This window comes from Polaribacter sp. Hel_I_88 (assembly GCF_000687935.1).
Lineage (GTDB): Bacteria > Bacteroidota > Bacteroidia > Flavobacteriales > Flavobacteriaceae > Polaribacter.
In genome coordinates, this window is record NZ_JHZZ01000001.1 from 2,706,715 (window position 1) to 2,764,385 (window position 57,671).

44 protein-coding genes (2 of these 44 only partly in view) are annotated in these 57,671 nt (G+C 31.9%); 33 read left to right on the plus strand and 11 right to left on the minus strand.

What is annotated here, in order from left to right; translation table 11 throughout:
* From P161_RS0112175 to P161_RS0112210, 8 genes are all read left to right on the plus strand, one after another.
* Nucleotides 1-2,263 carry the 3' portion of a type I restriction endonuclease subunit R gene (locus P161_RS0112175; protein ID WP_026777252.1) on the plus strand. The gene continues 1,025 nt to the left of window position 1, outside the view, so only the last 2,263 of its 3,288 coding nucleotides appear in the window; its start codon lies beyond the left edge, outside the window; its stop codon occupies nt 2,261-2,263.
* Between the two features lie 362 nt (nt 2,264-2,625).
* Nucleotides 2,626-4,068, plus strand: coding sequence for a reverse transcriptase domain-containing protein (locus P161_RS18470; RefSeq protein WP_051605734.1), 1,443 nt, complete (start codon nt 2,626-2,628; stop codon nt 4,066-4,068).
* Nucleotides 4,061-5,458 (plus strand): hypothetical protein, encoded by a 1,398-nt coding sequence (locus P161_RS0112185; protein WP_026777253.1) that lies wholly within the window; start codon nt 4,061-4,063, stop codon nt 5,456-5,458. Before P161_RS18470 ends, P161_RS0112185 begins: the two co-directional genes overlap by 8 nt.
* Nucleotides 5,459-5,617: 159 nt before the next feature.
* On the plus strand, nt 5,618-7,684 hold the full coding sequence (locus tag P161_RS0112190) for a response regulator (RefSeq protein WP_197026347.1): 2,067 nt from the start codon (nt 5,618-5,620) through the stop codon (nt 7,682-7,684).
* 64 nt (nt 7,685-7,748) lie between these two features.
* The gene (locus tag P161_RS0112195; RefSeq protein ID WP_026777255.1) at nt 7,749-8,102 is read left to right on the plus strand and encodes a DUF3127 domain-containing protein; all 354 of its coding nucleotides are present in this window, start codon (nt 7,749-7,751) and stop codon (nt 8,100-8,102) included.
* Between the two features lie 21 nt (nt 8,103-8,123).
* Entirely contained in the window at nt 8,124-10,241 is a 2,118-nt protein-coding gene (locus P161_RS0112200; protein ID WP_026777256.1) for an ATP-dependent RecD-like DNA helicase, read from the plus strand.
* The gene (locus P161_RS0112205; RefSeq protein WP_026777257.1) at nt 10,231-11,787 is read left to right on the plus strand and encodes a hypothetical protein; all 1,557 of its coding nucleotides are present in this window, start codon (nt 10,231-10,233) and stop codon (nt 11,785-11,787) included. The genes P161_RS0112200 and P161_RS0112205 overlap by 11 nt, the downstream gene beginning before the upstream one ends.
* 58 nt (nt 11,788-11,845) lie before the next feature.
* Nucleotides 11,846-12,463 (plus strand): hypothetical protein, encoded by a 618-nt coding sequence (locus P161_RS0112210; protein ID WP_026777258.1) that lies wholly within the window; start codon nt 11,846-11,848, stop codon nt 12,461-12,463.
* Nucleotides 12,464-13,241: 778 nt separating this feature from the next.
* On the opposite strand, the gene P161_RS0112220 is transcribed toward P161_RS0112210, so the two are convergent.
* The 3 genes from P161_RS0112220 to P161_RS0112230 are packed head-to-tail and all read right to left on the minus strand — an operon-like array spanning nt 13,242 to nt 14,716.
* Nucleotides 13,242-14,186: a HipA domain-containing protein gene (locus tag P161_RS0112220; protein ID WP_026777259.1), complete on the minus strand. Its 945-nt coding sequence runs from the start codon at nt 14,184-14,186 to the stop codon at nt 13,242-13,244.
* Nucleotides 14,176-14,511 (minus strand): HipA N-terminal domain-containing protein, encoded by a 336-nt coding sequence (locus P161_RS0112225; RefSeq protein ID WP_026777260.1) that lies wholly within the window; start codon nt 14,509-14,511, stop codon nt 14,176-14,178. Before P161_RS0112225 ends, P161_RS0112220 begins: the two co-directional genes overlap by 11 nt.
* A complete protein-coding gene (locus tag P161_RS0112230; RefSeq protein ID WP_026777261.1) occupies nt 14,498-14,716 on the minus strand; it encodes a helix-turn-helix domain-containing protein in 219 nt (72 codons plus the stop codon). The genes P161_RS0112225 and P161_RS0112230 overlap by 14 nt, the downstream gene beginning before the upstream one ends.
* Nucleotides 14,717-14,799: 83 nt before the next feature.
* Here P161_RS0112230 and P161_RS19510 point away from each other — a divergent pair, with 83 nt between their 5' ends.
* The 3 genes from P161_RS19510 to P161_RS19755 all read left to right on the plus strand — a co-directional run bounded on the left by P161_RS19510 (nt 14,800) and on the right by P161_RS19755 (nt 15,979).
* Nucleotides 14,800-14,946: a hypothetical protein gene (locus P161_RS19510; RefSeq protein ID WP_155810459.1), complete on the plus strand. Its 147-nt coding sequence runs from the start codon at nt 14,800-14,802 to the stop codon at nt 14,944-14,946.
* Nucleotides 14,947-15,404: 458 nt separating this feature from the next.
* The gene (locus P161_RS19935) at nt 15,405-15,587 is read left to right on the plus strand and encodes a hypothetical protein (RefSeq protein ID WP_026777262.1); all 183 of its coding nucleotides are present in this window, start codon (nt 15,405-15,407) and stop codon (nt 15,585-15,587) included.
* 212 nt (nt 15,588-15,799) lie between these two features.
* Nucleotides 15,800-15,979 (plus strand): hypothetical protein, encoded by a 180-nt coding sequence (locus P161_RS19755; RefSeq protein ID WP_197026348.1) that lies wholly within the window; start codon nt 15,800-15,802, stop codon nt 15,977-15,979.
* Nucleotides 15,980-16,133: 154 nt separating this feature from the next.
* Here the strand turns inward: P161_RS19755 and P161_RS0112250 are convergent, their stop codons facing one another.
* From P161_RS0112250 to P161_RS0112265, 4 genes are read right to left on the minus strand one after another with little or no spacing between them, the layout of a single operon-like run.
* On the minus strand, nt 16,134-16,313 hold the full coding sequence (locus P161_RS0112250; protein WP_026777263.1) for a hypothetical protein: 180 nt from the start codon (nt 16,311-16,313) through the stop codon (nt 16,134-16,136).
* On the minus strand, nt 16,310-16,561 hold the full coding sequence (locus P161_RS0112255; RefSeq protein ID WP_026777264.1) for a hypothetical protein: 252 nt from the start codon (nt 16,559-16,561) through the stop codon (nt 16,310-16,312). Before P161_RS0112255 ends, P161_RS0112250 begins: the two co-directional genes overlap by 4 nt.
* 11 nt (nt 16,562-16,572) lie before the next feature.
* Nucleotides 16,573-17,001 carry a DUF5675 family protein gene (locus P161_RS0112260; RefSeq protein WP_026777265.1) on the minus strand — a complete coding sequence of 143 codons (429 nt, stop codon included), beginning with the start codon at nt 16,999-17,001 and terminating at the stop codon, nt 16,573-16,575.
* Nucleotides 17,001-17,759, minus strand: a complete 759-nt coding sequence (locus P161_RS0112265; protein WP_026777266.1) for a hypothetical protein — start codon at nt 17,757-17,759, stop codon at nt 17,001-17,003. Before P161_RS0112265 ends, P161_RS0112260 begins: the two co-directional genes overlap by 1 nt.
* 201 nt (nt 17,760-17,960) lie before the next feature.
* Here P161_RS0112265 and P161_RS19375 point away from each other — a divergent pair, with 201 nt between their 5' ends.
* On the plus strand, nt 17,961-18,152 hold the full coding sequence (locus P161_RS19375; RefSeq protein ID WP_223445438.1) for a hypothetical protein: 192 nt from the start codon (nt 17,961-17,963) through the stop codon (nt 18,150-18,152).
* Between the two features lie 410 nt (nt 18,153-18,562).
* Here the strand turns inward: P161_RS19375 and P161_RS20055 are convergent, their stop codons facing one another.
* The 3 genes from P161_RS20055 to P161_RS19765 all read right to left on the minus strand — a co-directional run bounded on the left by P161_RS20055 (nt 18,563) and on the right by P161_RS19765 (nt 19,888).
* Entirely contained in the window at nt 18,563-19,072 is a 510-nt protein-coding gene (locus tag P161_RS20055) for a transposase (RefSeq protein WP_368086210.1), read from the minus strand.
* Nucleotides 19,060-19,410 (minus strand): transposase, encoded by a 351-nt coding sequence (locus P161_RS20060; RefSeq protein WP_368086211.1) that lies wholly within the window; start codon nt 19,408-19,410, stop codon nt 19,060-19,062. The genes P161_RS20055 and P161_RS20060 overlap by 13 nt, the downstream gene beginning before the upstream one ends.
* Before the next feature lie 127 nt (nt 19,411-19,537).
* On the minus strand, nt 19,538-19,888 hold the full coding sequence (locus tag P161_RS19765) for a hypothetical protein (protein WP_026777267.1): 351 nt from the start codon (nt 19,886-19,888) through the stop codon (nt 19,538-19,540).
* 508 nt (nt 19,889-20,396) lie between these two features.
* Here P161_RS19765 and P161_RS18490 point away from each other — a divergent pair.
* Nucleotides 20,397-20,702: a hypothetical protein gene (locus tag P161_RS18490; protein ID WP_051605735.1), complete on the plus strand. Its 306-nt coding sequence runs from the start codon at nt 20,397-20,399 to the stop codon at nt 20,700-20,702.
* A 62-nt stretch (nt 20,703-20,764) separates the two neighbouring features.
* Here P161_RS18490 and P161_RS0112280 read toward each other — a convergent pair whose 3' ends face one another.
* Nucleotides 20,765-22,417: a sodium/sugar symporter gene (locus tag P161_RS0112280; protein WP_026777268.1), complete on the minus strand. Its 1,653-nt coding sequence runs from the start codon at nt 22,415-22,417 to the stop codon at nt 20,765-20,767.
* A 578-nt stretch (nt 22,418-22,995) separates the two neighbouring features.
* On the opposite strand from P161_RS0112280, the gene P161_RS0112285 reads away from it, so the two are divergent.
* From P161_RS0112285 to P161_RS0112390, 20 genes are all read left to right on the plus strand, one after another.
* Complete coding sequence (locus P161_RS0112285; RefSeq protein WP_026777269.1) at nt 22,996-24,690, plus strand: T9SS type A sorting domain-containing protein; 1,695 nt, start codon at nt 22,996-22,998, stop codon at nt 24,688-24,690.
* 27 nt (nt 24,691-24,717) lie between these two features.
* Nucleotides 24,718-24,900 (plus strand): hypothetical protein, encoded by a 183-nt coding sequence (locus P161_RS18495; protein ID WP_036841457.1) that lies wholly within the window; start codon nt 24,718-24,720, stop codon nt 24,898-24,900.
* A gap of 347 nt (nt 24,901-25,247) precedes the next feature.
* Nucleotides 25,248-28,655, plus strand: coding sequence for a T9SS type A sorting domain-containing protein (locus P161_RS19515; protein ID WP_155810460.1), 3,408 nt, complete (start codon nt 25,248-25,250; stop codon nt 28,653-28,655).
* A 1,272-nt stretch (nt 28,656-29,927) separates the two neighbouring features.
* A complete protein-coding gene (locus P161_RS18505; protein ID WP_051605736.1) occupies nt 29,928-32,549 on the plus strand; it encodes a T9SS type A sorting domain-containing protein in 2,622 nt (873 codons plus the stop codon).
* A gap of 267 nt (nt 32,550-32,816) precedes the next feature.
* Nucleotides 32,817-34,616, plus strand: a complete 1,800-nt coding sequence (locus P161_RS0112310) for a hypothetical protein (RefSeq protein ID WP_026777271.1) — start codon at nt 32,817-32,819, stop codon at nt 34,614-34,616.
* Nucleotides 34,617-34,656: 40 nt separating this feature from the next.
* Nucleotides 34,657-36,108: a sulfatase-like hydrolase/transferase gene (locus tag P161_RS0112315; RefSeq protein WP_026777272.1), complete on the plus strand. Its 1,452-nt coding sequence runs from the start codon at nt 34,657-34,659 to the stop codon at nt 36,106-36,108.
* A gap of 381 nt (nt 36,109-36,489) precedes the next feature.
* Entirely contained in the window at nt 36,490-37,155 is a 666-nt protein-coding gene (locus P161_RS0112325) for a GDSL-type esterase/lipase family protein (RefSeq protein WP_026777273.1), read from the plus strand.
* 121 nt (nt 37,156-37,276) lie between these two features.
* On the plus strand, nt 37,277-37,630 hold the full coding sequence (locus P161_RS0112330) for a hypothetical protein (RefSeq protein WP_026777274.1): 354 nt from the start codon (nt 37,277-37,279) through the stop codon (nt 37,628-37,630).
* A gap of 263 nt (nt 37,631-37,893) precedes the next feature.
* Nucleotides 37,894-39,081 carry a T9SS type A sorting domain-containing protein gene (locus P161_RS0112335; protein ID WP_026777275.1) on the plus strand — a complete coding sequence of 396 codons (1,188 nt, stop codon included), beginning with the start codon at nt 37,894-37,896 and terminating at the stop codon, nt 39,079-39,081.
* Nucleotides 39,082-39,416: 335 nt separating this feature from the next.
* On the plus strand, nt 39,417-40,778 hold the full coding sequence (locus P161_RS0112340; protein WP_026777276.1) for a T9SS type A sorting domain-containing protein: 1,362 nt from the start codon (nt 39,417-39,419) through the stop codon (nt 40,776-40,778).
* A 118-nt stretch (nt 40,779-40,896) separates the two neighbouring features.
* A complete protein-coding gene (locus tag P161_RS0112345; protein WP_026777277.1) occupies nt 40,897-43,029 on the plus strand; it encodes an alpha-galactosidase in 2,133 nt (710 codons plus the stop codon).
* A gap of 376 nt (nt 43,030-43,405) precedes the next feature.
* The gene (locus tag P161_RS18510; protein WP_036841912.1) at nt 43,406-45,160 is read left to right on the plus strand and encodes a hypothetical protein; all 1,755 of its coding nucleotides are present in this window, start codon (nt 43,406-43,408) and stop codon (nt 45,158-45,160) included.
* 68 nt (nt 45,161-45,228) lie between these two features.
* On the plus strand, nt 45,229-46,977 hold the full coding sequence (locus tag P161_RS18515; RefSeq protein ID WP_036841913.1) for a hypothetical protein: 1,749 nt from the start codon (nt 45,229-45,231) through the stop codon (nt 46,975-46,977).
* Nucleotides 46,978-46,979: 2 nt separating this feature from the next.
* A complete protein-coding gene (locus P161_RS0112360; RefSeq protein ID WP_036841458.1) occupies nt 46,980-48,128 on the plus strand; it encodes an aldose epimerase family protein in 1,149 nt (382 codons plus the stop codon).
* Between the two features lie 37 nt (nt 48,129-48,165).
* On the plus strand, nt 48,166-49,767 hold the full coding sequence (locus P161_RS18520; protein ID WP_081817028.1) for a sulfatase: 1,602 nt from the start codon (nt 48,166-48,168) through the stop codon (nt 49,765-49,767).
* Entirely contained in the window at nt 49,751-51,133 is a 1,383-nt protein-coding gene (locus P161_RS0112370) for an arylsulfatase (RefSeq protein WP_026777279.1), read from the plus strand. The genes P161_RS18520 and P161_RS0112370 overlap by 17 nt, the downstream gene beginning before the upstream one ends.
* A 161-nt stretch (nt 51,134-51,294) precedes the next feature.
* Entirely contained in the window at nt 51,295-52,809 is a 1,515-nt protein-coding gene (locus P161_RS18525; RefSeq protein WP_081817029.1) for a sulfatase, read from the plus strand.
* A gap of 210 nt (nt 52,810-53,019) precedes the next feature.
* The gene (locus P161_RS0112380; protein WP_155810461.1) at nt 53,020-54,786 is read left to right on the plus strand and encodes a beta-galactosidase; all 1,767 of its coding nucleotides are present in this window, start codon (nt 53,020-53,022) and stop codon (nt 54,784-54,786) included.
* A gap of 545 nt (nt 54,787-55,331) precedes the next feature.
* Nucleotides 55,332-56,111 (plus strand): dienelactone hydrolase family protein, encoded by a 780-nt coding sequence (locus P161_RS0112385; RefSeq protein WP_026777281.1) that lies wholly within the window; start codon nt 55,332-55,334, stop codon nt 56,109-56,111.
* Nucleotides 56,112-56,145: 34 nt separating this feature from the next.
* On the plus strand, nt 56,146-57,671 hold the 5' portion of the coding sequence (locus P161_RS0112390; protein ID WP_026777282.1) for an arylsulfatase. 16 nt of this gene lie beyond the right edge of the window; only the first 1,526 of its 1,542 coding nucleotides appear in the window; the start codon lies at nt 56,146-56,148; its stop codon lies off the right edge, out of view.

Genomic DNA, 57,671 nt, shown 5'->3' on the forward strand with positions numbered 1-57,671 from the left:
AGATTTAGACAGTCAGATCTATCGTAATTTCCAGGAAACAGAAGTTGTTTTAGAAACCAAAGAACAAAAAGAAAACTATTATAGACCAAATAGTAGAAATAAACTAAGAGATTATCTTCAATCGAATAGATCATACGTTTTTAGCTTAATACATAAATTCGGAATAGAAAAAGGAAAAACATATCCGCAATTAACAGTGCGTGATAACTGGATAGTGATTGTAGATGAAGCGCATAGAACACAATATAAAGGGTATGGAGAAAATATGCGTATTGCTTTACCTAATGCACAATACATTGCTTTTACAGGAACACCCTTATTAAGAAGTGAATTGACAAAAGATTGGTTTGGTCATTATGTATCTGAATACAACTTTGCACAAAGTATAGAGGATGGTGCAACAGTGCCTTTGTATTATAAGAAGAGTGTACCTAGAGTGGAGCAAATTAATGAAGATCTTGTAGGGAATGCAGCAGAGATTTTAGAAAATGAGAATCTAACAGAAGAGCAAAAGAAAAAACTCGACAAGGAGTACTCAACGTTATTGCAAGTTGTAAGAAGAGAAGATCGTTTGCAAGAAATAGCAAAACACATTGTACAACATTATCCGTATCGTTTAAATGTAAAGAACGATGATTTAGAGAGAAAGCCAATGAAAGCTATGGTGGTTTGTATTGATAAATTCACCGCAGTTAAAATGTTTCAGTTCGTTCAATTAGCTCAAAAAGAAGAAATAAAAGAATTAAGAAAGAAAATAGCCAGAGAAAAAGATCTAGAATTAAAGGAACGCTATAAAGAGGCAATTACTTTTATGGAAGAAACTAGGATGTCTGCTGTAGTAAGTCAAGAAGGATCTGATAAAGAAGAAAAAGAAGTTTTTGAGAAGGAAGGATTAAATATTACTCCTCACAGAAAATTAATGGACTATCCAGATGAAGATGGTCGTAATATTGAAGATTACTTTAAAGATCCTAATAGTACGTATAGAATTGTTTTTGTGACAGCGATGTGGTTAACAGGTTTTGATGCACCTGCTGTTTCAACCTTATACATAGATAAACCACTCCAGAATCATACATTAATGCAAACAATAGCGAGAGCAAATCGAGTTATTGCAGGTAAAAAGAATGGTTTAGTTGTAGATTACTTTGGGGTATTTCGAAATCTTAAAAAAGCATTAGCAGATTATGCAGAAGGAACTAAAGGGAAAGACACAATTGAAGATGATGAAGATTTTCCTGTAAAGGAGTTTGAAGAGCTTTTAGTGTTATTAGAGGAAGCTATTATCCATACGAAAATATATTGTAAAGAATTAGGAGCAGATATTGATACCATTTTAAATTTAGGCGAAAAAGGTTTTAAAGAAGTCGAATTATTTCAGAAGTATGCAAACATCATTTTAGAAAAAGATGAATATAAAAAACAACTAGGTTTATTTGTGAATACCATTGTTGGTTTATACGACTCTGCTAAGCCAGAAATTTATGGATTCCCTCAAATTAAAAAAGGAAAAGATGTCCTAGAATATCTTCGTAAGGTAGTAGACAGACATGTCGATAAAGATGAAGCAATTGAAAGAGTAAAAAAGAGACTAGACAGTTTGTTAGATTCTAGTGTTGTTGGAAAAGGAGATTTAAACGAGACCCCTTACGAATATAATATTGTTAACTCTAAGCAAATTGATTTAAGTAAGTTAGATTTTTCTAAATTAAGAGCAGAGTTTCCAGAAAAGAAACATAAGAATATTCAATTTGCAGATTTAAGAGAATTATTGGAAATAAAATTGAAGCAGATGCTAGGACAAAACAAAACTAGAGGTTCGTTTTTAGAACGTTTTGAAAAAATTATTGAAGATTACAATTCAGGAAGTTTATCTATTGAAGAGGCTTATGAAGATTTGATGAAGCAGGCTGAAAGTATGTCTGAAGAGCAAGAAAGAGCTGCGAAAAATGATATGACTGAAGAACAACAAGAACTTTTTGACTTGTTGAAAAAAGAGAAACTAACAAAAGAAGAGGAAAAGAATGTAAAACTTGCTGCAACAGATTTGTTAAAAGTATTGTTTGATGCTGAGAATAAAATATTAATTCAAGAATGGCATAAACAAAAAGCGACTCAAGAAATGGTAAGACAAGAAATAAAAAAAATCTTAAATAAAGAGTTACCTCAATCATACAATAGGAATATTTTTGCCGAAAAAACAGAAATTATATTTCAACATTTTTATGATTTAGCAGAACAAGGGAAGGGTTTTGCTGCTTAAACAAGTATTTATAGATTAATACATGTGCAAATACATTGCACAAAAGCAAATTATATTTGCATAGTTCTTTGAAAAACCTGCTGTAAAATATTGATTTTTGCCAACTGGTAATTAAACTTTTAAGTTTTGTTTCAACGATCGGTTGGTATCTCAGTAATTATCCGACAACCGGAATTTCGGATACTGAGATGAATGTTATTTAAGGTTATTGTGTTAGCCTTTTAGAGTAACTTTTATAAATTATTCTTTTAAGATATATTTTTATTATTATTTCTTTTAAGATATATTTTTAAATTATTTTTTAAGTAATTTATTCATAAACAAAGAGTATAGCAGCAGGTTTTAAAAGAATAAAAATAGTTATGAAAATAGAAAAAGAACATATCAAATATATTCAAGACGAGTTCGCAACAATGCAATCTCGTGAAGATTTTTTAGATTTGCTAAACTATGCAAAACCATTAATTTATGGTGATAACTATATTCCATTTGAGCTAAAGCAAATTACCTATTATGCCAATCCCAAACGTTCACGTAAAGCCTACAAAGAATTTCAAATAAAAAAGAAATCTGGAGGTGTACGTACTATTTACGCCCCGGAAAATGGTTTAAAAACAATTCAGAAAACAATAGCTTTAATCTTGCAATGTGTTTTTGAACCTCACGAGGCAGCTAAAGGTTTTGTAATGGGTAAATCGATTGTAGACAACGCCAAAGATCACGTTGGGAAAAACTATGTGTACAATATCGATTTAAAAGATTTCTTTCCAAGTATAGATCAAGCAAGAGTTTGGGCATGCTTAAAATTAGCCCCATTTAATCTAATTGATCAGAAGACTTCTAAAGAATTTGATTTTAAAAAGTTAGAAACAGGAATTAGAAGATTTACAACAGAATTTGATGAAGAGATTTTTTATCAATTAAAAGGAGGAACATTTTTACTTGTAAATGATAAAAAAGGGAATTACAAAGCATATCAAAAAAGATTAAAAAAACTTGATAAAGATGTATTTAAAGACGCAGCAAAATATATTACTACGGATGCCAATTTAAAAGAGTTAGAAAAGCTTACCGTTCACAGAGAAAAATTAGCAAACATGATTGCATCTTTATCTTGTACAAAAATGCAAGTAGAAAGAAAAGATGAAAATGGTAGCTGGGTAAAAGTAATACGAAACGTTTTACCACAAGGAGCGCCTACTTCACCGGTGTTTTCTAATATTATTTGTCAAAGATTGGATAAAAAACTTTCTGGAGTTGCCAAAAGATTTCATTTAAATTACACTCGTTATGCAGATGATATTACCTTTAGTTCTATGCATAATGTATATCAAGAAAATGGTAAGTTTTTAAAAGAACTAACAAAGGTTATTAAAGGTCAAAACTTTGACATTAAAGAGAGTAAAACACGTTTGCAAAAAACAGGGTATAGACAAGAGGTAACAGGTTTAATTGTAAACGATAAAGTTAATGTAAGAAAAAGGTATGTAAAGCAGGTTAGAATGTGGTTGTATTACTGGGAAAAATACGGCTACAACAAAGCGGAGTCTATTTTTTTGAAAGACTATTTTATTGATAAAGGTCACGTTAAAAATGCAAAGCCCAATTTTGGAAATGTACTGTCAGGAAAATTAGAATATTTAAAGATGGTAAAAGGATTTGAAAATACTACCTATTTATCTTTGAATAAACGTTTTGAGAAACTTCTTGGGGTAATCGATCCAATAGAAAGAATTTTAAACGAATGGGAAAATAACGGAATAGATAGCGCTATGAAAATTTATAAAACAGATATTCATGAGTAATAAATTTCAATTTATACAGACCTTTCTTGAAAACGAGAAATTGAACTCTTCTCAAAAAGAACGGTTTTTGAAGTTAGTTTCTAAAGAGTTGAAAAAGTCCTCTGAGTCAGATGCGCAAGTTTTGGAGGAAATTAGGTTGATTAAAAAGAAATTGGACATAGAAACTCCTTTATACGATAAAAAAGAACCTTCATTGGATTTAACATTAAAAGAGCTATTGAATGAAGATGATCTAAAGAAAATAAAAAATAAAAAAAATCTGAGTTTTAAGGATCAGGTAATTAAATCTAAATTAGAGGGAAATAAACAGGACTTTGAGGTTAACGAAAATGTTACCGATTTCGTCACTAAATACGATTGGGTTCCAAGTTATGTAAATCCAGCAGGTATTTATAAATATTTGCTAGATTATAATAATAACTTAATATTAAAATCAACTTGTCATAAAATTGACAGTAATGAATTAAAGATAATAAACGAACATTGTGGTGTTGAGATCTATGATTTTAATAAACACTTGTTGATAATAAATGAAGCTTTTGAAATTCATGATAAAAAGTATGCACCAGCATTTATTAAAAGTTTTATAAGGCTTTATTTAACAGGCAAAGATTTCTATGGGAATGAAATTGGGGCTATAGTAAAGGGTAAAAAATTAGGTTGGACAGAAGATACAATTGAATTTAGTTGGTCAAATGAAGAATTAAAAAAATGGGCCGAAAAGAATGTTACAATGCCGCCTTGTCCTAGTGAAGGACTTGCAAGGAAACATAAAAATTTAGGATTTGAATTTGAAGGTACAATCGAAAATTCTTATAAGAGAAACATCTCAACTTTTAGCAAACTAATTATACATTTTAAAAAAATGTTTCATATAAAATCTGATAATGCTTTAAGAAACTTAATAATTCAACAAAATGAAATTAAAGAATGGAATGATAAAATTGAATTTATTATAAATGAAGAGGATTTTCCTTTAAATATAGAATTATTCACTTATGTTGAAAGAGTTGTTCAAGCATATAACAAAATAATAGAATTAGCACTAGAAAAAGCAACGGGAAAACCTAAAATTAAGCTCACTTTTCAAGAAGACGAAAAGGTTGTTGAGTTTAAAATCCACCATTTAAATAATCGATTTTCAAAATCAAATATTGGTATAAAAGAAAGGCTTCATGGTCAGGTGTATAAGAACATAATTATTAATCAAATTAACGGCCTTTGTGATTTATTCGTTCATGCAGATTTAGACCAAAATAATTTTTTTAGATTTAATGTTTGGGATGAAAATTATAATAAAAAAGAACTTAGTAAAAACCCTTTAAGTATTGTAACATCTAATACGCCTATTCATGGTGTAATACATATTCTGAGATTTAAAAAAAAATAAAACACTATGGTTTATCTGATTGATGATAAAAAAGAAAGACAAGAAAATGACTATAATTGGACTTTTAGTAAACTTAGCAATTACAAGGAAATTTTACACCCAATTTATAGTTTAGAGGAACTTCAAGGTAATAGTAGTAAGATTTTTAAAGAAGCTAAAGTGATTTTGTACCATGAATCTTTTATCGATAAATCTATTTTAAGTGATGAAGCTGCTCAAAAAAGAAAAGAGTTGACAGATTATGCACAAAGAGAAAACAAATACTTAGTTTATTTTAGTGGGGGTAGTGATACTCGATTATTGGAAAGGAATATTGCACATGTACCAGATTTTATATTATATCAAAACCTTCATGTTTTTTTAAATGCTTATAAGAACAACGATTTAAATTTAAATTATTTATTATTTGGCTCTGATCCTAAATTAGAAGAAAAACTAAAAGTTAGGCAATTAGAATTAATTCAAGAAACGGAAAAAGAAGAAATAAAAGAAGTAAAAGGAAAACAAAATCTTTTTTTAAGACCTTTAGATGACTTTATTTCTAATCCAATTATAAATTCAGATAATGAAACACTTTGGGAAGCTTCGGATGATTATTTGAATGAATTTATAGAAGAAAATTTAAATGAGAAACCATATGATAATATTTTTATTCCATTATGTTTCGGAGATACATTATCAGATTTTAATGGGTTAAAATTAGCTATATATTTAAGATGTTGTAATACTATAAATCAATGTTCTAATATTTATATATATGGCTTTGTGGGATTTAGTTCTTTAGTGAATCACTCGTACTTTGATGTTTTAAAGACAAAGAATGTTGAATTGATAGACTTTTCCAAAAAATCGATACATCAATCAGCTATTTTATTTAAAAATAAAATTCAAGAAAATGAGCTTTCTAAGGAAATATCAAAAATAAAACTAAGTCCTCCTAAAAAATATTTTGACTCACATAGCGTTGCAAATGAATGGGCTATTTATAGATGGTCAAAAACGATAAATGTCTCTGCTGAAAAGATTGAAGGTATTGAAAACAAGATTGAAAGTAACTTGTACTTTAAATATTTAAAAACAATATATCCAATAAATAATGCTAATGTTATTAGTGGTGATAAGCTAAAAATAAACTATTCAGGAGATCCTAAAGTACTTTATATTGATGATGAAGCCGAAAAAGGATGGGAAGAAATCTTCGCTGAATTTTTTGGAGATAAAAACAACATATATTTTGATTATTTAATTGAAGATTTTAAGAATCTTACTCAAGATCAATTAATAAAATCATCATTGCAGAAAATTAAAGAAGATGATATTGATTTAGTTTTACTGGATTTTAGGTTGTTACCAAGTGATTTTATTACAAAAAATTTAGAAGAAGTAACTGGTGTTAAGCTATTAAAAGAAATAAAGGAGTTAAACTCTGGAATTCAAGTGATAATCTTTTCAGCAACGAATAAAATTTGGAATTTACAAAAACTTCAAGATGCTGGTGCTGATGGTTTTATTTTGAAAGAATCTCCAGAAAATAGTTCTGATATTAATTTTACTAGTCGTTCAGTTATAAGAATGATTGAGTTAATTGAAGATTCATTACGTAAATCATTTTTAAAAAGGATTTATGATCGGCTTAAGCCCTTGTTAAAATTAGTAGATTCTTCAATAAAGAAAAAACCTAAAAATTATAACTTAAATATTCAACAAACATATTTAATAAAATATCAAGATTATTTAGTTTCGGCAGATTATATTTTAAGAAAAAGCACTGATGAATTGAAATTTAGTTTTTTACAATTAGTATTAATTGTGGAAGATATAATTAAGACGTTTTATATTTCAGATTCCATAGGTGATCATGCCGTAGAAGTTTCTTTATATGAAAAAGTAAAATGTGTTACTTTTCAGAATGAATCCCTAGTATTATCCTTAAAACCAAAAGGCGGTAATAACTTTAGTGAATTTTCACATGAAAATATGGTTTTAGATAAGGATTTAGGCAAGAAAAACTATCTAATGTTTAATAATAAGTCGGATAGAATTCCTTTTAATTATAGACTTCACTGTGTATTATACTTTAAATATGAATTATCTTTAGAAGAGTGTTCTGCATTTTCAAATTTATATAGATTACGCTCAAGTTCTGTTGCGCATATGGGTGATAATAAAGTTGAATTTATTGACTTGGAAAAAGTAATAAAACTATTAGATATTCTAATAAGTTAATGTATGCAAATACCTTGCATACCTACATCGCAACTTTGTAGCATAATTAGTAATCGAGATAAAAATGCAACTAAAAGCGAAATTAATAGAATGTTTGCCAGTTCAAACAGGAACTAGTAAAAACGGAGAATGGAAAAAACAAGATATTATTGTAGAAACCTATGGACAGTACCCAAAAAAGGTTTGTATAACTATATGGGGAGATAAAATCAATCAGAATATTTTACAAGTAGGAAAAGAGCTAATCATAGATTTCGAGATTGAAAGTAGATCTTATAATAACAGATGGTATACAGATGTCAAAGCTTGGAAAATTAAACAAGCAGAAAGTACCATAGAAAATATAAAAAATGATCCAACACCAGTAAGTTTCGATGAAACTCAAATAGAAGAGAAAGAAGATGATTTACCATTTTAATAACTTGTAAAACTAATTAATATGAAAATAGGTAGCTTTTTCCAAAATATCAGTTTGAATAACGACCAGCTTAATACGTTAGAAAAATTGGACGCTTTTTTAAAAAGTGATAAAAATATTTTTATTCTTCAAGGATATGCAGGTACAGGTAAAACTACTTTAATTAAAGGGGTTGTAAAATATTTAGAGAATAGTAGTCAACTATTTAATATTATGGCTCCAACTGGCAGAGCAGCTAAGGTTTTAAGAGACAAAACAGGTTTTGGAAGAACCATACATAGTAGCATTTATAAGTTAGAAGATTTAAAAGCAATCAATCCAGATTCAAAAGAATTGGCAGACCATAGCGTGCGCTATGTCTTCCCAATTGATTTGGAATCAAAAGATCAAAGAGTGCTAATTGTAGATGAAGCTTCTATGATTTCTTCAAAAGAATCTAAAAACGAGCTTTTCGATTTTGGCACAAACTTTCTGTTAAACGATTTGTTAACCCATACTTTTTCAACAAATAAAAATAATAAAATTATTTTTGTCGGAGATCCTGCTCAGTTGCCTCCAGTTGGCGATAATCAATCCAAAGCTTTAGAAATTAACTATTTTATTGATTTAGGATATTCCTGTGCTTTTTCAGAACTAAAACAAGTAATGAGGCAAGATGATAATTTAATTTTAGAAAACGCCAGTAATATAAGAGATCTTTTAAATGAAGCTTCAAGAAATACTATTGAACTAAAATACGACCAAGAGAGTTTTATAAAGTTAGATACTAATGACGTTGTAAGTCAGTTTACGAATTTGTATCCAAATCCAGAAATTGGTGACGGAATTATAATTTCCTATTCAAACGCTCAAAGTTATCATTATAATTTTGCAATCAGACAGATTTTGTTTCCTCAGAATAAAGATATTGTTCCAGGAGATATCATTATGATTAATAACAATAATCAGTATTCTTATAAGACAGAGTTGTTTAATGGTGATTTAGCTAAAATTGTAGCGGTTTCACAGCATTTAGTTGAGCAATCTGCGCCTGTATGGATAGTTAAAGACGGAGTTAGAGTCAAAGAAATTATAAAAATAAACTTCAGAAAAGTTTATTTTAGGGTTCCTCATTTTCAGGAAGATATTGATTGTTATATTATTGATGACTTACTAAATAGCATCGACAGAGATTTGACCTTAGACATGACAAGAATGTTATATATTAATTTTGTGATGCGTTTTAATGCAGAGCAAGAAAAAAAAGAGGAGAAATTTAAAGTTGGTTCAAAAGAGTTTAAAAATGCATTGATTAAAGACCCATTTTATAATGCTTTAAGAATTAAATATGGGTACGCAATTACTTGTCATAAATCTCAAGGTGGTGAGTGGGATAAAGTTTTTGTAGATTATTCTGGAAGGGCAGGTTTAAATAATGATGCATTGAGATGGAGCTATACAGCTACAACAAGGGGTGTAAATACGGTTTACGCAATTAATTCCCCACATTTAACATCATTTAGCAAATTAAAAATTTCAGAGATTACAAATGGTGGAAAAATTCCAAACAATGCACTTTCCTTAGATCATATAAATATTTCACCTTTTCATAATGGTGCACAGCACAAAGCAAAGAGTTTAAAATATTGGGAAGTAAAAGAAAAATTAGAAGCCACAAACTATAAGATTATTAATGTTGAGTCTGGTGAGTTTTTAGAAAAATACACCATTAGTAATTATAGAAATGAAGTATTTAAATTGCAAGCAAGTCACAAGGGTTCAGGACATTTTGTAAATCAATTTGAAGTGGCAAATAAAAAAGGGGCAACTGAAGAAAAAGAGTTAGAAGAGATATTTAATTTAAATTATACTTCAAAACTTTCACTAAACTACACCCCAAGTGCTGCGTTTTTAGAGTCATTTTATTTTAGAATGAGAGTATGTTGTCAAGAACTAGACATTTCAATTACCAATATCGACGAGCAAGTAGAGAAGTCTTTTGTAAATTATTTTTTAAGAACGGATAGTATTTGCTCAAATATTCAGTTTTATTTCAAAAAAAATGGTAGTTTCTCAACAGCAATGCCTAAAACATTTAAATGTAATGATGATAAAAAATTGCAATTATTAATTGAAAAATTAGAAAAAGATGCCAGCTAAAGAAATCAAAGAATTAAGAGATTCAGGAAAATTAGAAGAAGCTTTGGCTATGGCGCAAAGTGAATTAGAAGCGAATCCTGAAAATATTTGGGGAAAAAGAAATTTAGCATGGGTGTATTATACATTCTTAAAAAGAGATCAAGGGAGTCAAGATGCTTTTTTACCAATGATTTTAAAAGTTCTTGAATTAAAATTACCAGAAGATGAAGTGATGTTTTATGAGCAGATTTGTTGGATGATTGGTGGGCATATTTTTAAAATATCAAAAAGTGAATTAAGTAATATTGATAAATTCAACGCAGTAAATTTGATTTTTAATTCAATAAAGACATTAAAATTTGAGCAATCAAAAGGACATAGCTTTTTGTTAAAATCATTACACAACGCATTTAAAGAAGTTTCTTCAGAAGGGCAATTTAATTCGGATAATTTATTAATGTCTTCAAAAAGTTATTTAGAACTTTTTCAATGGGCAGGATTTGAAAGTTTTTTAGATGAAGATTATGAACCTTTCGAAATGAATGGTAGAAAGATTATGTCTTTTGTTGAGCAAGTTATTATTGGGTACTCTAAAGTTTTATTAAAAGGTGAACGTATAAATACTAATGGTTTTATTAAAGCTATAAACGAAGAAAAAACAGATGATTTTTTATTTTTCATAAATTCTGTAATAGATAATCATCCAGCGTTTCAATACTCGTTATATTATAAGTCAAAATTATTATTAGCATTAGAAAGATTTGACGATGCTAAAAAATCATTAATTCCTTTTGTGAAAAAGAAAAAGAATGATTTTTGGGTTTGGGACTTATTAGGAGAAGCATATTCGAATGACGCTGATGTTCAGGTTGCTTGTTTATGTAAAGCATTAACATTAAACACTAAAGAAAGTTTTTTAGTAAAGGTTCATCAGAAACTAGCTGATTTGTTGGTTGATAAGGAATTGTATAATGAAGCTTCTGCAGAAATCATAAATTCTATTTCCATTAGACAGAAGAATAATTGGAAAATTAATAATGAATTATTAAAATATACACATCAAGAATGGTTCGCAAAAGATGTACATAAAAATGAGAACAAACGATTCTATATTGATCAAGCTGTTCTTGCAGAAGAGCTATTGTATAATAATCATGAAGAAATAGTTGTTGTTATAGATTTTGTAAATACCAATAAAAAGGTCGTAAACTTTATAAAGGATAAAACAACCAATGGGTTTTTCAGCTACAAGCATTTAAAAATGAACCCGAAAATAGGAGACATTTATAACGCAAGATTAAACCCAGTTGGTGTCGATGGATTTTATAAAGTATTAACTTTTAAAAGAAGTCCAAATACTAATGCTGAAGTAATAAAAAATGTTTCAGGGAATTTAAGAATCGCAGTAAATAGAGATTTTGGCTTTATAAATGATAATTTCGTTTCTCCGGATTTAATTAAAAAACACAAATTAAAGAATGGAGATGAAATTACAGGTAAGAAAATATTGTCTTTTGATAAAAAGAAAAATGATTGGGGTTGGAAAGTTTTTGAACTTGATATTTAATACTTTAAAAAATTAAAATCATACAAAACTTTAGAGATGATTAAACTAAATTAAATAAATGAGATTCCCAGTTCCCCCATTTTTTGAAAGAGATAAAGTTTACAACATTTCTGAAGTTGAAACATGGTTTGATGAAAATTGGCAAAAATATAATTGGGTTGCAGATTTATGGCGTTGTAAATATTGTTCTAATAGAAGAAGAAAATTACCCTGTATTTGTAAAGAACCTGATGAGCAATGGAAGTTTTTAAAATTGTATGAAGCCATAGATGAACTGTTAAGATTTCACAGAAAAGAAACATATTTTAAAAACGAATTGATAGAATATAACGAAGCGAAATATTCGGATATTAATTTAAAAATATGGGCTGCTAAAAATGAAAAAATAGGCACTGATGGTTGTGTATCTTTTTCATCGAAATATCTTAAAGAAGGTAAAGATTGTGATAAAACTAGGTCAATAAGAGTTTATGGAAGTTCAGAGTTGGAGTTATTTGTTGTAAATAAAATCAGAGAACAAGCAGGTAGAGGTGGTAATAAAACCAAATTAGATTTTGAGGTGTTCATTCAAAAGCAAGATTTTAAATATACAATTGAATTTATAAAAGTATTCGATGATGTTTTTTGGGTTCAAGAAATACTACCAGAAAGTATTACTAGAATTGAAAAAAAATAGATATCTACCTTATAAATCCCACAACACAAAACCCAATTTATTGAGAAAAACAATAAACTTTTTCTTTTGTGTTGTTCCGCTCGCCAACGCATAGTTGGTTTTATGACACAATACTTGTAGCCAAAGCTATAATGGCACATTGCTTATTTCATTTAAAGTTAATTATTTCTATAAATTGGTACAATAAAAAAGCAAAGAGCCATTGCCAAAGCTCAAACAACTATTTCGCCATAAAACCAACCCCAAGCTAAGTTACATAATGCGCAGTTATAGTCCTCTTTCGTAAACTACAGGGTCTATAACGCCATTATGTAAAATAGCCGCACATCCAACGCGCACATCCGTTATTAATAATAACATTTAGATATTTAAACAACATTCAGTCTTTAATGCATTGTTTTTATAAGTGCTTAAGGGTACTATAAATTCTACTTTATAATTGTATAACTAAAATTAGAAAATTAAAGACAAATTATAAAGCACCTATAAAATCAAAAAAAAAGCCAATAAGAGTAAAACTTTTTATTTGTAAAGCAATGCAGTAAATACCGTTTTCACCAAAAGCAAATGCGTTAAGAACTTTAAAAATAATCATTTAAAAAAGTAAGAATGTAGTAATGTAAAAGAGTAATAGTAGCATTCGCTTTTAATAAAACCTCACAAAAATAGTTAGTACAAATAAAAAGTTACACACTTATTCTCGCTGCTGCCTGCGCACTAGGTACTTCGTCTTTAATTATTTCCACGTAATTGCTTTTTCCATCTAAATTAGTTTGAACTATTCAATTCTTTGGTATCTATTTTCTAAAATAGTTTTGTAGGCTGTTTTCATTTCATCTGATAAAAAAGAACTGTTGATCAATTCTATTGCTTTTGATTTATTTTTAAACATACGTTTAAAAACGCCTTTAATTTGTTTGTCTGTTAAAGCTAAAAACTGTCCCAGTTTTTCAAAGTGTTCTTTTTTAAATTTCTTTTTTTTTCCTCCTAGCGTAAGTGCTAATTCTTCTGTGTCTTCTGGTAAAACAATACACACATTTAACAAGTCATAAGCGGGTGAAAGTATCCATTCAGTAGTATCTTCTATCATCGAAAAATTCTTTAAATGCATATCATTATTCCCTGTTAAAAAGCTAAACAGCGTTAATTCAAAAAAGAAGATTTTATCAAGTAAAGTATTACGTGAATATTGTCCAATAGCTTTTCCTACTTTTTCCATAGAGCTTTTGTATTTATCATAAGCTTCAGTAACCTGAAATAAATCCAACATATGTATTTTTTCTCCTTCAGTAGTTCTATCAATTCTTTTAGTGATATAAGCAAGTTCTCCAGAAGCAAGTCGTATCAAGCTAGAAGGCACAACGTTCAATCCAAAGGCAGCTGCAATTCTCATTGTCAAATGTTCATTTTCTGGTATTTCTCTAAATTGTGGAGTAGGTGGTTTAAAAATATAGTGTCCTCCCAAGGCCCCAACCACTGTAAGTCTTGGGGTTTCTTTTGTGCTAATATTGTTGTCTAAAGACATCGATAGTTTGGGTTGTACACCTGGTACTGCAATACTTCTTTCTACAACGTTTTTTGCTAAAGTCCCCATGTCTTCAAGACGATATGGAATCTCTGGCGCTTCTTTGGTTCCAAAGAATTCCAAGGCACATTTTTCATGAAAATCAGTTTCAGTGGTCAATGTGTTGTAACAATACAAACAGTTTTTTTTAGACTTCATCGTTTTCTTTTATAGGGATAACACTAACAGCTCCGATACAATTTTGACAACAGGCCAAAAGCAATCCCATACTGTCATTCGCTTTTATTTTCCAGTTTTTTGTAGCAATCTCTAACAACCATCCTTCTGGTATTAATCCTTCAAAAAAAGGAAACAAACGAGCACTTGTATAGGGATCTGTTCTTACAGGCATGTTAAACGTGATAAATTGTTTAGGATAATGGGCTACATAAGAAGCATCATATGTAAAAACAAAATCTCCTTCTGCAGTTTCTAGAATAATACCTGCAAGTGTCTCTTTATAATATACATTACCTTGTCTCATCGTCTATACTTTTTTTTGCTATTGGGGCTAACTCATGACCAAACATGGCTAATACCAAATTCACTTTTTCTAAATTTAAATTGGTTTTACCTTGTTCTATTTTTCTAATAACGGTCAAAGCAACACCTGTACGTTCAGCAAACTCTTCTTGGGTAAGATGTACTTCTTTTCTACGATTTTTAACAAATTCTGATAATAGCTTCATTATATGCTTTTAAATATAAATATAGGCAAATATACTAAATTATATGTATATAGATATAATTTAGTGACTAGAAGTATTTTTATATGCTTTTAGATATAGTAAAAATAATAAGAGAAAAAGAAAAACAAAAAAAAGACAGCAAAACAAATGCTTCCCTGAGCAGCGCACTTGTTTCAGAATCTCGTAATCTCAATGTAAAAAACAACGATATCAAAATTTTGTCATTGTAAATCCATCGCTATTAGCCTATAAAGGTCAAGCCCTTCGGGTTTTGAAAAAAATCTCCACCAACTAAAAAATTCAGTATTAAAAAGTCAACAGGCTAGTGGTTGGTAGTATTTTTCTCAAAAACCTTGATAGTCTAGCCTCACCATTTAAAAAACAGCTTTCTTTTTGTTGTTTTCCTTTCCAAAATTTTATGGGCAAAAAAATAGCAAAAGAATCTGAACCTTAAAAATGGATACTTATGCAAAATTTTGAAATCAAGACACATCAAATCGGACGCACATAAAAAGCGCCACATTTTTTTATTTTAAACAAAGGGCTAAATAGCGGAAAACCGCTAGACAAACCTTGTCCAAATTGCTTTGTAATTACTGTAAAAACAAAAGCAAAAAGAGAATCCCTGTATTATTTGTGTTTATCCTTAAAAGTAGGGCAATTCTTTGCCTATTATTTAAAAGGATCAGTGATTCCTTTTATTGGTATCTCAGATGCTAAAAAAGTAATCAATACTGCTTTGCAAAATTATGAAGCACAACAATGGCAAATGAAAGTTGAAAAACTCAAAAAGATTACAGCTTTTGAAGAAAACTTAAAACAGCAGTTGTCAACCATTTCAAAATTAAAAACTGCGCTACTAAGAGCATAGGTTCAGCAAACAACGAACAACCAACAACGAAAAACGAATAAATGAAAGTAATCATAGCTGGAAGCAGAAACTTCATCAATTATCATGAATTAAAAAAAGAATGCAACCAATTCCTCCTGGATAAAAAAAATATCGAAATTGTATCGGGTGATCATTATAAAGGAGCTGACAAATTGGGAGTCTAGTATGCGAATGAAAAAGGTTTTAACATTGTGAGATTTCCTGCAGAATGGAACAAATTCGGAAAAGCTGCAGGACCCGTAAGGAATAAAGAAATGGCAATATATGCAGACGCATTAATTGCTTTTTGGGATGGAAAGAGCAGAGGTACTAAGAATATGATTCAGTTGGCAAAACAAAATGGATTGTTATTGAAAGTTATATTGTTTTAAATCATAAAAAAAGCCCGATCGTTAGATCGAACTTTTATTTTCCTGAAGCTTGTTCTGAATTTATGTCAGAATCTCACAGGAACTATTCAGTAAAGGTTACCACATCCAAACTGAAACGTTGTCTTGAATTTATTTAGGGATCTTTTTAATGATTCTAAAATTTTCTTTTACGTTTTGTAATTTTTTTTAAGAGTAGGGAAACTATAAAACTGACAGTTGCTCCAACCACTGCTAAAATAATAGTCTTTACAATGTCTTGAGTAAAAATAACAGGACTTACACTTAATAAAGTTCCAGATGCAGTTCCAACTTTTAAGTGAAGGTCTGTTCTCATGGTCCTGAATTCTTTTTAGTATTATTTTTTAATTCTTTTTCTTCGGTATCTTTAACCGTAACTTGACTCACTGCAGATATAACACCCCCAGCAACAGCCACATATCCTGCAACAGTGATTACTGCAGCTGGCAATGTAATGGGGGCAGCCAAAAGACTTCCACTAACTGCTAATAAAGACAAACCAATGGTTCTTAAAACTCTAAAAAATTTTGGTGTGGGTGCTTTTGCACGTTCTTGAATGTTCATGATAAAATAGTTTAAATGAATAATTGACTTCTAAAATAGGATAGGGAAGAGGTAATTCTCAATTGCACGTGTGTATTTTTAGCAAGTGCTGGTAAAACCAAACTCGTTAATTTATGGAATGCTTTTCTTGACGAATTTCCTTTTCCAATCCCTGTATGATTACTTACAGGTGCAATACAGCCTTCTAATTCTTTAATCGCATCATTTGCTGGATGCAATAAAATCAAACTTCTACCAGGTACATCTTGCAAGTGGATATGATGTTTAAATTTTTGACTGTAGCGTTTCTGTAAAGTATATAAACCTTCAGGAACACAAGAAATGTTTCTTTTATTCTGAATCCAGGGAAGTTCTATGGTATAACATACAAACTGACCAAGGTAAAGAAGTATTCCTTGTGTGCCTTCAGGAAAATAGGTTCTGTGTAAAACAAATACCATTATACACCTCCATCTACTTTTACCAAAGAAAGCGCATTGTAGGCTCCGTTTTTCAAAGGATACATTTGCCCGTTTACTTCTTGATAAAATTCAATACCTAGTGCTAAAAACAACGGATGTGTGCTATTTGCAGTCACAGCATTACTTAAGTTGATGACAGCTGTAGCAGTGGGATCCCATGGTAAAATGGCAGTTTCTGAAGTTGCAACCACAGAAGTTTCATTCTCAAAATCAATTTCTGCCCCTCCAGAAATTACTTTAAAATGAGTTGTACCATTAGGCGCTGCAATCATATTTGCAGGTGTAAAACTTGGAATGTCAATATCCAAAGTTCCTGCTGCACGATCAATAGCTCCAGTATAAGCAGCAAACAAACTTGTACCTAGTTTTCCATTAATATTGAATTCAAAATCAGTCAATAATTCTGCTTCTCCATCAATAACATTTCTTAATCCACGTAAATTGACAGTATCTGCCTGAATCACTTTTATCATAGATTTGTGCAATCTACTTACCATTCTATTATCAGATGCATTTAATAAGAGTAAACGCATGGCAACTCTTAACACTTTACCGGCTTTTCCTGCACGTCCAAACTCAGAACCATTTTCTCGAGTTCTTTGAAATGCAGGATCTGATGCTATTCGTTTGGCATCAATACCTCCTTTTTCTCTCGCCAAATGGCCGTCTTTTGTTTTGTAAAAAGTAATACCTCCAATAGTACCTTTTAATTTAATAATTCCTTTTTGTCTTGCCATAATTTCTAAATTTTAATGATTATACACTCAAATATTAAAGGTTTTTGTCAATAAAAAAAGGAGTGCTTGTTCCAAATGTCAGTCACTGGTACAAATGGCAGCCAGTGTCATTAATAGTGGGTGTAAGTTTGCTAAAAATGACTATATTGATGGTGTAAGGCAACACCATAGTAAAAGCATAGATAGTATATGAAAAAAGAGATGCAAAGAGTATGCATCTATCCAAAAGACGTTCAGATTATTACTGGTAAAAGTTATCGTCAAAGCGTTAGATTGGTGCATAAAATTAAAATAGAGCTCAATAAAACTACCAAAGAGTTCTTAACTATTGATGAATTTTGTGAGTACACAGGCATAAAATATGAACAAGTTTCGCACTTGATTTTAGGCTAAAACACTAAAGAGTTAAACTTCATAGAATTGATTAAAACATCCAAATAACCTTTCAGAAAAACTAGTTCATTTATTAGTATAGTTTCTTTAAAAATTACTTTGAAATACGTTCAATTTTAGTTACTTTTATATCATACAATTTAGTGTGTTTTAACAGGTAAAATTCGGTGTCTAAATCGGTGTCATTTTTCAAATAAAACTTTGTAAATAACTGATTTTCAGACATAATATAAAGAGGTTCAACTCCCTCTTTCTCCGCAAAAACCCTTGTTAATCAATTGATTTTCAAGGGTTTATTTTTTAAGTTGAGAGTATAGTTGACAGTTCTTTATGGGATCAACACCAAAAGTTGTGGGATTTTAAAAATTACGCATAAATAGGATCAAGTCCAAAAGTTGTGGGATTTTAAATTACGCATAAATATTAGTTAGTCTAAAAAGGAAGAATTCATTATTTCTAATGCCTCTAAACTGAGCTCTAAATGCTTTTATTTTTGCATTAAAAGATTCTGCTGAAGCGTTTGTACTTCTGTTATCAAAGTAGTTTAGAATATTTTTATAGTGAATCGACATTGTTCTAGCAATACTATTAAAACTTTTAAACTGTGCTTGTCTTACTTTCTCATCCCATTTAGCAAGCCTAATTAAAGCTAAAGTTTTGTCTTTAGTTTGATTGTAAATCCAAGATAAATTTTGGCAAAGCTGATATGCTTTTTCTATATCTGGATACAGTTCAAAAAGTATTTTAGCTCTATCTGTCTGATTTTTAGTACATTTTGAGGATGTTTTATAAAGTAAATATCTACTTCTGGCTAGTAGTTGTTTTAGCGTATCTCCGTTTTTAAATAGTTTTGGTGTGTATTTTAAAGATTGACATTGTGCTTTTTCTATGACATCATTTTCTTTATCTAAGGCTTCCAACGATGTTTAATTCTAATTTCTTGAAGTGCATCTAAAGCTAACTTCTGCACTAGAGATCTATCGATAACCTGAGTGGTTTGTGGAAATGATTTTTTGACGATTAAACATATATTTCCAGACATGTCCAAAGTAACCTCATTTACTTTTTTTCTTTGTTTTAATGGGATTTTCTCAAGTATTTTGATGACATTTTCAGCTTTAGTTCCTTTAACCATACCTATTAATGCTCCTTTTTTCCCTTTGGCTTTTTTATTTGTGAGAATCGTGTATAAATCTCCATTAGAAAAAGCAGTTTCATCTATGGAGAGATATTCTCCAATATTTTTAGCAAATAACAACCAATTTTTAGCGTGTGATTTTTGATTCCATTGCTTAAAATCACTTAAATAATCTTTGTACTGCCTTTGTAGGTTTTTCGAATTAACTCCATAGAAATTAGCTACAACACTTGTGTTAACAGCGTTGTTACTGACTGATTTGTTTTAAAAAAGTAGCAAATTCACTTGTAATCCTAGTGCCTTTTGCTACTAATTGCCAATCTCTGATTACAATTTTTTTGGTAGATTCATTTATCCAACGACGCCTAATAATGTGGAGAAATACATTTTTACCTCGAATTGGAAAATCTTGAACAGTAGCCTCTGGAAAGAAACCTTTGGAGCTTAATTTAAGAGCTTTAAATTCTTGTGAAACTTTGTTTAATTCTGTAAAATAGAAATGAAGTTCTCCTTGTTTGAGTTCGTGTTTGGTAAGCTTAAAATAGTTTACTAGAACTTCTGGTAATGATAATTTTATAACATCAATTGAAACCTCCAAATCTTTAATATTTTAAAAATTCAAAGTTTTGCTTTTTATCTTTACTCCACAACTTTTGGACTTGATCCAGTATTTATATGCTTTAAGATATAAAATAAATACAATAAGAAAAAAGAATAACAGAAAAAGATAGTAAAGCAATTGCTTCCCTGAGCACTGGAAGTATTTCGCAATCTATTAATCACAATGCAAAAAGCAAAGGCATTAAAATGTTGTTATTGTAAATCCATCGTAATTAACCTATAAAGGTAAAGCCATCTGGTTTTTGAATAAAATCTTTACTTCTATACCGAACTTTATTAAGTACCTCTTTATAAAAAACGAACTGCAACTGAAAACTGCAACTGGTTACTTTTTAATTCAGTAGTATTTTTCTCAAATTTTTCTCAAAAACCTTGATAGTCTAGCCTTACCATTTAAAAAACAACTTTCTTTTTGTTATTTTCCTTTCCAAAATTTTTTGGGCAAAAAAAATAGCAAAAGAATCTGAACCTTAAAATGGATACTTATGCAAATTTTTGAAATCAAGACCCACCAAGATGGACGTATTTACACATCGCCACATTTTTTCATCTTAAACAACAGGCTCAATAGTGGAAAACCGCTTGTCGAACCTTGTCCAAATTACTTTGTAATTACAGCAAAGATAAACTCAAAAAGAGAATCACTGTTTTACATGTGTTTATCACTAAAAGTTGGGCAATTCTTTGCCTACTATTTAAAAGGGAGTGTCATTCCGTTTATTGGAATTTCAGATGCTAAAAAAATAATTAATATTGCTTTGCAAAACTACGAGACGCAGCAATGGCAGTAGCCACAACCACCTGTAACTAATATTTTTCTCTAAATATTCTTCTAGTTATAATGTACATAATTCTAATTCCAGAATACACTATACAGTACCACTAAAATTAGCATTACTGCAAACGAACCAATATTAAATAGCGGACTCGTTTTAAACATTGCTTTAGAAATATCAATTCCTTTTTCGTCGTCAGCACCTTTATGTTGCAGGTAACTGTAAATGGCAATCACAATCATTGTTAATACAACCGTATACCCCATTTGATGCATAAACGGAACATCTACAAATAATGAACTTGTAGACCATCCTTTTGGTGCCACTTTAAAGTACATCGCAATTGGTATTGATATTAATGCACCAAAAATGGCTCCTTTGTTGGTTGTTTTTTTCCAGAATAAGCCCAACATAAATACGGCTAAAATACCCGGACTTACAACTCCTGTATATTCTTGAATAAATTGGAAAGCTTGGTCTAGATTTCCTAATAAAGGCGCCATAATACAAGCAATCACCAAAGCAACTCCTGCAGAAATTCTACCCATATTTACTGTGGCCTTATCACTCGCATTTTTATTGATGTATTGCTTGTAAATATCCATTGTAAAAATGGTAGACGTTGAGTTTAACATCGAAGCTAATGAGGATACAATAGCAGCGGCTAACGCAGCAAATGCGACCCCTTTTAAGCCTGTTGGTAAAAATTGCAATAACCAAGGATAGGCTTTATCTGCTTGCTCTGTACTTGGTAAGTTTTCTAAACCAGCCATACCTAATCGTGCCATAATATCAGGATCATTAACCATTACATAGGCTGCAATTCCTGGAATTACCACAATTAACGGAATCACTAATTTTAAACCAGCTGCGAACAAAATACCTTTCTGGGCTTCTTTTAACGATTTAGCCGCCAAAGTTCTTTGAATAATGTATTGGTTAAAACCCCAGTAATACAAATTGGCAACCCACATACCCCCTACAAGTACAGCAATACCAGGTAGGTTTTTGTACTCAGGATTAGATTCGTCTAAAATCATAGCAAAACGTTCAGGAACAGCTTCGTAAATGGTAGTTAATCCTGCAAACATTCCTTGTCCGTCAGAAACTGTATTTAAAGCCAAGTAAGTGGTTACCAAACCACCAATTACTAGAAATACAACTTGAATCACATCTGTCCAAGCCACTGCAGACAATCCACCATATAAAGAATAAGCAGCTGCAAAGAGCGCTAAGCCTGCAACTCCATACATCATTGGGATTCCCATAATGGTCTCTAAAGCAAGAGAACCTAAATACAAAACAGTAGTAAGATTTACAAAAACATACAAAGCAATCCAGAAAACCGCTAAGATGGTTTTTAGATTGGTAGAGTATCGTTTTTCAACAAACTCAGGAATGGTGTACAACCCTTTTTCAATAAAAATGGGTAGAAAATATTTTCCTACAATAATTAGAGTTAAGGCAGCCATCCATTCGTAACTAGCAATGGCTAGACCAGAGGCAAAGCCAGAGCCAGACATTCCAATAAATTGTTCTGCAGAAATATTAGCAGCAATTAAAGAAGCGCCAATTGCCCACCAAGGCAACGATTTACTAGCTAAAAAGTAATCTTCTGCATTTTTTTGGTGTCCTTTTTTATCTCTAGAAACCCATAATCCTACACCTAAAATTAATATAGCATAAGCTATAAAGATAATGTAATCTAATATTTCAAAACTTGCTGTCATAATTGTGTTGTTTTACTGTAGTGTATAGGTTTTGTTGATTGTTGAATAGTTTAAATAAATGCAAATAAAGTAAAAATTTGATACAAGTACAATTAGAAAGCATCTCATTTGTAGGGTAATAATGTGTCAATAAAAACAGTTAAATAACGAATAATGTAAGCTAAAAGAATTGCTAAGAAAATAGATATTAGAGTTGTATTTTTTTACATGTATTAGTTAAATAATACTCTTTTTTTTGTTTATTTCAACGTAAAGACGTGGTAAACTTTTGTAGTGATTGCTTAAATATTATTCTAAAAATAGTGATAGAATATTGATGCAAATCGACTTAAAAACGTTCATTTTTAGAAAATAAAGAACCTCGCTTGCTAAAGTGACAAAACCATTTTGCAACTATCAATATGACTAGCAATAGCTCATTTTTTGGAGGTTATGAAACAAAATCTACTTATAAATGAGACATTTTTAAGGGGTCTTCACATTCATTTCTTTATTTCTTTGTAGTGTAATTAGGTTAATACAAAAAATTTCTTAAAAATAACCTGTTTTAAAACTAATACTAATTAAATTTTAAAATTATGAAAAAAGGATTACTCTTATTATTTTTAACAGTAATGACTATTACTGTAAACGCTCAGGCTACCATAGAAAGTACTACTGCTGGTGGATCGGGGAATGATTGGGAAATTGGTACAACTTGGGTTGGTGGCGTAGTGCCTAGTCCTACAGATAATGTAATTATCAATAACACAGTTCGTCTTAACGAAGTTGATGTTACTATAGCGAATATTACTGTAGCAGAAACCGGTAGATTGCTTTTAAACACGCGAAGTGCTTTAACGATTACTGGCAATTTAGTCAATAATAGAAGTGGGGGTGTGAAATTTAATAATAATCAGACTGAAGAAATGGCTTCCCTAATCATACAAGGAGCAGTATCAGGTACAGGGAATATACAAGCACAATACAAACTAGCCAGTGCTGCAGATCCTGGTAGATGGTATTTAATGGGAGTGCCAGTTTCTGGTGGTACTCTTACAGATTTTATAGCTGCTAGTACCTTAAGAACAAACGTGGGTGGAGAAAATTCTATAGGTGTATACGATGGTAATGCAGATCCAAAGTATGATTACTTTACGGATGCTGAAGCTGTGGGTATTAACCTTATAGATGGCAAGGGGTACGCAGTCTCAGTGGCTGTTGGCTCGAACGAATTTATAGAAATTAATGGACAGTACAACAGTGCAGCTAGTGTAGATATTTCAATTTCAGATGCTGGAGATGGTTTTAACTTGTTAGGTAATCCCTATGCTGCTTTCTTATATGCTAATCCAGATGGTGATGCCACCAATAATTTGTTAACTGCCAATAGTGGAGTTTTAGAAGAAAATACGATTTGGTTATACGACTCTGCAACGAGTGCATTTATCACAAGAAATTTAGGAGATACCGGTTTTGATCTTGCAACCTATCAAGGGTTTTTTGTAAAAGCAGCATCAGGTGGTGGTACATTTACATTTACAGAAGCAATGCAAACGCATAATAACTCAGGGAGTGTTTTTTACAAATCAGCAAACAACAGGTTTGAAATCGATTTTAAAATAACAGATGGCGAAAATAATTCTAACGCTTCAATAAGATACATAGAAGGTACAACCACAGGTTGGGACAATGGGTATGACAGTTCTACATTTACGGGCTATGCTACTGGTAATTTAGAAATAGCTACACAATTAGTGGCAAACAATGTTGGTAAAAATTTAGCCATACAATCGTTGCCAAATCAAAATTTAGAAGCAACCGTAATTCCGTTAAGCATCACTGCAGAAGCTGACAAAGAAGTTACCATTTCTGCAGCTATAAAAAACGTTCCAGAAGGCATTAACGTTTATTTAGAAGATAGAGAGGCAAATACCTTTACTGTATTAGATGTCGCGAATCCTACGTTTACTTTTACACCAAGTAAAGCTTTAAGTGGTGCAGGTCGTTTTTATTTGCATACAAAAGCAGGGTCTGCTTTAAGTACAGATACAGCAACATTAGATAATGTGTCAATTTTTAATACAACTAACAATACCTTAAAAATTATTGGTTTACAAAGTGGCAACACTTCTGTAAAGATGTTTAATATCTTAGGAAAACAAGTGCTAACTACTTCTTTCGATTGCAATGGCGCTAAAGAAATTGCATTGCCAAATGTAAGCAGAGGCGTGTATGTTGTTCAAGTAAACAATAACAACGGAAAACTAAGTAAAAAAATTATTTTAGAATAATTTAAAAAAACATTAAAAAGAAACGATATGAATAATAACATAAAAAATACACAAGATTCCCAAAACGAAATTTCGAGAAAAGAAGCCATTAAAAAAATAGGAAATTACGGTAAGTATGCTGCCTTAACAGCACTGGGTACTTATATGATTTTGAATCCACAGAAAGCTCAAGCCTCAAGCGCACCAGAAGCTCCAGGAGTAGGATTTTAAAACTAAAAATAATAGCGCAATAGGATTACTGTTAACCATCAAAATTTAAATTTTGATGGTTTTTATTTAATGGATACATACGTGATGGTTTTCTTTAAGTTTTGTTTTTTTACTCGAAAAGGACTACAAATTCTAGCGTTTTTAACGATGACACAAAATTATAGCAATGCTGGCATCATTTCTACAGATGGCTTTATTACAATAGTATTTCTTTTGTAATATCACATTAAAGGCTCTTATTCATCATTGAGGATGCATAAGCAATGCCATGCTTTACAATGTTTTGTTGGTTGTTTTTTTGTTTACTATAAGTATTCTAAATTTTGAATTTTAAAAATATTGCCATAATGAAATCTTATAAATATTATTTAATGCTGATAGTATTGCTATTCGGCTCAAAACTAGTACACGGCCAAATAGAGGCAGTACCTATTAGTTATTACGGTACTTGGGATAGAGGTGGAGGTGTTGACGACTATGCAGACCCTAAAAACGATTATATTATAGGTATAGAAGTAATGATGAATTGGGATGATGTGCAACTTGCACCCCCAACAGGAGATCCAGCAATTGATTATGATTTTTCCGCATTTCAAAATGCTTTGCAAAATGCAGCTAACCACGATAAAATTGTAAAATTAAGCATTAATGTAGGGCCAGATTCTCCATTATGGATCTATGAAAATGGAGTTCCTAATGTAGAAATGCAAGAGGTATTAAAGCCAAAATGGTCTAATTGGCCTCATTATTTAAATGAAAATTATAAATCGTATTATTTTGAATTGCTTAATCAGTTTTCAATATTTTTAAGAACCTTACCAGATAATTTGTTTAGTAGAATAGCCTTTGTTCAGGTAAAAACGGGTGCCACAGGAGATGAAGATCCTTATAAAGGAGATCCAATAAATTTAGAATATGAAATAGATGATGCTAATTGGACAGCTTTTCGATTAGAAGCCTATCAGATATTTAAAGAATTATTTAACGATGTAGATGACAGAAAAATTGTGTTAACCTTTAATGCAATTGATGAAGATAAATTCCCTACGGTTCGAGACTGGGTTTTTAATACAATAGACCCCGAAATTGGTTTCGGAATTAAGGGTGGCTTTGGAAATAGAGGACATCATTTAGTTGGAGAAAGATCATGGGCAGAAAAATGGACACCTTATTTGGTAAATCCCAAAGGCTTAAAGTTATTTTCAGCATCAGAAATGGATCAGTCTTGGAATATGCCTATTTTTAATATCAATACAGAATTAGGTTTTTATTGGTCTGCTCTTGGCGCCATGTATTCTGGTCTTTCTTCTATGAACGTTTCTAAAACAGCCATTTTATATGCTTATGATCATGAAGAAATTAGAGATATCTTTAAGATGTATAACAAATATTCCAAACAAGTATTTCCTAAAACAGCAACAACCGTAGTTTCTGTTTTTCATGAAGGTTTAGATGCGTCTAACGTAGAAAAATTTCCTGAATCAACGTATGGAAATGCCAGGAGATTAAATGTAGAACGCTATAAAAAAATTGCTGAAGCCTATAAAGATAGAGGTGCTGCAATGGGCGATACCTTAGTAATAAAATTTGGTCAGGTAGAACAACGTCGGCAACAAGAGGATTATAATGATGTTGGTTGGGATATTGTAGAAGGAAATTATGAACGTTTTTTAACACAAATAAATCCAGATAGCACTTCAATAGCATTGTTTAGAGTTCGAGGTAAAATAGACTCACTTTCTTCAAAGTACGATCGTTTTGCGCGATCTTTTGAGCATACTGCAAACAGAGAAAAAGACACCATGTACTTTAAATTTCATGAAGATCTTTTTATACAAACCCAACCGAAAAAATTAACCTTTACAGTTACTTGGTTAGATAGTATTGCAGGCTCTACATGGGCTTTGCAATACAAAAACAAAGCAGGATCAATAACACAAATTCAAAAAACAAGTATTGGCGATTGGCAATGGAAAAGCGAAGTTTTTGTCATAGAAGATTTAATGACAGGAGGCGTTGGCACTAATGGGGCTGATTTTATGCTGGTAAATACAGATGATAAAAACGATATTTTTAACGGTATTGAAATAGATATTGAGCGAAATCCGATTCCTACAATTAGCTCAGTCAAAGATGGCGATTGGTCAGACCCCACAACATGGGACACAGGTGTTGTACCTACAATGAATGATAATGTTCTGATCAGTCATCAAGTACGTGTTTTTTCTGAGAATAATCAAGCTAATGACGTTACCATAAATAACCCAGATGGTTTGTTGCTCATTAATGTTCAAAAGTCATTAACCATTCATGGCAATTTAGTAAATAACGATGCCATACGATTCAATAACAACGGTATTGGGCAAGAAATGGGTACTGTTATTTTAAAAGGCACCTATAGTGGAGGTAATGTAACTGTAAATTATAAGGCTTCATTACCAAACGAAGATAATTGGTTTTTAATAGGCTCACCTTTGCAAGATGTTGCTATCTCAGACTTTATTGCAAATAGTAGCACAATAAGAAAGAATGCCAGTTTAGAAAATTCAATAGGTTTCTATAATGATTCAAAACCTCAAGGTGCTAAGTATACGTATTTTACAGATGAAGCTGCGTTAGAAGCCGGTAATTTTACATATGGTAAAGGTTATGCTGCCCTAATAGATGCTCCAGGTGGCGTCGAATCGGATAATAAATTTCAATTTAAAGGACTCTTTAACACTTCAGATGTTGCAATTAAAATATCAGATGCAGGAAACGGTTTTAATTTGTTAGGTAATCCATACACTACTTTCTTGTTCGCAAATATTGATGGAAATGAAACTGATAATATATTAAGCTATAATGCTTCAGTTTTAGAAGAAAATACACTTTGGTTGTATGAAAGTTCTACTGGTGCTATGTTAACAAAAAATTTAGGCGATACTGGTTTTGAGATTGCACCCATTCAAGGTTTTTTTGTGAAAGCCAAAATCGGTGGAGGTACAGATCAAAATTTTAGAATTACAGAAGCTATGCAAACACACAATACATCAGGGAGTGTTTTTTATAAGTCAGCTTATAACAAAAGATTTCAAATCGATTTAAAAATTACAGAGGGTCAAAATAGTTCATCAACCTCAATAAGATACATAGCAGGCACTACAACTGATTGGGATAATGGATATGATAGTTCTACTTTTAATGGTGATGCGAATCTAGAAATAGCAACACAACTCGTTACCAATAATAATGGTAAAAATTTAGCGATACAATCCTTGCCAAATACAGCTTTTGAGACTGCCGTTATTCCGATAAGTATTATTGCTGATGCAAACAAGGAAATTACAATTTCTGCAGCAATACAAAACCTACCAAATGGACATTATGTGTTTGTAGAAGACAGAGAAGCAAATAAATTTACAGAATTAAATGACAACAATCCTTCTTTTTCTTTCAAACCCGATACTGTTGTAAGCGGTGCTGGGCGTTTTTATCTTCATACCACCTCAGCTGTCTTAAATATAGATTCAGAAGTAGTAGAAAATGTTGCCATTTACACAACTGATACAAGTACACTAAAAATTATTGGTTTGCAAAGTGGAAATACCGATGTAAAGATTTTTTCTACCTTAGGAAAAAAAGTGGCAGAGACTTTTTTCCATAGCAATGGTGCTAAAGAAATTGCATTATCAAATCTATGTAGAGGTATTTATATTGTTCAAGTAAATACTAAGAGTAAAACGATACGTAAAAAAGTAATTCTAGAATTATAAAAATGCGAAATTAAAATGTAAAATTAAAGTAGAAAATTTACAAGTAAAAAATATCTAAAAAAAAGATTACATCATATCATAAATTTGTAGATGTAAATCAAATTACAAAGAAAACAAGTCCCCCATTTTTTAAGCCATCAAGAATTTATTCTTGATGGTTTTTAAATTTTTAGATTTTCATCTAAATTCTTTCATAATAATAGTGATAAAACAATTTCAACCAATGAATGACATTCTTTCTATAGATTTTTGAAAGGTCTTTTTTTTACTTTATATACAATGAAATCGTTTAAATTTTTATGTAAACAAGAAACATTAAATTGTAGGAAACACCTTTTTTTATAAAACACTACTATGATCAAATTGAAGCTGTACCTATTAAATAATATGTCGTTTGGGATACAGAAGAAGGAGTAGAAGACTATTCAGACCTTAATAATGACTATATAGTAGGAATTGAAGTTGTAGAGCGATGGTCTGAAGTGCAGCTTAGCGCCTGTAAAATATACACTTTTACAAAATTTAGACGGGCACTAGAGGGTGCAGCAAATTATGATAAATTAGTCAAGTTAAGTCTCGAAGTTGGCCCAGATGCACCACTTTGGATTTATGAAAATGGAGTATCTAACTTACATATGCAAAAAAATTTAAAGCCCAAATAGTTAAATCGTCCTAATTATTTCAACCCCACTTACAAAAAGTATTATTTTGATTGAATAAAAAATTTCGCTCTTTTTTTGCGAGAATTACCTCAACATTTGTTTAATCGCATTGAATTTGTCTAAGTAAAAACTGGTGCTACAGGAGATTAAGCCCCTTAAAAAGGAGATCCTGTAAATTCAGAATACATTATAGACGAAAATGATGACGATTGGAGAGCATTTAGTTTGGAATCTTATAAGAAATTTAAAGAACTGTTTAACGATGTTTCTGATTGAAAAATTGTGTTATCTTTTAATGCAATTGACGAAGATAAATTTCCTATTATTCGTGATTAGGTTTTTAATGAGATTGACCCTGAAATTGGTTTTGGTGTAAAAGGTGGTTTTGGTAATAGTTGTTGATGACTTTAATGATTGGATTGGTGTTTAAGGTATTTCCTCACAAATAAAAACACTAAATATTAACGAGTTGGTTTAGCGTCCTTTGACTTTAAAAAAAACTTTGAACAGGGTAAATGGGACAATATAACACGATATGTGAAACATATTTACTTGGTTAATCTTATATAAAGTTTGGTTCTTTGGAAAACCAACTGTAAATATTTAACTTATGAGAAGTTTATTACCAATTTTAGTAATGTGTTTTGTTACAATTAGCATTTATGCACAAACAAAAAAAAATGTTATTCCTATCACGAATCAAGATTTTGAAATGGGAGGAAATCTCGAAGGAGAAACGGATGCTAATACAGGAATAACTTCTTACAAAAGCCTTATTGGTTTTACCTTTAGTACTACTGGAAATGCTGCTATAGATCCAGATAATAGTGGTGCAATGCTTGATGAAGGGCAATCAAATAGAGTGCTGAATCTTAATGTAACGTCAAAAGGTTTGCGTAAGGACCTCATAATGGAAACAGATCCAATTGATATTACTCGTTACGACTTGGGTGAAGAGTTTACCTTCACTTGGCGTATGAAAACATCAGAAAAAACAAAAAAAGCAGCTGATTATAATATAAAAGTAATAGCGTATGATGAGAATGATAATAATATTTCTTCAGCAACCATTGTGCAAGAAAATGAGAAAAGAGGCAATTTTAAAAACAATCCTGGAGAATATCAATCCATTGAAAAGGTTGTAACTGTAAATTCAAATGCAACAGGAGGAAATACAGCGAAATATATTGCTTTAAGAATAGAACTAGGTAAGATGCTTGTTGGAACCATAACAATAGATGATTTTAAACTGACAACCACTGGTAATTATGGATCAAAAGAAGCAGTACCCATTAGTTATTATGGGTCATGGGATCGAGGAGGTGCGATTGATGATTATTCAGATTCAAAATACGATTATATATTAGGTATAGAAGCAAATCCACATTGGGAGGAGATCCAACCTACAGGTCCAGATAGTTTTGATTTTTCTGAATTTCAATTAGCTCTAGACAACGCGTATACTTATAACAAATTAGTGAAGCTTAGCATCAATGTAGGTCCAGAATCGCCTTTATGGATTTACGAGAACGGTGTGCCTTTAGCAGAAGGTGTCGACGAAAATACTAATGAGCCAAATTGGCCATATTATTTAGATCAAGATTATAAAAACTATTATTTTAAGTTAATAGAAGAATTCTCACTCTTTTTAAGGAATCAACCGGACCATATTTTCGAGCGTATTGCATTTATACAAGTAAAAACAGGTGCTACTGGTGATGAGGCGCCGTATAAAGGAACTCCTGACGATAGTCAATATCGTATTACCGATGAAGATTGGGAAAAATTTCGTATTGAATCATTTGAAGTATTTAAGCAATATTTTAATGATGTAAGTGACCGAAAAGTAGTATTGCTTTTTAATAATGTAGATCCAGCCAAATACCCTGAAGTTTATAATTGGTTAATGACTGAGATAGATCCTGAAATTGGATTTGGAATAAAAGGTGGAGCATATAATAGGGGGCATCATCTAAGTGATGAACAAACCTTTAAAGAACAATGGCTACCTTATTTGGTAAATCCAAAAGGGATGAAACTGTTTTCCGCATCGGAGATGGATCAATCATGGCAAAAGCCCATTTTTAGCATCAATACAGAGTTAAGTTTTTATTGGGCAATTTTGTCAGCTATAAATACAGGCGTATCTACCACCAATATTACAGGTAGTGCTGTGAATTACATTTATGAGCATGATGAAATCAGAGATATTTATAAAATGTACAATAAGTACGCACAGCAAGTATATCCTCAAAAGGCAACAGCGGCTATATCTGTTTTACATGAGGGCCTAAATTCTGCTAATACCGAAAAATTTTCTGTAAGTACTTATGGAGTTGCAAACAAAAGAAATACCGATCGTTATGAAGCCATATGTAATGTATACGCAGCTGGAAGAGGTGCTAAGATGGACGACTTAGTGGCTGCTACAAAGGGTCAGGTATACCAACGTAAGGAGTCACAAACAGGTTATAATGATTCGGGTTGGGGAATAGCTGAAGGTAATTATGAACGGTTTTTGTATCAAATTAAACCAGATAGTACCTCTATTGGTTTGTTTAGAGTACGAGGAGAAATAGATGCCACATCTTCTAAATACGACCGTTTTGCACGATCTTTTGAAAATAGTACGGGTAAAAACACCATGTATTTTAAATTTGATGATGAGATGTTCATAGAAACATTACCAGCTAGCCTATCCTTTACCATTACATGGCTAGATAAAAATGCAGGTTCTACATGGGCGTTAAAATACAAGGATGGTACTATCGATAAAACAGCTCTTGAAATAACAGGCCAAGGCACCAATGAATGGAAGACGGAACAAGTAACCATTAATGATATATCAGTAGGAGGAACAGGATTAAATGGTTCTGATTTTACGCTGGTAAACACAGATGCTGTTGACGATATTTTTCATGGCATAGAGGTAGATATTGTTAGAGGCGATTACATAACCTCTAGCAGGTCTGTTAGTGAAAAAAATATAGAAGATACTCCGATACAGCAAATAAGTATGTATCCTAATCCTACAAATTCTTTAGTGAGTTGGAACGCTCCGGGTAAAATTAATAAAGTTCAAGTTAGAAACATAACAGGTGCATTAGTACTACAAGCAAATAACCCAACTTCTAATACGATTAATTTAGAAAGCTTAAAAAGTGGTATGTATTTTGTTAAGTTTTATCAAACAAATAAAAAAGTTGTAGTAAAAAAACTTATTAAATATTAGTAATTGTTGAGGTCAGTAGTTAGTTGCTTATTTTAAATTGAATTATTAAAAAGAATGTCAGACTGAGCGCAGTCGAAGCCCTATTTAAACAATTAAGAGTTCTCGACTGCGCTCGAACTGATAGCAGTGTAAATTTTAATTGCTTGATATTCAATGAATAATTTGTTTAAATTATAAGTATTTACCTACTGACCTCTAAATAATTGATTTTTAGCTTGAGTTCATTGAATTTTATGAAATGATAAAATAATTTCAGTAATATATGTGATGAATAAAAAAAACAATGCTACTTTAAAATCCGGTATATCGATAATCTTGTTTTTATTTTTTTGGAGCATCGCACTCAACGCTCAAAAATCAAAATATCAAGTTAAACCAATACAAACGGGAATCATGGCATCTTCAACAGATGCCGAGCAATGGTTTAAAGACATCGCTGGTTGGGGTGTAAAAAGTTGGGAATGTTTTGCGCCACATTACAGAGCGCAACTATTTAGACTGGACGTTAGTCAACGCATAAATGGTGAACTTTTAGGAAATGACACTACTATTCCGTGGTTAGAAGAATTGATGCCTGAATTTCAAAGTTTTCAAAATAAAGACGAGTATCAATGGCAGGAAGCCATGATTCTTAAAGCTTATAAAGGATGTGTCGACAATAATATCGATTTTAATTACGGCTATCCATTCCCAATGTTTCCGGTTCAAGATGTAGAATTGGTTAGAAAATTTAAGCCAGAATTATTTGATTCAAAGGGCAAATTTATGCTGACTCATCCTTTTTTAAGGGGTTTACTTAAAGATCATATCCGCTTATTAAAAAGGAAATTACCACTATTAAAAGGTGTAACGGTTTGGATGTGTGAAGGCAATGGAGAACTCGTAAAATTTGATGAGGAAGATCTTAAAAATAATAAAGCCTGGTTAAATACTTGGGTTGGTGCCTTGAGCGAAGTTTGCAAAGAATTAAATATTCAAGGAACAGTTTTCGCACATGATTATTTTCATACCAATAAAACGCATAGAAACGTATTCGAGGTGTTATCAAAATATCCTGATATTATTATCATGGAGGACAACACCTGGCCAGAAGAAAACACCTTAATACCGCCTTTTGCCTTTATGCCACAACATGATCAAAACTTATTATTTTCAAGTAATAAAGTATCCCAGAATTGTTTAACAGACTCTGAATATCTAGGGCAAGGTTTCTATCCTAGCGTTTTTCCTAGATGGTGGAAAAAATCTGTGAACGAGGGAATAAAAAAAGGCGTTGATTTTATGAATGGGCGTACTTTTTTTTGGGATAGGGGTACAACAGATATCTCTTTTGACAGAATGAACGCTTATATGTTAACTCAATTTTGCTATACTCCTGATGCCGATCCTAAAGAGGTTTTAAAAAATGCTGTAGATGAATTTTTAGGAACGGATGCGCCCAATCAATTAATAGAGATACTTTTTGAAACGGAACCTATGCTTCAAAAAATAATAGGTATTAATGGCATGAGTCCTTTAAATCATTCGGGTTTTCCGATGGCGATATTTCTAGATAAAGACTATATGAACAATATTCGATATATGAAAGCTGTTGACGATTTGTTTCAAAAACCAGGCACTACATTATATGTGCCAGAATCAGATGATTTGGATGCTACTTTGCAGTGGCGTGTTCAAAACAGGAGTGTTTCAAAGTCTGTTAAAGTTTATTTGAAGGATAAAACAGAAGTTATAAATTGGTTAGAAAAAGTGCTACAACAGTTGCCAGAATTAACGCGTAATTTACCTAAACAGAAGGCAGCATTCATTCTGGATGCCTATAAAGCTATTTATGTTCTAGCAAAAGGAATGAAACTTTTTGTAGAAACTGGCAAAGTACATTACGATTGGTATAGGGCTAAGAATATTTCTGTAAATAAAGCCCATCAAAAATTTAATGAATTAGCAAATAAAATTCAAGCATTAGCTGAGGGAAGTGGAGCATTACCCTTAAATTTAAAAAAGGATATGCTCAGGTTTGCTTCGGATATTCGTATAATAACCAAAATAAAGCCAAAGAGAATTTAAACAATTTTTAACGGGTTGTAAAACAATAAATTTAAACATAATGAAAAAAATAGTTTGTGGATTTTTAGTAGTTGTTTTAGGATGGTTTAGTAGCATCCAAGCTCAAAAGCGACCAAATATCATTTTAATGATGGCAGATGATTTAGGCTATAACGATTTGTCTAGTTATCGAGAATTAAATGAACAACGATCTAAAACACCGCCAACAAGTCAAACTCCTTACATAGATAATTTGGCAAAAAACGGACTGCAATTTACCAATTTTTACAGTGGTGCAGCAGTGTGTTCGCCCTCAAGAGCAGCTCTTTTAACAGGAAGAAATGCAACACGATTGGGTATTTATAACTTTATACCTAAAGATGTACCAATGCATTTAAAAGATAAAGAAATTACCATAGCAGAAATGTTAAAAGGTAAAAATTACCAAACAGCTCATTTTGGAAAATGGCATTTGGCGTCAGAAAACAAAGGACATCCAGAACCTTTAGATCAAGGATTTGATGAAGCGTTTTGGACTTATAGCAATGCAAAACCAACACATAAAAATCCTGTAAATTTTATAAAAAATAGAATTCCTTTAGGGAAATTAGAGGGGTATTCTAGTCATTTGGTTGTAGATGAGGCTATCCATTGGATAAAAAAGACTAAAGATAAAAATACACCTTTTTACATGAATATTTGGTTTCATGAACCTCATTTAAAAGTAGCCGCTCCAGATAGTTTATCCGTAAAACACATCTACAATAAAGACTATTATGGCTGCATCGAAAACATGGATTATGCTGTAGGTAAATTAATGAAATATCTAAAAGATAATGGATTAGAAGAAAACACCATCATCATTTTTACATCAGACAATGGCTCTAAGTTTGATGGCTCTAACGATCCACTTCGTGGAAAAAAAACATTTCAGTATGAGGGAGGTGTAAGAGTTCCTTTTATTGTGCAATGGAAAGGAAAGATTTCAACAGGTAAAATATCATCAGAAATAGGGCATTTTACAGATGTATTGCCAACGTTAGCCAATTTAACAAATACACGAGTGCCCAAAGATAGAAGTATTGATGGAGAAAATATCTCCAATGTATTTTTATCAAAATCAAAGGAAAATCAAAGAAAAGAACCGCTCTTTTTTTATCGTTATTTTCATGATCCTATTTGTATGGTAAGATTAGATGATCTGGTTTTATTAGGATATTACAAAAAACCAAAAGAGAGGTTAGCCAATTATGATGAAAAAGAAGAAGCTCTTTTTAAGCCTAAAAAAGGAGACACTAAGAACTCTCAATGGGCATTTCAAAAAAAACATATGGAAGCTATAAAAACGCAAGAACCCCTTTATTTTGAAATGTATAATGTTAAAAAAGATGTAGGTCAGCATAAAAACATATTATTTGAACACCCAAGATTATTTAAAAAGATGAAAAAGATAATGCTTAAAAAACGTCTTGAAATGATTACTGAAGGCGGTAATTGGTATTTTAAAAAATAAGGTTAGTTATAAAAAAAGATGAAAATATGAATCGTATTTTATGAATTACGCTAATTATTGTTTTTGTTTCAATTACTTTAAAAGCCCCAAAACAACCTAATATTATTCTAATTATGGCAGATGGTATTGGCTACGAAATGCATATTTGTAATGATGGGGTAGTTTATAGCACTTACCAGATTCATTCAAGGACATAAAATCACCCTTAGAAATCTCAAAACTAAATTTACAACAGCAGCAGAACTTTAGTATGTTAAAAAGAGAATTATCTGCAAAGAAGGTTTGGAATTTTTCTAGAGTTGAAGAATTGCTTAAAAGTGAAGAAAAATCTTCGAACTCACTAAAAAGTATAAATATAAATAAGATTAAAACTAGAAAATCATGAAACAAACGTATACCAGAAAATTAATTTTAATAGCTTTTTTATTGATAAGATTTGCCATCTTATATGGTCAAGATTCCAATCGGTTTACAAAACAGGTGCAAAATTTATATAAGAAAGAATATCATTTCAATCCTGGAAAAAAATTGGTGGTTTTTACGGGAAGTTCTAGTATTAGAAAATGGATAGATATTCAAGATTATTTTCCTACCGTCAATGTTATTAATAATGGCTTTGGAGGTTCTGAATTTAGTGATTTGACTCATTTTTATGATGAATTGATTCTTAAGCACGCGCCTGAAATTTTATTTATTTATGAGGGAGATAATGATATAGGAAGAGGTAAAAGCGTACATAAAGTTAAAAGACAAGCCATAAATTTAGTCAAAAGAATTAAACATGATCTTCCTAATACAAAAGTTATTTTTATTTCTCCAAAACCTAGCCTTGCTCGCAAAAACATCAAAAACAAGTACATTCGATTCAATAAAAAGTTACAAAGATATTGTCAAAAAACCGATAATATTCAATTTGCTGATGTATGGACAGTTATGATGGATGAGAATGGAAATGTTTTTGATGATATATTTATTGCTGATGGTTTGCATATGAATAAAAAAGGCTATGATTTATGGGCAACGATACTAGAGCAATATTTAAAATAGAAACTTAAAATTACAGTGTTTTTGAAACAAATACACCTTGTAAATGACCCTTTTTTAATACATGCCTTTCTAAGAATAGTACGTTCTTTGCTTGTATAACTAATATATTAAATTTTAAAATATGAATAAGTATGTAATGATTGTCTTTTCACTGTTTGTTTTGATTAGCAATGCTGCAAATGCACAAGGGAAAAAAGGTAAAAAAACAAAGTTGGACATTAAAATGGAATCAATAGTAGCTGATTTAAATTTAAATGACGATGTAAAGACTAAACTTTTAGACCTTATCGAGAAGCAAGAAGGCGAAAAAAAAGAAATAAGAAAAAATAATGATAAAAAAAGTGATGCTTTTAAAACAAAAATGAAAGCATTACAAAAAGACCAAAACGTTCAGTTAAAAGCAGTTCTTGGAAAAGACAAGTTTAAAGAATTTAAAAAACTTTTAAAAGAATATAAGAATAAAAGTAAAGAGTAAATTTTTTTAAAAAAATAGCATTATCAAAAAGAGCAAATCAATAAGTATTTGCTCTTTTGTTTTTAAGAAAATAAAAAAATAATACAGAATATTTTTGATACAAAAGAACTGTATAATTGATACTTTTTAACTAGCTAGTTTTATTTCTTTACTGTTTACTTTGTATGTGCACAACTAAGCGCACTAAATTGCTAAACAAGGTACTCTAAATTTACTTTATAGCCTACAACTTCGATTCGGAATTATTTAAATTTTTATAAAAGATGTTATCATTCAACAATAAAAGAAGAACCAGAATAAATATTAGTTTTAATTTAGTGGTAATCGTTTTTTTTACGTTGCTATCCAGTAAAATTTCCGCTCAATGGAATCAACCCCAATGGGTCGTAGATGCTTATGAACCTTATGTTCATAATTTTGTTCATAATGGTACAGACGAGGCTTTGGCATATCGTTTGTTAAGACCAATCAATTTTGATGAGTCACAAAATTATCCGGTGGTAATTACGTTACATGGAGCTTCTGGTTTTAATAAAGTGAAAGCAAATGACTACAATATTAATAGTCTTAGATATATCAATCAAGAATTTGCTAAAGATTCCATTCGTTTAGCACATCCAACTTATGTTGTTTGTTTGCAAGCTATTAAGTTTGAAGATGGTTCTAATGATATGTGGAAAAGAAAGCATTTAGAGGGTGCAAAACAAATCATTGCAGAGTTACCAAATGTAAATCTAAACAAGATTTATGTAATGGGACAATCTGCTGGAGGTCATGGTACAAATCGATTTATTAGTATAGATTCAGATTATTTTGCAGCAGCAATTGCAACAGCTGCAGACGGAAGTAAAATCAAAGAAGAGGACAGAGACAAGCTGATCAATTTTAATATGTGGGTAATGCATGGCGATAATGATGGTACAATTCCTTACGCAGGTAATGTAGAGTTGTTTAATTATATGAAGTCTAAAAATGGGCTTATGAAGTTTACAACTTTTATAAGAAGGGGACACAGTACAGAAGATTTTATGGTGGGCAATTATGCTGATGAAGGAAAAGTTAGCGTTGTTGATACAGATAGAAAAACTGGTGAAACCACAACAAAAACCTATGATTATACCACGCAATATGCAGGGCCTGATTCTGATCGAGAAGCAAATACCTTAGATTGGTTATTTTCAAAAAGTACCAACCAGAGTTTAAGCTTAAATGACAAAGATATTGAGAACCTTTATGTATATCCAAATCCTACTAATGCTAACATAAAGTGGAATAATTCAATGCAAATAGACGAGGTTCTTATCTATAATTTGGTCGGAAAAACGTTACTTAAAATAAAATCTCCATCAAGTAATAGTGTTGATGTAAGTAATTTTCCAAAAGGCTTATATATACTTAAAATTAGCTCCAAAAATCGAGTATTTATTAGAAAAATTCTTAAAAAGGAATAGCACAGGTACTATTTTTTATGGTAATTTCAAAAGTATCATCTTTTTGAATGATTTTTTGTTTCTTTAAATCAAAATATCTTTTGATTGAAGCTAATTAGCAAAGCTTAATTATTGTATCTAAAACTTTTTTTAGGAGGCGCTATTCTCAAAATAACCAAATAGTATTTTTAGACGAATTTATAATTGTAAATAAATTACTTCATTACATAATCTTACCTGTTTTTCTGGAATACCAGAGCTTTGATACAAAACCACCTTATAATTGACCCTTTTTTAATAGCCCATAGTAAAGTATTTGGGGTTACTTTGATGTTATTAATTAAACTATTCACATTATGAAAAAAATTACATTATTCTTATTTTTGATTCCTTTTATTGCCTTAGCACAAGGGCCTTGGGAATTTAATACCCTGAACGATTTAGAAGGCTGGACCGCTTCACAAGGAAACGCTGGTGCTTCTGGTATATTAACTGCAAATGGCTCAGATTTAGGCTATGTAACGGTCGCAGGCAATCAAGCCGCTTCAAGAAATCCTACATTTATAAAACTAGGAGCAAATATAGATGGTAGTGCCTTTTCAGTAATTGAAATCAGATTAAAAAATGGTACAGACGCAACCTTTATGAGATTTAAAGAAGATGGCTCCTATACTTCTGGTGTAACTATTACTGCTCAAGATGCAGAATATAAGACATATGTCTATCCAATTTCAGGAACAGGAACCATTACAGATATCCAGTTTGAGTTTAAAAATGATAACGGTGGTACTGGGACTAATTTTAATCCTAATAATGCAGGTGGTGAGCCAATTGATATCGATTATGTAAGACCTGCAAATGTGGATGTACCGATACAAAACGAATTTACATTTGAAACAGCTACAGACGTAGAGGGTTTTACTTCTTTATTAAGAGCTACTGCAGTACAGGCTTCAGAATCTGGTGTGGGAACTTTACAGTTAACCATGAGCGAACGTTCCACTAACGATTCAAAAGTTGGTTTGGATGCTCTTACTTTTAAGGTAGATGGTGATGCGCATAAATATGCTCACATCACTTTAAAAAATACTTCCACAAACAATAGGTTCCTGTTATCAAGTGATGGTGCCAATTTTTTACCTTTCCAAACCATCACAATTAGCGATTCCGAATATACGACCTATGATTTTGATTTATCAGAATGGTCGGGTTTTCAAAACCCTGAGTTAGTTTTTAGTGTAGACAACACATGGGTTGCAACGGATACGTATGCCGTTGATGATGAAGTTGTTTTTGGAAATTCAACGTATAAAAATTTAACCGGCGTTAATGACGAGGCTGCTAATCCAAAAAATGACCCAACTAACTGGGTATTGGAAGGAACTGAGGGTGCTCTTTCGGATCTTGCAAATTCAATTTATATCGATTCTATTGTATTTGATTCTAATCCTGGAGAAATTGTTTTGAGTACAAGTTCTGTTAAAAACGAGGTTACTTTTAGTGTTTATCCAAATCCATCTCAAGATTTTATAATGATTGATGCGCCTACAGGAATCAATCAAATTTCTGTGTATTCTGTGCTAGGCAAATTGGTAAAGAAAGAACAGGTGTCATCAAAAAAACACAATCTTGATATCTCTTCTTTTGCAAAAGGAGTGTATTTGTTAAGAGTTGAAAATAATGAAGGAATTTCTGCAAAAAGAATCATAAAAAATTAAAGAAATAAAACATAAAAGTTTCAAGTGCCTCTATTTTTACGAAACACTAAAAAATAGGGGTACTTTAAATTAAGGCAAGAATAGAAGTATAAAAATTAGTAAAATTAAAAATTAAAGGATGATCAGATCTAAGGCAGTAACCTTTGTGTTATTCACAATTTGTTGGTTAGGAATTAAAGCACAGGAACCGGCTGTAAAATTTCAAAAAAATAGTGTTGAATATGCTATTTCTTGGGATGATAAAGTTGCACAAATAAACAACTTAACTCCAGAAATAAAGATTAACGGAAAATGGGTTTCTGCTAAAAATTTCAAATCCATACAATGGGTAGAGAAACAAGGTGATAGATTAAGTGAAGAAAATAAGTATACAGGCGATGTAAAGTATTTATATTTAATTTGTGAGGGTCATCCTACAGTTTCTAATTTTACAATTCAATTTGAAATCGTTAAAGGGCGTCCTTACTTAGTAATGAATTCAACGTTACAAGCTGCCAAGTCTTTTACGCTTGGAGGTGTAAAGCTATTTAATTCAGTAAAAGAAAATATAGTATTACCCGGTAAAAGCAAGGACTGGGTTATCTTTAATGAAAGTGCGGCTGCACCGCATGTTGGTACGATTATGTATCCTTATCAATTAAATACAAAAAAAGCGAATGCAGGCAAGTATTCAAAAGGACATACGGGTGTTTGGTTAAGCATGCTGATTAATGATGCTAAAAATTATGCGTTTTCTTTTGCCAGTATTTCAGGTGAGTTATGGCCAAATAACTTTAAATGGGAATTGCCAGAAAACGATAATTTTAATAAATTAAAACTTTCTGCAAGAAGTAGCGCTATTTATGAAAAAGAAGAGATTGTAGTACCTCAAGGAAAGCAAATTGCTACAGATGCTTTTTTAGTTGGTTTTTGGGATCAAAAAAGACCAACACAAACATTATTGGAAACAGGCGTTATCATGGGGCAAAATGTGCGTAAAGGGAAACCAATGCGCATGCCAGAGCCAGGTTGGAGTTCTTGGCATTCGTATGCTAGAGATATTTCTGAAGAAAAAATTAAAAGTGCTACAGACTTTATAAATGAAAATTTAAAGGAATATGGTTGGAATATGGTACAGATCGATGGCGGTTGGTGGACGCAACCAGGAAAGTATACTGTAAATCAAAATTTCCCACAGGGAATGCGTAATTTATCGAATTATGCCGCTCAAAAAAATGTAAATTATGGTTTGCACATTAGTCCATTACGAATAAATCCAGAGGATAAAGTGCTTAAGAAAAACCCAGATTGGATGTTAAAATCGTATTATAAAAAAACTATAGATCTTAATGACGATGAAATGGTAACCACTATTGGTGCCGAATATGTAGATACAAGCCACCCAAGTGTAGCGCCATTTTTAACTGGAAGATACCAACAATTAGTAGAGGGCTACAAGCCGTCTTTTATGAAATGGGATCATCATTATGGAGCATTAGAGGAAGGAAAACGTAAGGATTCTACCATGACCTTTTTACAAGCTCATAACAAAACAATACGATCCATTAGAGCTGCTTTGCCAGACGATTTAATAGTAACTAGAAGTATGGGGTATTTATTTGGAGCTTTGGAATGTTATGATGCAGTACGAATTGGAAATGATATCAATCATCCAGGTATTAAGTCCGAAGAAGAGCCTTATGCAAATTTAACCTACGGAAAAACTTTAGGATCTATCGAAGATGATATCGTTGAAAAAGGATTAATTCGTTTTGCGCGTCAAGTATCACAAAATTATTATGTGCATAAAAATATTGCAATTTGCGACCCAGATGCCTTTTTTGTGAATCCTTTTTATACAGTAGATGAGGCTAAAACCCACATGACATTACAGGCTATTATGGGCGGACTTTTCTTTATCGGTGATCGCCTAGAAACGTTACCTGATGATCGTTTAGAGTTATTAAAAAACAAAGAAATAATGGAGGTAAATAAGTTGGGTGTACATGCAATACCATTAGACTTATTTTCGGGTATAGATATACCAACAATTTGGAAAATTGAAACAGAAGATCGTTTGATAATTACCATTTTTAACTGGATGGATACAGAAGTAACCAAAACCTACAAGTACAAATCAGACTTTGAACTTAATGGTAAGGGATATCAATTGAAAGACTTATGGTCAAAAGAAATGGTACCGGCTCATAAAGACAGGTTGTCCTTAAAACAAGCTCCTCACTCTGTGAGAATAATGGAGTTTAAAAAGTAATAAAAAGCCAAGCAATTTTCGGTAATTCTGTACTACCCAAAATTGCTTAGGTTTTTATAAAAAATTAAACCAACACAAGGTTTTTTTGTCTAAAAAAGAAACATACTTCAAGTTAAAAAATAGAAATAACTTTTTTTTAACTAACAGCATAAATTAGTATGAAAAAAACATAAAGAATTGTATTTCTATACAGAACTGCCAATTTTTGAATTGTATGATATTGTAAATGATCCTTTTGAACTAATAACTTATCAGGAAAACCAGCATTTAAAACTATAGAAATAACGCAAAGAGAAGAATTAGAAAAATGGATGTTTATAAACCACGAATTTTTGCCTTTACCATCTCACGTAATCGATAATTAATATAAAAAAAAATGAAAAATCTGTTAATAAATTATAGTTTGTTAGTTTTTGTTGTTTTCCTTGGCTTAAAAACAGCACAGGCACAAATAGTAGCAGTGCCAACAAGTTCCTACGGAACTTGGGATCGTGGAGGTGGAGTTGATGATTATTCAAACCCAAAAGCAGATTTTGTTATGGGTATTGAAGTCTCAGCTAAATGGGCAGAAGTGCAACCTAATGGACCTGAGAAATACGATTTTTCGATGTTTCAAAAAGTGTTAGATGATGCAGCCAAACATCATAAAATTGTAAAGTTAAGTATCAATGTAGGCCCAGATTCGCCTTTATGGTTTTATGAAAATGGCATTCCTTTAGTGAAAGTAAAGAGTGATAAACCAGAAAAACATGATATAAAATTTGCAAATTATCCGTATTATTTTAATCAAAAACATATAGAGTATTATTTTAAGTTGATCGAAGAGTTTTCACTTTTTTTGAGAAATCAGCCTAAAGAAAAATTTGATTGTATCGCATTTTTTCAAGTAAAAACCGGAGCTACTGGAGATGAAAGTCCTTATAAAGGTGAGCCTTATGACGAAAAATACCATATTTCAAAAAAAGATTGGGAAACCTTTCGTTTAAAAGCATTTAATCATCATAAGAAATATTTTAATGATGTGCCTAATCGTCAAATTGTACTCATTTTCAATTCGATTAATCCAGAGAAAAATCCAGAGGCTTATAATTGGATCAACACTAAAATAGATCCTAACATTGGTTACGGAATTAAAGGAGGCGCCTACAACAGAGGACATCATTTAACAGGCGAAAAATCTTTTAAAAAATTATGGGTACCTTATTTAGTAAACCCTAAAGGGATGAAATTGTTTTCTGCTTCAGAAATGGATGCAACCTGGAACAAACCGCAATTTAATATTAATAAAGAGCTTGGGTTTTATTGGGCAGCAATGAGTGCAGTAAACACAGGAGTTTCATCAACAAATATGCAAAAAGGTGCTGTTAGATTTGGCATGCGAAACAAAGAAATTAGAGATATTTTTTTAATGTTCAATACCTATGCGCAACAAGTATATCCTGCCACAGCAACAACTGCTGTCTCTGTTTTTCATGAAGGTTTAGATGCTGCAGATACCAATAAGTTCCCTGAAAGTGAGTTTGGGAAAGCAAGTAAAGCAAATTTAGAACGCTACGTAAAAATATGTAAAGCGTATGAGGCTAGAGGTGCAAGAATGGATCATTTAGAATATGCCTCCAAAGGTCAAGTCGTACAACGTTTAAGACAAAAGGGATATAATGATGCTGGTTGGGATATTGAAGATGGTAATTACGAACGTTTTTTACATCAAATTAACCCAGAGGAAACTTCTATAGGATTGTTTCGTGTTCGTGGGGAAATCACTAAAAAATCTTCAAAATACGATCGTTTTGCAAGATCTTTTGAAAATGCTAAAGGTAAAAATACCATGTATTTTCAGTTTCATAAAGAAATGTTCGAAACTTCAAATCCTAAAAGTTTACAATTTACGATCACTTGGTTAGATAAAAATCAAGGATCAACGTGGGCTTTAAAATATAATGACGGTAAAAAAATAAAAACAGCTGAAGAGGTCAAAGGAAAAGGAGATAACAAATGGAAGACAACTATTATAACTATTAACGATATGATGCTGAATCATAAAGGTGAATTTGGCTCAGATTTTATGTTGGTAAATACAGATGAAGTTGATGATATTTTTAACGGAATTGAGGTTAGTATTAATAGATAATTTACTTTAAAATAGATCGTTTTTTCTAATTACAAGTTGATTAACTTATTTTAAATAAAGCATGATGTATGAAAAAAATAGTTTTAAAATTTAGTTTATTAACTCTTGCTTTGCTTGGGTTGGGTTGGCAATCTTATGCTCAAATAGAAGCAGTGCCTGTAAGTTATTATGGCACTTGGGATCGAGGAGGCTTCATAGATGATTATGGAGATGCAAAATATGATTATGTTAATGGGATCGAGGTAAATATAAAATGGAATCAAGTACAACCAACCGCCAATGGTAGATACGATTTTTCTAAATTTAAAAAGGCATTAGTAAGTGCAGCTTCCCATAATCTTTTGGTAAAAATGAGCATTAATGTGGGGCCAGAAGCTCCTGCATGGATTTATGAAAATGGGGTTCCTTTGGTAGATGTAAAAAGTAATAAACCAAAAAACGACAACTTAACAAACAGTCCATACTATTTGCACCCTATTTACAAAAAGTATTATTTTAAATTGATAGAAGATTTTTCTCTTTTTTTAAGAAGTCAACCTAAAGAATTATTTGAAAGTATTGGTTTTGTGCAAGTAAAAACAGGCGCCACTGGAGATGAAGAGCCTTTTAAAGGTGAACCAAAAAATAAAAACTTTGAAATATCGGCAAAAGAATGGCAAGATTTTAGACTGGAGGCTTTTGAAACTTATAAAAAGTATTTTAACGACGTGCCTGATCGACGTATTGTATTAACGTTTAATAATGTAGATGAAAAAAAATATCCTGAGGCATATAATTGGGTGATGAACAAGATTAATCCAGAAATTGGTTTTGGAATCAAAGGCGGCGCATATAATCGAGGGCATCATTTAACAGGAGAATTATCTTTTAAAGAGCAATGGCTTCCTTATTTGGTAAACCCTAAAGGCATGAAACTTTTTTCCGCCTCCGAAATGGATCAGAGTTGGCGAAAACCAATTTTTAATATCAATAGAGAATTGGGTTTTTATTGGGCAGCATGGAGTGGTATAAATACAGGAGTATCCTCTACTAATGTTTCAGTGAGTGCCGTGAAGTATTCAAATTCTAATCCAGAGATTAGAGATATTTTTAAAATGTTCAATATATACGCACAACAGGTATATCCCGCAAAAGCAACAGCAGCAGCTTCTATTTTTCATGAAGGATTAAATAGTATGAATGTTAAGAAATTTCCGGAAAATATTTATGGTAAAGCTACTAAAGGGAATCTCGATCGGTACACGGCCATTTGCAAAGCATATGCAAATAGAGGTGCAAAAATGGATGATTTAAAAGCGGCTACTGACGGACAAGTGCGCCAACGTGAAGCACAATCAGGTTATAATGATGCTGGTTGGGATATTGAGGAGGGTAACTATGAGCGTTTTTTATATCAAATCAACCCAGAGGAAACTTCTATAGGATTATTTAGAGTGCGTGGGGAAATCAATAAAAAATCGTCAAAATACGATCGTTTTGCTCGTTCTTTTGAAAATGCAACAGGAAAAAATACGATGTATTTTCAGTTTCATAAAGAAATGTTCGAAACTTCAAATCCTAAAAGTTTACAATTTACGATTATTTGGTTAGATAAAAACGCTGGTTCTACTTGGGCTTTAAAATATAATGACGGTAAAAAAATAAAAACAGCTGAAGAGGTTAAAGGAAAAGGAGACAACAAATGGAAGACAACTATTATAACTATTAACGATATGATGCTGAATCATAAAGGTGAATTTGGCTCAGATTTTATGTTGGTAAATACAGATACAATAGATGATATTTTTAATGGAATTGAAGTGGATATAAAAAGGTAAAAATGAAATTTTTAAAAACATTTTTTTTCTTAATTTTTAGTTTGTTGATGCTAATGGCTTGCAATCAAAATAAAAAAAATAGTATCAAAACAAGCATTCTAAAAGCTGAAGATTTTCAAAAAACAATCGATGGCAAACCTGTCAGTCTTTATGCGCTTAAAAACGGAACTATAGAAGTTTTTATTACAAACTATGGTGGTAGAATCGTAAGTATTTTAACTCCTGATAAAAAGGGTGAATTAGCAGATATTGTTGTCGGTTTTAAAAGTATTGATGCCTATTTGAATGCTAATGCCCCGTTTCACGGCGCGTTAATTGGTCGTGTTGCAAATCGTATTGGAAACGGAATATTTTCCATAAATGAGATTGAATACAAGTTGCCCATCAACAATGGTAGTAATCATTTACACGGAGGCCCAAAAGGATTTCACAATCAAGTTTGGGAAGTTAAAAAAGCAAACCATACCGAACTTGTATTGAATTATGTTTCTGTCGATGGAGAAATGGGATACCCTGGAAATTTGAACGTAGAAGTTACCTATGCGTTAAATGCAAAAAATGAATTCTCAATTTCTTACAAGGCAAAAACAGATCAACCGACACCTTTTAACCCTACAAATCACGCTTTTTTTAATTTAACGGGTAATAGCAGCACTCTTATTTATGATCATCAACTTTTTTTGAATGCAGATGCGATGACAATACTCGATTCTCTAAATCTTCCCGAAGGAAAAATGACTATTAAAAATACACCATTTGACTTCACTTCATTAAAAAAAATAGGAAAGGATATTGACACCAATCCAACGAATCTACAACTAAAAAGAGGCAATGGGTACGATCATAATTTTATCATTAATAAAAAGAATACCAATGAACTGGTTGAAGCAGCCACTGTAATAGAGCCAGAAAGCGGAAGAAAAATGGAGATTCTAACCACAGCACCTTGTGTACAATTTTTTACTGGTAATTTTTTTAATGGATCAGATAAAGACAAATATGGTGATCCCATAAATTACAGAGGGTCTTTTGCTTTAGAAACGCAACAGTATCCGAATGCGCCTAATTTAAATGATGTGCCATCAATTATGCTACATCCCAATGAAATAAATGAATCATCTACATTTTATAGGTTTTCAGTTATAGAATAAGAAAATCTGGCAATACAATCACGTAAATCCCATATACATGAAAAAACACAATTTTATCTTCACTTTTTTATTTATTTTCTTTCAATTTGGCTGCGCACAAGAGAAAAGACCTAATATTCTCTTTATTATTGCAGATGATATTTCAAAAAATAGTTTTGGAGTTTATGGATCAAAAGATATTAAAACACCGCATTTTGATCGTATTGCAAACGAAGGCGTTTTGTTTACAAATGCCTATGTAAGCAATCCTAAATGTGCACCTTCAAGAGCCACTATTTTGACTGGTCGATATTCGTGGCAATTAGAGGAAGCTGCAAATCACAATCCTACAATGCCAGAAAAATGGCGCTTTTATCCTGAATTATTAGAAGAAACAGGCTATGCAATTGGATTTACCGGAAAAGGGTGGGGACCTGGTCATTTTTATGGGAAACACAATCCTGCTGGATGGGAATACAACAAAATAAAATGTAAACCACCTTATAAAGGGATTAGCAATAAAGACTACGCTGCAAACTTCGAGGATTTTTTAACAAAAAAAAATACGGATAAACCCTTTGTTTTTTGGTTAGGCACACATGAGGCACATCGTGCTTTTGAAAAGGATTCTTACAAAAAAGCAGGAAAAGATTTAAATAAAATTGCCGTGCAAAATTCTTTTCCAGATAATAAAATTGTACGAGGAGACTTAGCCGATTATGGGCTTGAGGTAGAATACCATGATGCACATATTGGACGTGCTTTGGCAGCACTCGAAAAAAGAGGTTTATTAGAAAATACCTTAATTATAGCAACATCAGATCACGGGATGCCTTTTCCACATATTAAAGGTCAGATTTACGATGAAGGTTTTCATGTAGGTTTGGTTGCACGTTGGGGTAATAAAATCAAAGCAGGAAGAACGGTTACAGATTTTATCAATTTTCCAGATATTGCTCCTACACTATTGGAGGTATCAGGTGTAAAAGTACATCAACAAATGACAGGGAAGAGCTTTTTAAATTTATTGCTTTCAAAAAAATCAGGAAGAATTGATACAGCTCGCTCATTTTCAATCTTAGGAAAAGAGCGTCATGATATGGGAAGAACAGATGGCGAGCAACTTACAGTTGGGTATCCTGTTAGGGCAATTAGAAATGATAATTATTTATACGCATTCAATTACAAACCCAATAGATGGCCAGCAGGCAATCCAGAATACGATTATAAAAATTGCGATGATTCTCCCACACGTCAATTTTTATTAGGATTGGAAGAAGATAACCCAGATTACAAATATTACGAGTTGTCTTTTGGTAAACGTCCTGAAGAAGAATTGTATGATATAAACAAGGACCCAGATTGTGTGCATAATTTAGCTTCGGATGCACAATTTAATACTATTAAAACAGAAATGAAGTCTAAAATGGAAAAAGAGCTGATAGCTCAAAAAGACCCAAGAGTTCTAGGGAAGGGAGATATTTTTGACTATTACCCACATGGAAGACCTGATAAATTAATACAATTGTATGGAGAAAAATATTATGATATGTATGAGGTTTTTTATAACAAATATGGCATTCGTTCTGTTCCAATTTCAAAAGATTCTTTAAAAATTAACAAAAAAATCATCCAAAAATATAATGAAAGCAAGCAGTAACTTAGTGTGCGTACTAATGGCGTTTTTTGCAATGACTTCTTGTACTGCGCAAAAAAATAAAAAACCAAATATCATTTATATTTTAGCAGATGATATGGGCTACAATGAGCTTGGTGCTTATGGTGGAAAGCTAATTGAAACGCCCAATATTGACAAATTAGCAACTCATGGTATTAAATTTACAAATCATTATGCGGGTTCTAATATATGTGCTCCCTCACGTTGCGCACTTTTAACCGGAAAACATACAGGTAATTCCTGGATACGAGACAACAAACCACTTCCTTTTGAAGGTAATGAGCCTATTAAAAGTAGTGAAGTAACAGTCGCAGAAATTTTTAAAAAAGCCAATTATACCACAGGTGTATTTGGTAAATGGGGTTTAGGATATCCAAATTCAGAAGGTTCTCCAGATAACCAAGGGTTTGATGAATTTTATGGTTATAATTGCCAGAGACACGCACATTCTTATTACACCAATTATATGCGTCAAAATAACGATTCTATTCCTTTAAATGGAAATATAGAAGCACCATTTACAGATTTTACAGCAGATGTTATTCATAACCAAGCACTTAGTTTTATAGAAAATAACCAAGACAAACCATTCTTTTTGTATTATGCTTCTACACTGCCTCACAATCCTTATCATCAACCAGATGATGAGTTGTTAACTTATTATGAAAAGAAATTTAATATTGCAAAAGGAGATGCTTCGGATAAAGGTTTTACTGAACCTAAATACGCAGCAATGTCAACGCGTTTAGATAGGCAAGTAGGTGAGCTTATTGCCAAGTTAAAGCATTTAGGAATTTTAGAAAATACGCTTATTATTTTTTCGAGTGATAACGGAACAGCTTTGCGACCAAACCAAGATAAATTTTTAAAAACAGGAGGTAATTTGCAGGGTAGAAAAGGTCAAGTTTATGAAGGAGGTATAAAAGCTCCTATGATTGCTTTTTGGCAAGGTAAAATTAAACCGGGTACGACTTCTAGCCATATTTCTGCCTTTTGGGATTTTTTACCAACTTGTGCTGAATTGGTAAACATAGAAAACCCAAAAGACATAGACGGAATTTCTTTTTTACCAACATTATTAGGTCAAGAAAAACAACAAAAAAAACACGATTATTTATACTGGGAACGCAATCAAAGTCAGGCCATCCGAAAAGACGATATGAAAGCAGTTATTTCTTATGATAAAACAACTAAAAAACAATCAGTAGAAATTTATAATGTGCGTAAAGATCCTAATGAAAAAATAAACTTAGCTGATTCGAGACCAAAACTAAGAAATGAATTTATAAAATTGGCTAAAACCGCTAGAGTAGAATCGGAGTTGTTTCCTTTGATAAAAAATCGATAGAGAAAAAGTGTCAAAACGCACATTAATATAAAGGTTTAAGACTTTTGTAAAAAGTTTTACACTTGCACTCTGCTTTTTTTTATCACTCAATTTATGAGTGTACAGAACACGAATGAATTAAAAGCAGACGCATATAAAACATATAAAAAAATATAATACTTATGAAAAAAATACTAATAATTGGATTGTTGGCATTCTATACATCAACTTTTGCACAAACAAACGAAAAGCCTAATATTATACTAATCGCTGTTGATGATCTTAACGATTGGATAGGGGTATACGATGGCAATTCCCAAATTAAAACCCCTAACATAGATAAACTAGCAGAGAATGCCATGGTGTTTAGAAATGCAAGTTGCTCAGGACCTGTTTGCGGACCTTCACGATCTGCCTTATTATCTGGTTTTATGCCAGGTAAAACAGGGATTTATGGTAATGGAAATAATATGTTAGATTCTAAATTAGTTCAAGAGAATGCAACATTACCAGAATATTTTTCGAAAAATGGATATACGACCATTTCAAAAGGTAAAATTTTTCATAAACACATTACTGAAAATGGAGTAGATCATGGACAATGGGCTTTTGATATTTGGGAGCAAGAAAAAGGAAATGATAAGATAAATACCAATAAACTTTATTCAAGAAATAAAGGCATTATCAATGGTAAGAAGATTCCAGATGCAAAATATACCAAGGGTAAAGGTACGCAGTTTTCGTGGGCACCAACTATAGAAGCAAAAGAGGAAACAAAAGATTATAATACAGCCGAATGGTTTGCTGGTAAATTAAAAGACGATTACGAAAAACCTTTTTTTATGGCAGTTGGGATTTCAAAACCACATTTACCTTGGTTTGTGCCACAAGAATATTTTGATATGTATGGGTTAGACTCTTTAAAAATTCCAGAATATCGTGATGATGATTATGACGATATTCTAGATAAAAATGGAAAGAAAATATTTAAGCCGTCTGTAGATTTTCTTTGGGCAAAACAAGATAAAGAACTTTTTAAAAGAGCCGTTAGAGCTTATATGGCGTCAGTGAGTTATGCCGATGATTGCGTAGGCGTTGTGATGGATGCTTTGAGAAAAAGTAAATATGCAGAAAATACTATCGTAATTTTAATAGGTGACCACGGTTGGCATTTAGGAGAAAAACTCCGGTTTAGAAAAGCAGAACTCTGGAAAGAATCAACACAAACACCCTTTATTTTGCATGTACCAGGGATGTCTAAAATGCAATATTGTAATAGAAATGTAAACTTAATTGATATTTACCCAACACTTATTGATTTGGCTAAGTTACCAGCAAAATCTAATCTCGATGGCGTAAGTATTAGTCCACTAATAAAAGATCCAACCAAAACTTGGTATCCAACACTAACTACAGATGGCGAGGGAGACCATTCTGTAATGTCTGAAGATTGGCACTACATCATAAGATCTAGAAATGGTGGTTTAGAGGAATTATATAACCTTACAGAGGATCCAATGGAATGGAATAATTTAGCGAATTCAAAATCTAAAGAGGTGCAAAAGATGAAGCAATATCTAAAAACGTTTGTACCTAAAAACGATGCCAAACGAATTCAAAACAGTGGCAAAGATAAATCAATTAAATACCTAGATAATACGATAAAATCAAGGCGAATACTTTCAAAACTTAAGTAGTTATTTATGAAAATTGATTAAAGTTATTTTTTTCAAAAAGTGAGTTAGAGGAAATGTTGGGGTTGTTGCAGTTTATGTATTCCAGGAAACCTAATGAAGAAAGTTTTTTACAGTCATTTCAAAGTGTAAATGGTATTAGCAACTTTTTTTAATGAGATGAATTCTTATCAACAGTGCGTTTGTTTTTAAACTAAAAATAGTAAATTCATTATGAAAAAGTATCAACTTTTATTCTTTGTTATTTTCATCTTTTCATTATTATTTATGGGAAGTTGTTCTTCAAGAGCTTCAAAAGCGCAAAGCTCAGAGCCTTTTATTCGTAAAGCGGGTGTTTTACCACTTAAGGCATGTGGGGTATGGAGTTGGTACTCAACAGGAGGTGCACCAAAAAAATGGAGCGGTAAAATTTCTGCAGAAGAAATTTATCCTGGATTAAAAGGCATTCCAATTGTAATTGGATGGAATGAACTAGAACCGGAAGAAGGTGTTTATCATTGGGATCTCGTGGATGATATTATAAAGAAAGCTGCGGCTAATGATAAATATGTGTTTACGCTACTTTGGCTAAACCCTGTAAATGCAGAGTGGTTGTACGATAAAGGTGTTCCAAAAGTAGAAATTAACACCTCTAAAAGAGATCCTCATTTTGCAACATTACCCTATCCAATGGATGATAAGTACAAGTTCTATTCTGAACGAATTATTACAAAGTTTGCAGAACATATAAGAAATTTGCCACCTCATTTATTAGAAAGAGTTGCATTTCACCAAGTAGTTGAGGGGTCAACAGGTGATGGCTTTTGTTATAAGGGTGACCCTATAGATCCAAAATACAATGTATCCCGCGAAGAATGGGCAGATTACCAAAAATATATCCGAAAATTTACGGTGAATGCTTTTACGGAAAAAGAAAGTGGATTACCTGAAATACCGCTTTTGATACATTTAATGACAGATGGGGGTATGACTTGGGGTGCAGAGCAATATGAAGGGTTTTTAACAAAAAAAGGAGTAGCTTCTCATTTTTATCACAGTAATTATTCACGCTCAAAATCATTGGTTTACGAACCATACAATACATCGGATAATGAATTGGGTAGACCTGTTTTTAGCAGGGGTGAAGGTGAAACCATGTGGATGAGAGAATGGATTAAAAAAGATTCTTTACAAAACCTATATTGGAGTGCTTTTCATGCTTTACATTGGGGATTGGATATTTGGAACATACCTGAACACATTTTAGTAGAACCAAAATGGTATCCAGCCATGGATGTTTTTAATAAATATGCGGGTCTTAAATTTCCTGAAAGGTCACCTTATGCATTTGCAGCGCTAAAAGATGAGTTAAATTTTGATGATACGGTTCGTTTCCCGGAAGCTATTTATGGGAAAGCAAGTAAAAATAATACAGATAGAATATTAAAAATATGTGCCGATTTTGAAGATCATGGGGCATTGGTAGAAGATTTGAGTAAAACGCTGGCTGGTAGTCTTCAAAGTAGGGGCAGAAAAGGCTATAATGATGTGGCAAAAGATAGAATTGACACGGATTACCGCATGTATTTGTATAGTATAGATCAGGTAGAAACCAGTATTGGTTGGTGGCATGTGGGACCCAAAGACCAACCTTATGGGCGTTTTGCTCGCGGGTTTGAGCATGCCTCAGGAAAAGATACATTGTACTTTAAATTTCACAATACCTTTTTTGATGGAACTCCTGGAAAACTAAAATTCCGCATAATTTGGCTGGATAATAATGATGGGGAATGGGCCTTAGGTTATGATATTGGAAAAGCGAAATTAAAAATCGCCAAAATAGTCAAGGGTAAAAACACAGGACGATGGATAGAAGAGGAAATTCAAATAAATGATGCCTTGATGCAAAAAAATGGTCCACGTGGTTCTGATATTGCCATAATTAATACGGACAATAAAGATGATATTTTTCATTTAATTGAGGCCGAAAAGCAATATTAAAATTGAGTGCTATAAAAAGTATTTAAAATAGTTGGACGATAATTCAATAACGCGTTGTACTTTTTTTATTAAAACAAATTTGCTTCAATTTTATTTTGCTTACGATTCTTATATATTGTCAAATTGTACAAGAAATTCGGCTTTTATTGGTTTTCGAAATTGCAGTTCAAAAAAGTATCGTTGCAATTAACGATTGCAGTAGTTTCATTGATTTTATAAATTTTAATTGAAATTAGATATCAGAAAACACCTTCATATTAGCTTTTTGTCTCGGTCAGAAGAGAAAAATTACCTGTGCGTTTTGATATTTTTTGATAACATAAAAACAGCTAATCTCTATTGATTTAAAATTAGTTGAGAAAACATATAGCACATGAAACTTATTTACTAGCTGATTGAGATATTTTATACCTATGTAATTGTTATAATTTCGAGTTCTTAGCAATGTAATTCTTTTTAGAAATTTCAGGAATATCACAAGATGGTGTTGGTTAATTGACTATTGAAAATGATTTGACTTCGATTAATGACAAAAACAAACAAATATGAAAAAAATAGTATGTTTCGGATTACTTTTTATAGCAACAATTCAAATCATAAAAGCACAAGGAGTTGAGGCTAATGTATTAGAAAAGTACGAACCTTATGTGTATGATGAGATGTCTTATAGACTAATGAAACCAGCAGGATTTGATAAAAATAAAAAATACCCAGTTATGCTATCATTGCATGGTGCAGGAGGAAAAGGTAGCGATAACAGAAAACAATTAAGACGATGGAATGAATATTTAGCTAAGGATGAAATTCGTGAAGCGTATCCATGCTATGTGCTAGCACCCCAAACAAATGGCCTTTGGAATAATGAAGATCTCTCTAAAATTAAATTAATTATCAAAGATTTAGAGTCTATAGACATGAGCCGTATCTATGTGCTAGGGCATTCTATGGGAGGACATGGAACTTATAGGTTTATTCAATTCGATACTACTTATTTTGCTGCGGCAGCGCCTTCTGCAGGTAGTGGTTTAGCAACAACAGAGCCTTTTGTAGAGGTGTCAAAAATTAAGCACATCCCTATCTGGGTTTTTCATGGCGATAAGGATCCAAAATGTCCATATGAGAAAGATGTCAAAATTTTTGAAGAAATGAAGGATATTGGAGGTAATATGAAGTTCACTACTTGGGTAGGCGATAAACACGGTGGACCCATTGCCTTAAAAATGGTTACAGGAGCAGATAATGGAATCACACAAGTAAGTAGTGATTTATGTGATAAAGAACCCATATTCTTAAAATGGCTATTCAATCAAAAAAAAAGTAAATAATAATAGTAACTTATAAATTTAACATTAATAAAAAATGAAGGTAGTAAATTCTTTAAAAGTCTTAGCGTTATGTGTTTTTACAATCAGTTGTAAATCTAAAAAAGCGGAAGACCCTCAAATAAAACCAAATATCGTAGTCATATATCTTGATGATTTAGGTTATGGTGACTTAAGTTGTTATGGAGCTACAGAATTAAGTACGCCTAATATCGATGCTTTAGCAAATGAAGGCGTTAAATTTACGAATGGTTACGCCACTTCAGCTACGTGTACACCAAGTCGTTATGGTTTACTTACTGGTGTGTATCCTTGGCGAAATAAAGACGCTAAAATATTACCAGGTACAGCACCTTTATTAATAGGTACAGAACAACAAACCTTAGCAACAATGCTAAAAAAAGAGGGCTATCAAACAGCAGTTGTGGGTAAATGGCACTTAGGTTTAGGAACAGGAATTGTAGATTGGAACAAAAAAGTAACCCCAGGCCCAAATCAAGTGGGTTTTGAGTATTCCTATGTAATGGCAGCAACACAAGATCGCGTGCCAACAGTATATATAGACAATGGTTTTGTTGATGGTTTAGATCAAAATGATCCTATTGAAATTAATTATGCTAAAAACTTTGAAGGTCAGCCTACAGGAAAAGACAATCCAGAATTATTAAGAATGAAATGGCATCATGGTCATAATAGTTCTATAATAAACGGAATTCCAAGAATTGGTTATATGAAAGGTGGTGAATCTGCTAAATGGGTGGATGAAGATATGGCAGATCATTTTCTTAAAAAAGCCCAAACGTATGTAAAAGAGCATAAAGAAAAACCTTTCTTTTTGTATTATGCAATGCAACAGCCACACGTGCCAAGAACACCTCACCAACGTTTTGTGGGAGCAACTAAATTAGGCCCAAGAGGAGATGTGATTGCAGAGGCAGATTGGGCTGTTGGAGAGTTTATGAAAACGTTAAAAGAAGAAGGTGTTCTAGACAATACGTTGGTTATTTTTTCTAGTGATAATGGACCTGTTTTAAATGATGGCTATTTTGATGATGCCGTTGAAAAATTAGGAAATCACAAGCCAAGTGGTCCTTTAAGAGGGGGAAAATACAGTTTGTATGAAGCGGGTGTTCGTGTTCCATTTATTACTTACTGGAAAGGGAAAATTCAACCAACTACATCTGATGCATTGGTTTGTCAAGTAGATGTGTTAAATTCTATTTCTGCACTGGTTGGCAGTGATGCAAGTGCAAAAGATAGCCAGAACTTACTGGCAACCTTTTTAGGAGAGACAAAATCAGGAAGAGAAAATTTGGTCATCGAAGCCACTACAAGAACTGCTTTTAGAAAAGGAGATTGGTTATTAATACCTCCATACAAAGGAAAAGCTGTTTTACCTGAAGTAAATATAGAAATTGGTAATTCTGATGTTTTTCAATTGTATAATCTAAAAGACGATGTAGGACAACAGAATAATTTAGCCGCATCAAAACCAGTATTGTTGCAAGAGTTAATTAAATCTTTTGAAGCTATTAGAGGTATGGATTACAAAAATGTTGAAGC

Bases quoted from the DNA above. Each gene is read 5' to 3' on its own strand.
- P161_RS18470 (WP_051605734.1), top strand. From the start codon at position 2,626: ATGAAAATAGAAAAAGAACATATCAAATATATTCAAGACGAGTTCGCA.
- P161_RS0112185 (WP_026777253.1), top strand. From the start codon at position 4,061: ATGAGTAATAAATTTCAATTTATACAGACCTTTCTTGAAAACGAGAAA.
- P161_RS0112195 (WP_026777255.1), top strand. From the start codon at position 7,749: ATGCAACTAAAAGCGAAATTAATAGAATGTTTGCCAGTTCAAACAGGA.
- P161_RS0112200 (WP_026777256.1), top strand. From the start codon at position 8,124: ATGAAAATAGGTAGCTTTTTCCAAAATATCAGTTTGAATAACGACCAG.
- P161_RS0112205 (WP_026777257.1), top strand. From the start codon at position 10,231: ATGCCAGCTAAAGAAATCAAAGAATTAAGAGATTCAGGAAAATTAGAA.
- P161_RS0112210 (WP_026777258.1), top strand. From the start codon at position 11,846: ATGAGATTCCCAGTTCCCCCATTTTTTGAAAGAGATAAAGTTTACAAC.
- P161_RS0112220 (WP_026777259.1), bottom strand. From the start codon at position 14,186: ATGAAGTCTAAAAAAAACTGTTTGTATTGTTACAACACATTGACCACT.
- P161_RS0112225 (WP_026777260.1), bottom strand. From the start codon at position 14,511: ATGAGACAAGGTAATGTATATTATAAAGAGACACTTGCAGGTATTATT.
- P161_RS0112230 (WP_026777261.1), bottom strand. From the start codon at position 14,716: ATGAAGCTATTATCAGAATTTGTTAAAAATCGTAGAAAAGAAGTACAT.
- P161_RS19510 (WP_155810459.1), top strand. From the start codon at position 14,800: ATGCTTTTAGATATAGTAAAAATAATAAGAGAAAAAGAAAAACAAAAA.
- P161_RS0112250 (WP_026777263.1), bottom strand. From the start codon at position 16,313: ATGAGAACAGACCTTCACTTAAAAGTTGGAACTGCATCTGGAACTTTA.
- P161_RS0112255 (WP_026777264.1), bottom strand. From the start codon at position 16,561: ATGAACATTCAAGAACGTGCAAAAGCACCCACACCAAAATTTTTTAGA.
- P161_RS0112260 (WP_026777265.1), bottom strand. From the start codon at position 17,001: ATGGTATTTGTTTTACACAGAACCTATTTTCCTGAAGGCACACAAGGA.
- P161_RS0112265 (WP_026777266.1), bottom strand. From the start codon at position 17,759: ATGGCAAGACAAAAAGGAATTATTAAATTAAAAGGTACTATTGGAGGT.
- P161_RS19375 (WP_223445438.1), top strand. From the start codon at position 17,961: ATGCAAAGAGTATGCATCTATCCAAAAGACGTTCAGATTATTACTGGT.
- P161_RS18490 (WP_051605735.1), top strand. From the start codon at position 20,397: ATGCAAATTTTTGAAATCAAGACCCACCAAGATGGACGTATTTACACA.
- P161_RS0112280 (WP_026777268.1), bottom strand. From the start codon at position 22,417: ATGACAGCAAGTTTTGAAATATTAGATTACATTATCTTTATAGCTTAT.
- P161_RS0112285 (WP_026777269.1), top strand. From the start codon at position 22,996: ATGAAAAAAGGATTACTCTTATTATTTTTAACAGTAATGACTATTACT.
- P161_RS18495 (WP_036841457.1), top strand. From the start codon at position 24,718: ATGAATAATAACATAAAAAATACACAAGATTCCCAAAACGAAATTTCG.
- P161_RS19515 (WP_155810460.1), top strand. From the start codon at position 25,248: ATGAAATCTTATAAATATTATTTAATGCTGATAGTATTGCTATTCGGC.
- P161_RS18505 (WP_051605736.1), top strand. From the start codon at position 29,928: ATGAGAAGTTTATTACCAATTTTAGTAATGTGTTTTGTTACAATTAGC.
- P161_RS0112310 (WP_026777271.1), top strand. From the start codon at position 32,817: ATGAATAAAAAAAACAATGCTACTTTAAAATCCGGTATATCGATAATC.
- P161_RS0112315 (WP_026777272.1), top strand. From the start codon at position 34,657: ATGAAAAAAATAGTTTGTGGATTTTTAGTAGTTGTTTTAGGATGGTTT.
- P161_RS0112325 (WP_026777273.1), top strand. From the start codon at position 36,490: ATGAAACAAACGTATACCAGAAAATTAATTTTAATAGCTTTTTTATTG.
- P161_RS0112330 (WP_026777274.1), top strand. From the start codon at position 37,277: ATGAATAAGTATGTAATGATTGTCTTTTCACTGTTTGTTTTGATTAGC.
- P161_RS0112335 (WP_026777275.1), top strand. From the start codon at position 37,894: ATGTTATCATTCAACAATAAAAGAAGAACCAGAATAAATATTAGTTTT.
- P161_RS0112340 (WP_026777276.1), top strand. From the start codon at position 39,417: ATGAAAAAAATTACATTATTCTTATTTTTGATTCCTTTTATTGCCTTA.
- P161_RS0112345 (WP_026777277.1), top strand. From the start codon at position 40,897: ATGATCAGATCTAAGGCAGTAACCTTTGTGTTATTCACAATTTGTTGG.
- P161_RS18510 (WP_036841912.1), top strand. From the start codon at position 43,406: ATGAAAAATCTGTTAATAAATTATAGTTTGTTAGTTTTTGTTGTTTTC.
- P161_RS18515 (WP_036841913.1), top strand. From the start codon at position 45,229: ATGAAAAAAATAGTTTTAAAATTTAGTTTATTAACTCTTGCTTTGCTT.
- P161_RS0112360 (WP_036841458.1), top strand. From the start codon at position 46,980: ATGAAATTTTTAAAAACATTTTTTTTCTTAATTTTTAGTTTGTTGATG.
- P161_RS18520 (WP_081817028.1), top strand. From the start codon at position 48,166: ATGAAAAAACACAATTTTATCTTCACTTTTTTATTTATTTTCTTTCAA.
- P161_RS0112370 (WP_026777279.1), top strand. From the start codon at position 49,751: ATGAAAGCAAGCAGTAACTTAGTGTGCGTACTAATGGCGTTTTTTGCA.
- P161_RS18525 (WP_081817029.1), top strand. From the start codon at position 51,295: ATGAAAAAAATACTAATAATTGGATTGTTGGCATTCTATACATCAACT.
- P161_RS0112380 (WP_155810461.1), top strand. From the start codon at position 53,020: ATGAAAAAGTATCAACTTTTATTCTTTGTTATTTTCATCTTTTCATTA.
- P161_RS0112385 (WP_026777281.1), top strand. From the start codon at position 55,332: ATGAAAAAAATAGTATGTTTCGGATTACTTTTTATAGCAACAATTCAA.